The 55,841-nt window shown below is 65.5% G+C and carries 57 protein-coding genes and 1 pseudogene (2 of these 58 cut by a window edge); 33 read left to right on the top strand and 25 right to left on the bottom strand.

Features of this window, described 5'->3' with window-relative positions; genetic code table 11:
* Positions 1–398, bottom strand: partial view of an SDR family oxidoreductase gene (locus DXK93_RS16865; RefSeq protein ID WP_119450648.1) — the 5' portion only. The gene continues 385 nt to the left of window position 1, outside the view; the window shows 398 of its 783 coding nt (coding positions 1–398); its start codon is at positions 396–398; its stop codon lies off the left edge, out of view.
* 325 nt (positions 399–723) lie between these two features.
* Here DXK93_RS16865 and DXK93_RS16860 point away from each other — a divergent pair, with 325 nt between their 5' ends.
* The 6 genes from DXK93_RS16860 to DXK93_RS16835 all read left to right on the top strand — a co-directional run bounded on the left by DXK93_RS16860 (position 724) and on the right by DXK93_RS16835 (position 7,184).
* Positions 724–1,923 carry an ABC transporter substrate-binding protein gene (locus tag DXK93_RS16860; RefSeq protein WP_054457819.1) on the top strand — a complete coding sequence of 400 codons (1,200 nt, stop codon included), beginning with the start codon at positions 724–726 and terminating at the stop codon, positions 1,921–1,923.
* Positions 1,924–2,041: 118 nt separating this feature from the next.
* Positions 2,042–2,908, top strand: coding sequence for a branched-chain amino acid ABC transporter permease (locus tag DXK93_RS16855; RefSeq protein WP_054457820.1), 867 nt, complete (start codon positions 2,042–2,044; stop codon positions 2,906–2,908).
* Positions 2,909–2,930: 22 nt separating this feature from the next.
* A complete protein-coding gene (locus tag DXK93_RS16850; protein ID WP_119450647.1) occupies positions 2,931–4,712 on the top strand; it encodes an ATP-binding cassette domain-containing protein in 1,782 nt (593 codons plus the stop codon).
* A complete protein-coding gene (locus DXK93_RS16845; RefSeq protein WP_054457822.1) occupies positions 4,705–5,409 on the top strand; it encodes an ABC transporter ATP-binding protein in 705 nt (234 codons plus the stop codon). Before DXK93_RS16850 ends, DXK93_RS16845 begins: the two co-directional genes overlap by 8 nt.
* A 15-nt stretch (positions 5,410–5,424) precedes the next feature.
* Complete coding sequence (locus tag DXK93_RS16840) at positions 5,425–6,420, top strand: NAD(P)H-quinone oxidoreductase (RefSeq protein ID WP_119450646.1); 996 nt, start codon at positions 5,425–5,427, stop codon at positions 6,418–6,420.
* Complete coding sequence (locus DXK93_RS16835) at positions 6,417–7,184, top strand: SDR family NAD(P)-dependent oxidoreductase (protein ID WP_119450645.1); 768 nt, start codon at positions 6,417–6,419, stop codon at positions 7,182–7,184. The genes DXK93_RS16840 and DXK93_RS16835 overlap by 4 nt, the downstream gene beginning before the upstream one ends.
* Before the next feature lie 38 nt (positions 7,185–7,222).
* Here DXK93_RS16835 and DXK93_RS16830 read toward each other — a convergent pair whose 3' ends face one another.
* From DXK93_RS16830 to DXK93_RS16820, 3 genes and pseudogenes are all read right to left on the bottom strand, one after another.
* On the bottom strand, positions 7,223–7,882 hold the full coding sequence (locus tag DXK93_RS16830) for a thiopurine S-methyltransferase (protein ID WP_119450644.1): 660 nt from the start codon (positions 7,880–7,882) through the stop codon (positions 7,223–7,225).
* 83 nt (positions 7,883–7,965) lie between these two features.
* Positions 7,966–8,703: pseudogene (locus DXK93_RS16825) on the bottom strand (YoaK family protein); the annotation flags it as partial.
* A gap of 159 nt (positions 8,704–8,862) precedes the next feature.
* Positions 8,863–9,909 carry an aldo/keto reductase gene (locus DXK93_RS16820; protein WP_119450643.1) on the bottom strand — a complete coding sequence of 349 codons (1,047 nt, stop codon included), beginning with the start codon at positions 9,907–9,909 and terminating at the stop codon, positions 8,863–8,865.
* Positions 9,910–10,228: 319 nt separating this feature from the next.
* On the opposite strand from DXK93_RS16820, the gene DXK93_RS16815 reads away from it, so the two are divergent.
* The 9 genes from DXK93_RS16815 to DXK93_RS16775 all read left to right on the top strand — a co-directional run bounded on the left by DXK93_RS16815 (position 10,229) and on the right by DXK93_RS16775 (position 18,066).
* Positions 10,229–11,191, top strand: coding sequence for an AraC family transcriptional regulator (locus DXK93_RS16815; RefSeq protein ID WP_054457828.1), 963 nt, complete (start codon positions 10,229–10,231; stop codon positions 11,189–11,191).
* Positions 11,192–11,308: 117 nt separating this feature from the next.
* Positions 11,309–12,610, top strand: coding sequence for an alanine racemase (locus DXK93_RS16810; RefSeq protein ID WP_119450642.1), 1,302 nt, complete (start codon positions 11,309–11,311; stop codon positions 12,608–12,610).
* Positions 12,611–12,613: 3 nt separating this feature from the next.
* The gene (locus DXK93_RS16805) at positions 12,614–13,282 is read left to right on the top strand and encodes an amino acid ABC transporter permease (protein ID WP_119450641.1); all 669 of its coding nucleotides are present in this window, start codon (positions 12,614–12,616) and stop codon (positions 13,280–13,282) included.
* Positions 13,283–13,293: 11 nt separating this feature from the next.
* Entirely contained in the window at positions 13,294–13,944 is a 651-nt protein-coding gene (locus DXK93_RS16800) for an amino acid ABC transporter permease (protein WP_054457830.1), read from the top strand.
* The gene (locus DXK93_RS16795) at positions 13,931–14,671 is read left to right on the top strand and encodes an amino acid ABC transporter ATP-binding protein (RefSeq protein ID WP_119450640.1); all 741 of its coding nucleotides are present in this window, start codon (positions 13,931–13,933) and stop codon (positions 14,669–14,671) included. Before DXK93_RS16800 ends, DXK93_RS16795 begins: the two co-directional genes overlap by 14 nt.
* A gap of 24 nt (positions 14,672–14,695) precedes the next feature.
* Positions 14,696–15,481, top strand: coding sequence for a transporter substrate-binding domain-containing protein (locus DXK93_RS16790; protein ID WP_059379547.1), 786 nt, complete (start codon positions 14,696–14,698; stop codon positions 15,479–15,481).
* A 22-nt stretch (positions 15,482–15,503) separates the two neighbouring features.
* Complete coding sequence (locus DXK93_RS16785) at positions 15,504–15,851, top strand: RidA family protein (protein WP_054457833.1); 348 nt, start codon at positions 15,504–15,506, stop codon at positions 15,849–15,851.
* A 66-nt stretch (positions 15,852–15,917) separates the two neighbouring features.
* The gene (locus DXK93_RS16780; RefSeq protein WP_119450639.1) at positions 15,918–16,952 is read left to right on the top strand and encodes a succinylglutamate desuccinylase/aspartoacylase family protein; all 1,035 of its coding nucleotides are present in this window, start codon (positions 15,918–15,920) and stop codon (positions 16,950–16,952) included.
* A gap of 25 nt (positions 16,953–16,977) precedes the next feature.
* The gene (locus tag DXK93_RS16775) at positions 16,978–18,066 is read left to right on the top strand and encodes a LacI family DNA-binding transcriptional regulator (RefSeq protein ID WP_054457835.1); all 1,089 of its coding nucleotides are present in this window, start codon (positions 16,978–16,980) and stop codon (positions 18,064–18,066) included.
* A 30-nt stretch (positions 18,067–18,096) separates the two neighbouring features.
* Here the strand turns inward: DXK93_RS16775 and DXK93_RS16770 are convergent, their stop codons facing one another.
* Positions 18,097–18,915, bottom strand: coding sequence for a 2-keto-4-pentenoate hydratase (locus DXK93_RS16770; protein WP_119450638.1), 819 nt, complete (start codon positions 18,913–18,915; stop codon positions 18,097–18,099).
* Positions 18,916–19,022: 107 nt separating this feature from the next.
* On the opposite strand from DXK93_RS16770, the gene DXK93_RS16765 reads away from it, so the two are divergent.
* The 3 genes from DXK93_RS16765 to ycaC all read left to right on the top strand — a co-directional run bounded on the left by DXK93_RS16765 (position 19,023) and on the right by ycaC (position 21,445).
* Positions 19,023–19,970: a LysR substrate-binding domain-containing protein gene (locus DXK93_RS16765; protein WP_054457837.1), complete on the top strand. Its 948-nt coding sequence runs from the start codon at positions 19,023–19,025 to the stop codon at positions 19,968–19,970.
* Positions 19,971–20,085: 115 nt separating this feature from the next.
* Positions 20,086–20,763 (top strand): hydrolase, encoded by a 678-nt coding sequence (locus DXK93_RS16760; protein WP_054457838.1) that lies wholly within the window; start codon positions 20,086–20,088, stop codon positions 20,761–20,763.
* A gap of 55 nt (positions 20,764–20,818) precedes the next feature.
* Complete coding sequence (gene ycaC / locus DXK93_RS16755) at positions 20,819–21,445, top strand: isochorismate family cysteine hydrolase YcaC (protein WP_054457839.1); 627 nt, start codon at positions 20,819–20,821, stop codon at positions 21,443–21,445.
* Positions 21,446–21,524: 79 nt separating this feature from the next.
* On the opposite strand, the gene DXK93_RS16750 is transcribed toward ycaC, so the two are convergent.
* Positions 21,525–22,673 (bottom strand): sterol desaturase family protein, encoded by a 1,149-nt coding sequence (locus tag DXK93_RS16750; protein WP_054457840.1) that lies wholly within the window; start codon positions 22,671–22,673, stop codon positions 21,525–21,527.
* Positions 22,674–22,929: 256 nt separating this feature from the next.
* Between DXK93_RS16750 and DXK93_RS16745 the strand changes: the two genes are divergently transcribed.
* Both DXK93_RS16745 and DXK93_RS16740 read left to right on the top strand, forming a co-directional pair.
* On the top strand, positions 22,930–23,154 hold the full coding sequence (locus tag DXK93_RS16745; RefSeq protein ID WP_013395499.1) for a YdcH family protein: 225 nt from the start codon (positions 22,930–22,932) through the stop codon (positions 23,152–23,154).
* Between the two features lie 179 nt (positions 23,155–23,333).
* Positions 23,334–23,936 (top strand): LysE/ArgO family amino acid transporter, encoded by a 603-nt coding sequence (locus DXK93_RS16740; RefSeq protein WP_054457841.1) that lies wholly within the window; start codon positions 23,334–23,336, stop codon positions 23,934–23,936.
* A 27-nt stretch (positions 23,937–23,963) separates the two neighbouring features.
* On the opposite strand, the gene DXK93_RS16735 is transcribed toward DXK93_RS16740, so the two are convergent.
* The 18 genes from DXK93_RS16735 to DXK93_RS16650 form a co-directional block, all read right to left on the bottom strand.
* Positions 23,964–24,278: a hypothetical protein gene (locus DXK93_RS16735; protein ID WP_054457842.1), complete on the bottom strand. Its 315-nt coding sequence runs from the start codon at positions 24,276–24,278 to the stop codon at positions 23,964–23,966.
* A gap of 101 nt (positions 24,279–24,379) precedes the next feature.
* A complete protein-coding gene (locus DXK93_RS16730; protein ID WP_054457843.1) occupies positions 24,380–25,033 on the bottom strand; it encodes a TetR/AcrR family transcriptional regulator in 654 nt (217 codons plus the stop codon).
* A gap of 42 nt (positions 25,034–25,075) precedes the next feature.
* A complete protein-coding gene (gene lpdA / locus DXK93_RS16725; protein WP_119450637.1) occupies positions 25,076–26,515 on the bottom strand; it encodes a dihydrolipoyl dehydrogenase in 1,440 nt (479 codons plus the stop codon).
* Positions 26,516–26,521: 6 nt separating this feature from the next.
* A complete protein-coding gene (locus DXK93_RS16720; RefSeq protein ID WP_119450636.1) occupies positions 26,522–27,247 on the bottom strand; it encodes an ABC transporter ATP-binding protein in 726 nt (241 codons plus the stop codon).
* Positions 27,240–29,054 (bottom strand): ATP-binding cassette domain-containing protein, encoded by a 1,815-nt coding sequence (locus DXK93_RS16715; RefSeq protein ID WP_166738336.1) that lies wholly within the window; start codon positions 29,052–29,054, stop codon positions 27,240–27,242. The genes DXK93_RS16720 and DXK93_RS16715 overlap by 8 nt, the downstream gene beginning before the upstream one ends.
* A gap of 5 nt (positions 29,055–29,059) precedes the next feature.
* Positions 29,060–29,944 carry a branched-chain amino acid ABC transporter permease gene (locus DXK93_RS16710; protein WP_054457847.1) on the bottom strand — a complete coding sequence of 295 codons (885 nt, stop codon included), beginning with the start codon at positions 29,942–29,944 and terminating at the stop codon, positions 29,060–29,062.
* A 65-nt stretch (positions 29,945–30,009) separates the two neighbouring features.
* Positions 30,010–31,221: an ABC transporter substrate-binding protein gene (locus tag DXK93_RS16705; RefSeq protein WP_119450634.1), complete on the bottom strand. Its 1,212-nt coding sequence runs from the start codon at positions 31,219–31,221 to the stop codon at positions 30,010–30,012.
* Between the two features lie 72 nt (positions 31,222–31,293).
* Positions 31,294–32,652: an MmgE/PrpD family protein gene (locus DXK93_RS16700; protein WP_119450633.1), complete on the bottom strand. Its 1,359-nt coding sequence runs from the start codon at positions 32,650–32,652 to the stop codon at positions 31,294–31,296.
* Between the two features lie 37 nt (positions 32,653–32,689).
* On the bottom strand, positions 32,690–34,183 hold the full coding sequence (locus tag DXK93_RS16695) for a long-chain-fatty-acid--CoA ligase (protein WP_054457849.1): 1,494 nt from the start codon (positions 34,181–34,183) through the stop codon (positions 32,690–32,692).
* 73 nt (positions 34,184–34,256) lie between these two features.
* A complete protein-coding gene (locus DXK93_RS16690) occupies positions 34,257–35,432 on the bottom strand; it encodes an acyl-CoA dehydrogenase family protein (protein WP_054457850.1) in 1,176 nt (391 codons plus the stop codon).
* Positions 35,433–35,437: 5 nt separating this feature from the next.
* The gene (locus DXK93_RS16685; protein ID WP_119450632.1) at positions 35,438–36,658 is read right to left on the bottom strand and encodes a dihydrolipoamide acetyltransferase family protein; all 1,221 of its coding nucleotides are present in this window, start codon (positions 36,656–36,658) and stop codon (positions 35,438–35,440) included.
* Positions 36,659–36,661: 3 nt separating this feature from the next.
* Positions 36,662–37,447, bottom strand: a complete 786-nt coding sequence (locus tag DXK93_RS16680; RefSeq protein WP_119450631.1) for an enoyl-CoA hydratase/isomerase family protein — start codon at positions 37,445–37,447, stop codon at positions 36,662–36,664.
* Between the two features lie 14 nt (positions 37,448–37,461).
* Positions 37,462–38,436 (bottom strand): alpha-ketoacid dehydrogenase subunit beta, encoded by a 975-nt coding sequence (locus DXK93_RS16675; protein WP_119450630.1) that lies wholly within the window; start codon positions 38,434–38,436, stop codon positions 37,462–37,464.
* Between the two features lies 1 nt (position 38,437).
* Positions 38,438–39,409: a thiamine pyrophosphate-dependent dehydrogenase E1 component subunit alpha gene (locus tag DXK93_RS16670; protein WP_119450671.1), complete on the bottom strand. Its 972-nt coding sequence runs from the start codon at positions 39,407–39,409 to the stop codon at positions 38,438–38,440.
* Positions 39,410–39,644: 235 nt separating this feature from the next.
* A complete protein-coding gene (locus DXK93_RS16665) occupies positions 39,645–40,418 on the bottom strand; it encodes an IclR family transcriptional regulator (RefSeq protein ID WP_054457855.1) in 774 nt (257 codons plus the stop codon).
* 83 nt (positions 40,419–40,501) lie between these two features.
* Positions 40,502–41,278: an enoyl-CoA hydratase/isomerase family protein gene (locus tag DXK93_RS16660; RefSeq protein ID WP_119450629.1), complete on the bottom strand. Its 777-nt coding sequence runs from the start codon at positions 41,276–41,278 to the stop codon at positions 40,502–40,504.
* The gene (locus DXK93_RS16655) at positions 41,275–43,407 is read right to left on the bottom strand and encodes an acetate--CoA ligase family protein (RefSeq protein ID WP_119450628.1); all 2,133 of its coding nucleotides are present in this window, start codon (positions 43,405–43,407) and stop codon (positions 41,275–41,277) included. The genes DXK93_RS16660 and DXK93_RS16655 overlap by 4 nt, the downstream gene beginning before the upstream one ends.
* A 1-nt stretch (position 43,408) precedes the next feature.
* Entirely contained in the window at positions 43,409–44,410 is a 1,002-nt protein-coding gene (locus tag DXK93_RS16650; RefSeq protein WP_054457858.1) for a tripartite tricarboxylate transporter substrate binding protein, read from the bottom strand.
* Between the two features lie 228 nt (positions 44,411–44,638).
* Between DXK93_RS16650 and DXK93_RS16645 the strand changes: the two genes are divergently transcribed.
* The 7 genes from DXK93_RS16645 to DXK93_RS16615 are packed head-to-tail and all read left to right on the top strand — an operon-like array spanning position 44,639 to position 50,115.
* Entirely contained in the window at positions 44,639–45,787 is a 1,149-nt protein-coding gene (locus DXK93_RS16645; protein WP_119450627.1) for an acyl-CoA dehydrogenase family protein, read from the top strand.
* Positions 45,784–46,593, top strand: a complete 810-nt coding sequence (locus DXK93_RS16640; RefSeq protein WP_054457860.1) for an enoyl-CoA hydratase/isomerase family protein — start codon at positions 45,784–45,786, stop codon at positions 46,591–46,593. The genes DXK93_RS16645 and DXK93_RS16640 overlap by 4 nt, the downstream gene beginning before the upstream one ends.
* The gene (locus DXK93_RS16635) at positions 46,590–47,741 is read left to right on the top strand and encodes a thiolase family protein (RefSeq protein ID WP_119450626.1); all 1,152 of its coding nucleotides are present in this window, start codon (positions 46,590–46,592) and stop codon (positions 47,739–47,741) included. The genes DXK93_RS16640 and DXK93_RS16635 overlap by 4 nt, the downstream gene beginning before the upstream one ends.
* 1 nt (position 47,742) lies before the next feature.
* Complete coding sequence (locus DXK93_RS16630; protein ID WP_119450625.1) at positions 47,743–48,144, top strand: Zn-ribbon domain-containing OB-fold protein; 402 nt, start codon at positions 47,743–47,745, stop codon at positions 48,142–48,144.
* A complete protein-coding gene (locus DXK93_RS16625) occupies positions 48,141–48,536 on the top strand; it encodes a hypothetical protein (protein WP_119450624.1) in 396 nt (131 codons plus the stop codon). Before DXK93_RS16630 ends, DXK93_RS16625 begins: the two co-directional genes overlap by 4 nt.
* Before the next feature lie 8 nt (positions 48,537–48,544).
* Complete coding sequence (locus DXK93_RS16620; protein WP_119450623.1) at positions 48,545–48,937, top strand: MaoC family dehydratase; 393 nt, start codon at positions 48,545–48,547, stop codon at positions 48,935–48,937.
* A 17-nt stretch (positions 48,938–48,954) separates the two neighbouring features.
* Positions 48,955–50,115, top strand: coding sequence for an acyl-CoA dehydrogenase family protein (locus DXK93_RS16615; RefSeq protein ID WP_054457865.1), 1,161 nt, complete (start codon positions 48,955–48,957; stop codon positions 50,113–50,115).
* Between the two features lie 13 nt (positions 50,116–50,128).
* Here the strand turns inward: DXK93_RS16615 and DXK93_RS16610 are convergent, their stop codons facing one another.
* Positions 50,129–51,040, bottom strand: a complete 912-nt coding sequence (locus DXK93_RS16610) for a LysR family transcriptional regulator (RefSeq protein WP_054457866.1) — start codon at positions 51,038–51,040, stop codon at positions 50,129–50,131.
* Between the two features lie 262 nt (positions 51,041–51,302).
* Between DXK93_RS16610 and DXK93_RS16605 the strand changes: the two genes are divergently transcribed.
* The 6 genes from DXK93_RS16605 to DXK93_RS16580 all read left to right on the top strand — a co-directional run.
* Positions 51,303–52,079 (top strand): 5-oxoprolinase subunit PxpA, encoded by a 777-nt coding sequence (locus tag DXK93_RS16605; protein WP_054457867.1) that lies wholly within the window; start codon positions 51,303–51,305, stop codon positions 52,077–52,079.
* Between the two features lie 37 nt (positions 52,080–52,116).
* Positions 52,117–52,359: an acetyl-CoA carboxylase gene (locus tag DXK93_RS16600; protein WP_119450622.1), complete on the top strand. Its 243-nt coding sequence runs from the start codon at positions 52,117–52,119 to the stop codon at positions 52,357–52,359.
* Between the two features lie 8 nt (positions 52,360–52,367).
* On the top strand, positions 52,368–53,768 hold the full coding sequence (locus DXK93_RS16595; protein ID WP_119450621.1) for an acetyl-CoA carboxylase biotin carboxylase subunit: 1,401 nt from the start codon (positions 52,368–52,370) through the stop codon (positions 53,766–53,768).
* A complete protein-coding gene (locus DXK93_RS16590; RefSeq protein ID WP_119450620.1) occupies positions 53,765–54,637 on the top strand; it encodes an allophanate hydrolase subunit 1 in 873 nt (290 codons plus the stop codon). The genes DXK93_RS16595 and DXK93_RS16590 overlap by 4 nt, the downstream gene beginning before the upstream one ends.
* Positions 54,630–55,619 (top strand): biotin-dependent carboxyltransferase family protein, encoded by a 990-nt coding sequence (locus DXK93_RS16585; RefSeq protein WP_119450619.1) that lies wholly within the window; start codon positions 54,630–54,632, stop codon positions 55,617–55,619. Before DXK93_RS16590 ends, DXK93_RS16585 begins: the two co-directional genes overlap by 8 nt.
* 137 nt (positions 55,620–55,756) lie before the next feature.
* Positions 55,757–55,841, top strand: partial view of a cytosine permease gene (locus DXK93_RS16580; RefSeq protein WP_119450618.1) — the start only. It continues 1,244 nt past the right edge of the window; only the first 85 of its 1,329 coding nucleotides appear in the window; its start codon is at positions 55,757–55,759; its stop codon lies off the right edge, out of view.

The raw sequence follows: 55,841 nt of genomic DNA, 5'->3' as shown, positions 1-55,841 counted from the left end.
TTGGACTCCTTGAGCAGGCCGATGGCCTGGCGCGCGCACAGGAACTGTCCGGTGATGTTCACGGCCAGCGTGCGGTCCCAGTCCGCCTTGGACAGGGTTTCGACGTAGCCAGTGGGACCGGCCACGCCGGCGTTGTTGACCAGGATGTCCAGGCCGCCCAGCTTGGCGCGGACCTGATCGAACAGCGCGGCGATGCTGTCTTCGTCCGAGACGTCGGCCAGGGCCGCATGCACGCCAGGCAATTCGGCCGGCAGCGCGGCCAGGCGCTCCTGGTTCACATCGCATACGAACACGGAGGCGCCGGCATGGCGGAACACCTTCGCCATCTCCAGGCCCAGCCCGTCCGCGCCGGCGGTGATGAGCACCTTTTTCCCGGCGAAATCCACTTCCTCGAACATGCCTCTGTCTCCTGATTCTTATGAAAAACAGCCGATTGATGATATACGATATATGAAAAAAACCGCCAGCTTATGACGTTTATTGCAACCGGGCCGTACATCGAAAAGTGTCATCCCGAAGTAGCAAAAGCACCTGGATTTGCTCGACGTCAGCCCGCTAAGTCTTTATTCATGCGGCTTTAGGGAATTCCCCGATTCGGCGGGTTACGGCCCCCACTAGAATCCAAGGCGGGGTTTGCTACCCGCCCGGCCGATATATCATATATTCAAAAAAACGGACCAAACAAGAAAGTCCGCATCCCATACCGACAAAGGAGCGTAGACAGTGTTCAAGTTCAACAAAATTGCTTTGGCGCTGGGCGTATGCGGCGCGCTGGCAAGCGGCACCGCAGCGGCCGACATGAAGGTAGGCGCCCTCTTCCCGTTCAGCGGCGCGCTCGCGCTCCTGGGACAAGAGAGCTATCGCGGCCTGGAGCTGGCCGTCAATGAAATCAACGCCGCGGGCGGGGTCAACGGCGAGAAGATCGAAATCATCAAGGCCGACGCCGTCGATCCGACGCAAGCCGTGTCGGAAACCAAGCGCCTGATTTCCTCCAACGTGGTCGGCGTGTTCGGCAGCTACGCTTCCGGCATTTCCTACGCGGCCTCGCCCGTGACCGAGCTGGCCGGCGTGCCCTATTTCGAACTGGGCGCCACCGCGCACAAGATCACCACCCGCGGCTACAAGTACCTGTTCCGCAGCAACCCCAACACCGCGCTGTACGGCGTGTCGGTGGTCAACGCGCTGCACGACACCATCGCGCCGGGCATGGGGCTGAACCCCAAGGACATCAAGATCGGCATCATCCACGAGGACGGCCCCTACGGCACCGACGTGGCCGCCACCGAGAAAAAACGCGCGCAGGAACTGGGCTATACGGTCGCGGAAGTGTTGCCGTACTCGGCCAAGACCGTCGACCTGTCCTCGCTGATCCTGCGCCTGAAGGGCGCCAAGGTCGACGTGGTGCTGCAGACGGCCTACCAGAACGACGCCATCCTGTTCTTCAGCCAGGCGCGCGCCGCGGGCTTCAAGCCCAAGGTCGTGATCGGCGCGGGCGGCGGCTATTCGCTGGCGGACACGGCCAAGGCCGTGGGCGCCGACATGAACGGCGTGTTCGACCTGGACTTCCCGCAATCCTCCATCAATCCCGCAGGCGCGCCCGGCCTGGACAAGTTCCTCGAAGCCTACAAGGCCACCTACAAGAGCGATCCCCAATCCGGCCACAGCCTGACCAACTACGTCGGCGCCAAGGCCTTCTTCGAAGCCATCGGCAACGCCAAGTCCACGGATAAGGACAAGATCCGCGCCGCCGTCCTGGCCTACAAGAAGCCGGCCGGCCAGAGCGCCAACGGCTGGGCCTTCGACTTCGGCGAAGACGGCCAGAACAATGCATCCACGTTCTACGTGATGCAGTGGCAGGACGGCAAGCTGGTCACCATCGCGCCCAGCAACCTCGCACTCGGCAAGCCGGTCTTCAAGAAATAAGCGCCACGCCAGTGCTCAGGCGCTCGGGGGCGCCTGACGTATCCCGGGGTCCGCGCGCCCCGGTCCGGCCGACAACACGGCCGGGCCGGGGCCGCTACCCGCTCTAAGAGGTTGCAACATGGAACTATTCATTCAACTGGTCATCAACGGCCTGTTGCTGGGCGGCGCGTACACCATCATCAGCCTGGGGCTGACGCTGATCTTCGGCGTGGTGCGCGTCGTGAACTTCGCGCACGGCGAGTTCCTGATGATAGGCATGTACATGGTCTATCTGATCGCGGCGCAATTCGGCGTGCACCCCTATGCCGGCCTGGTGCCCGTCGCCGTCATCCTGTTCGCGCTGGGCGCGCTGACGCAGAAAGGCATCATCCAGCCGCTGCTCAACGCCGACCAGCATATCCAGATCTTCGCCACGGTGGGCGTGTCCACCATCCTGCTGAATCTCGCCCTGGTCATATTCGGCGCCAACGTCTATCGCGCGCCGGTGGAACTGGGCACGAACGCCATCGACATCGGCCCCTATTCGATGGTGACCGGGCAGCTCGTCACCTTCGTGATCGGCCTGACCCTGGCGGTGCTGCTGCACCTGTTCATGCACCGCACCTACCTGGGCCGCGCGCTGCGGGCCGTGGCGCAGCACCGCTATGCCGCCACCCTGATGGGCGTGAACGTCAACAACGTCTACGCCATCGCCTTCGGCCTGGGCACGGCCTTTGTCGGCATCGCCGCCGGCCTGCTGGCGCCGCAGTATCCGGTGTTTCCCACCGTGGGCACGTACTTCGTGTTGACGGCCTTCGTCATCGTGGTGCTGGGCGGCCTGGGCAGCCTGTACGGCGCGGTGGCCGGCTCCATGATCATCGGCATCGTGGACACGCTGGCTGGCTTCTACATCGCCCCCGACCTGAAAGAGGTCGTCTATTTCGGGATCTTCCTCTTGATCCTGGTGCTGCGTCCGAACGGCCTGTTCGGCGTCGGCACAGAGTGATCAGAGCAACAAGGAGCGAGATGTGTTTCCCGATATCCGACACCCCAAGACCTACGTCAGCCTCATCCTGCTGATTGCGATGTTCCTTGTGCCTGTGATCATGGGCACGCCCTTCTGGACCAACCTGTTCGTCCTGCTGTTCGTGTTCTCGGCCCTGTCCGTGGCCTGGAACATCGTCGGCGGCTACGCCGGCCAGCTATCGCTGGGCCACGCCGTGTTCTACGGCATCGGCGGCTATACCGCCACGCTGCTGACGCAGAACTTCGGCATTTCGCCGTGGTTCGGCATGCTGGCGGGCGCGGCGATCTCGAGCGCGGTCGCCATCCTCATCAGCTACCCCACGCTGCGGCTGCGCGGCCCGTTCTTCGCGCTGGCCACCATCGCGATCCTGGAAGTGGTGCGCCTCCTGGTGATCCACGAGGAAAGCTGGACGGGCGGCTCCAGCGGCATCAGCCTGCCGCTGAACATAGGCTGGACCTGGATCGTGTTCCGCGAGAAGGTCAATTACGTGATCATCGCCTTCGGCCTGTTCCTGCTGGTGACCTGGGCCTCCTGGTACATCCGCAAGTCGCGCATCGGCCATTATCTGATCGCGATCCGCGAACGCGAGGACGCGGCGCTGGCGGTCGGCATCCATACCGTGCGCATGAAGATCATCGCCGCGGTCGTGTCCGCCATGCTGACCAGCATCATCGGCACCTTCCACATCACCTACCTGACCTTCGTGGACCCGAGTTCGGCGTTTTCGCTGGAGCTGTCGATCCAGGTGGCCATGTTCGCGCTGATTGGCGGGCTGGGCACGGTGGCCGGCCCCATCGCCGGCACCTTCCTGGTGCTGCCCATCGCCGAACTGGCGCGCGGCTGGCTCAGCAGCGTGGGCAACGGCATGCACGGGCTGATCTACGGCCTGATCCTGGTAGCGGTGGTGCTGACCATTCCGCGCGGCCTGGCCGGCGCCTTCGGCCCGGCCATCGAACGCTGGCTGTCGCGTCTGCCCTATCTGGGCACGCCCCGCGCCAAGCTCAAGCTGGCCGATGAACTGCGCCTGCACAGCGCCGAACGCACGGATCAGCCGGTGCTCAAGGCCGACAAGCTGTTCAAAAGCTTCGGCGGCCTGCGCGCCACCAACGACGTGTCGCTGACGCTGAACCAGAACGAGATCCTGGGCATGATCGGCCCCAACGGCGCGGGCAAGACCACGGTTTTCAACCTGCTGTCGGGCTTCCTGTCGCCGGACAAGGGCGGCATCACCATGCTGGACGCGCAAGGCAACTGGGTCACCTGCAAGACGCCCGACGAATTCGCGCACCAGGGGCTGGGCCGCACCTTCCAGATCGCCAAGCCGTTCACCGGCCTGACCGTGCTGGAGAACATCATGCTGGGCGCCTTCATCCGCACGTCGAACCGTGACGAAGCCGAGCAGATCGCACTGAAGGTCGCCGAGCAGACCGACCTGGTGAAGTACCTGGACATCGAGGCGCGCAACCTGACCGTGGGCGGCATGAAGCGCCTGGAGGTCGCCCGCGCGCTGGCGATCAAGCCGCGCATCCTGCTGCTGGACGAGGTGATGGCGGGACTGAACCCGACCGACATCGAGAAGTCGATCCAGATGATCCGCCGCATCCGAGATTCCGGCGTATCGGTGCTGCTGATCGAGCACATGATGCAGGCCACCATGGCGCTGTCCGACCGCATCATCGTGCTGAACGAAGGCGCGGTGCTGGTCAGCGGCGCGCCCAAGGACGTGGTGGAGAACCCCGCCGTCATCGAGGCCTATTTGGGCAAGGAGTACCAGGATGCTTAAGGTTTCGAATCTGTCCTCGGGCTACGGCAAGAGCCAGGTCCTGAACGGCCTGAACTTCGAGGTCCATGCGGGCGAGATCGTCACGCTGATCGGCGCCAATGGCGCCGGCAAGACCACCACCTTGAAGACGCTGTGCGGCGTCATCGCCGCCATGGAGGGCAAGGTCGAATTCGAAGGCCAGGACTTGACCAACCGCAAGCCCTACGACATCGTCGACGCGGGCATCACCATGATTCCCGAAGGCCGCCAGCTGTTCCCGCATTTCACGGTGCGCGACAATCTGCTGATGGGTTCTTACAAGCGCGCCGCGCGCCCCATCGTGCAACGCAAGCTGGACGAGGTGCTGGGTATCTTCCCGCGGGTGCAGGAACGCCTGAACCAGTACGCCGGCTCGCTTTCCGGCGGCGAACAGCAGATGGTGGCGATCGCGCGCGGCATGATGGCCGATCCCAAGCTGCTGGTGTTCGACGAGCCCTCGCTGGGCCTGTCGCCGCTACTGGTGCAGCAGATGTTCGACATCATCCGCGGCGTCACCGCGCACGGCGTGACCGTGCTGCTGGTGGAGCAGAACGTGTTCCGCACGCTGCGGCTGGCGGACCGCGGCTACGTGCTGGAGAACGGCGCCATCGTACGCACCGGCACTGGCGCGGAGCTGCTGAGCGACCCGCATGTGAAGAAGGCCTACCTGGGCCATTGATACCAAGGATTCCTTATGTCTTTACGCTGCACATACATCGACCACGGCCAGGGCGGCGCGCCCGACTGCATGCGCCTGGCAGAACGCGACATGGAGGCCCCCGCCGGCCGCCAGGTGCTGATCGAGGTCGCCTACGCCGGGGTCAACCGCCCCGACGTGCTGCAACGCTCCGGCTCCTATCCGCCGCCTCCGGGCGCCTCGCCCCACCTGGGGCTGGAGGTTTCCGGCACCATCGTCGCCACCGGGCCCGACGCCAGCCTCTGGAAAGTCGGCGACCAGGTCTGCGCGCTGACGCCGGGCGGCGGCTACGCCCAATACTGCCTGGCGGACGAACGCCATTGCCTGCCCGTGCCGCGCGGCCTGGACCTGTTGACGGCCGCCGCCATCCCCGAGAACTACTACACCGTCTGGACCAATGTGTTCGACCGCGCCCGTCTGGCCGCCGGCGAACGCTTCCTGGTGCACGGCGGTTCCAGCGGCATCGGCCTGACCGCGATCCAGCTGGCGCGCGCCTTCGGCGCCGAAGTCTGGACCACGGTAGGCAACCAGGAGAAGGCCGACGCCTGCCTGGCCGCCGGCGCGCACCATGCCGTGCTGTACCGCGAGGCCGACTTCGAGGCGGCGGTGCGCCAGGGCAGCGGCGGCGCGGGCGTGGACGTGATACTGGACATGGTGGGCGGCGCCTACATCAACAAGAACCTGCGGCTGCTGGCGCTCAATGGCCGGCTGGTGCAGATCGCTTTCCTGGAGGGCAGCAAGGCCGAGATCGACGCCATGCCCATCATGCTCAAGCGCCTGCAATTCACCGGCTCCACCCTGCGCCCCCGCTCCGACGAGGACAAGGGCGCGATCACCCGCGCGCTGGCGGAAAAAGTGTTGCCGCTGATGGAACAGGGGCAATGCCTGCCGCGCATCCACAAGGTGTTTCCGCTGGCGGAAGCGGCCCAGGCGCATGCGCTGATGGAAAGCAGCAAGCACATCGGCAAGATCATGCTGAAGGTGGCCGCATGAGCGGGCGCTTCAAGGACCAGGTGGCCATCGTGACGGGCGCGGTCGGCGGCATAGGCTCGGCCATCGTCGAAGGCTTCCTGGCGGAAGGCGGCCGCGTGGGTCTCATCGATTTCAATGCGCAGGGCGGGCAGGCTTACGAAAAGGAACTGCGCAAGCGCGGCCATGAAGCCTGCTTCGTGCACGCGGACGTCGCGCGCTTCGAGGAGTGCCAGGCAGCCTACGAACGCATCAGCGCAGAGCAGGGTCCGGCCACCATCCTGGTCAACAACGTCGGCATTTCACCGAAGACCGATGGACGCGCGCTGAAGGTCTGGGAGATGCCGCCCAGGGAATGGGAGAACGTGGTCGCCGTCAACCTGAACAGCGTGTTCTACATGACGCACCTGGCCACGCCGCACATGGTGCGCGAGCGCCAGGGCCGCGTGATCAACATGTCTTCCGTAGCCGGCCGCGCCTATTGCGACATCGTGGCGGCGCATTACGCGGCCACCAAGGCCGGACTGATCGGTCTGACGCGCCATTGGGCCGCCGAACTGGGCGAGCACCAGGTCACCGTCAACGCCCTGGCGCCTGGACGCATCAGCACGCCCTTGCTGAAAACCGTGCCCAAGGAAATCAATGACGCGGTTGCGCAGGTAACCGCGCTGCGCCGCCTGGGTACGCCGGAAGAAGTAGCGGATGCCTGCCTGTTCTTCGCGTCGGATCAAGCCCGCTTCGTCACCGGCCAGGTGCTGGACGTGGCCGGCGGCTGGCTGATGACCTGAGAGCATGGCGCCCGCCTGTGCTCAGGCGGGCGCCGTCTTCATTCCTGCGCGCCCAGGTGATAGACCACGGTGTCCAGCCGGCTGACGCCGGCCGCCAGGAACTTCGGTTCCTTTTCCAGGATGTCGCGGCGGTCGATGATCCTGGCGGGCGACACGCCCGCAAAGATGTTCTGCACTTCGCTGTCCACGACAGAGAACGGCGGCCCCGCCATTTCTTCCTGCGGGTAGTCCAGCGTGATCAGCAGTCCCTGATAGGCGGGCGACAGATTGCCGTAGACGTGGCGCACGTAGTCTGCGCGCATGGTGTCCGGCAACGCCACCAGCGCGGCGCGGTCATAGGCGCCCACGCAATGCGACAGCAGTTGCGCATCCAGTTTGAAGATGTCGCCGCAGATGATTTCGATGCTGCCCGCCACGTAGTGCTTGCCATAGACGGACACGTGCGTGAGCGGCTTGAGTTCGTTTTCTTCGAAGAACTGCTCGACCGCGAGCTCGGACAGCTCGACGCCCAGCACGGAATGCCCCTGCGCCGCGATCCACACCATGTCCAGCGACTTGCCGCAAAGCGGCACCAGCACCCGGCCGTCCTTGGGCACGCCCAGCGTCGGCCAATACTTCTGCAATAGCGGCGTGACCCGCGATTGATGAAAATGCGTGCGCCCTTCGCGCCAACGCTCCAGCCAGAATTCCGCGTCCATGCCCGGTCTGCCTCCTGTGTATCGGTGCAGGGCATTGTAGTTCGGCGGCGGGCGCACAGGCCCTACATGCGCGGCAGCAGACTGCGGATGTCGTCCACGATGGGTACGGCGGCCAGCACCATGAGCACCAGCGCCAGCGGCACCGTCGAGCCGAACCCGAAGTTGAAGAAGGAATATGCCCCCGTCACGCCGCCGACGAAGAACAGCGACACCAGCACGGTGAGCACGACAAGCTTGCTGCGGTCCGCGCGCACCGGCTGCATGGAGGCCGGATCGCCCTGGGCCACGTTCCAGTAAAACAGCTTGCCCAGTTCTATGCCGATATCGGTCACCATGCCCGTCACATGCGTGGTGCGGATCTCGGAGCGCGACAGCTTGGTGATCATGGCGTTCTGCAGACCCATGATGTAGCAAAGCAGCATGACCGTGCCCGGCACGTAGAACCAGCGCAGCGTTTCCAGGTTGGCGCCCAGCAAGCCGAAGCCCAGCAACAGCACGGCTTCGTACAGCAGCGGCATCGCGTATTCGCTGGTCAGGTGCGAGCGGCGCCCAAAGTTGATCAGGAAGGCCGAGCTGGCGGCGCCGGCCAGAAAGGACAGCAGCGCCGCCAGCCCCTGCAGCACCACGATCACCCCGCCCAGCGCCAGGTGATCGGCCATCATGGAGACGATGCCGGACATGTGCGAGGTGTATTGCTGCACGGCCAGGAAGCCGCCCGCGTTGACCGCGCCGGCGGTGAAGGTCAGGATGTAAGCCAGGTGCCTGTTGGCCTGGGGGCTGCGGCTGACGGCCGTCAGGCGGCGTAGATACGGAATGGCCACGCGTGTCCCTTGAAGACAAGAATCCATACACAGCAATGTGCATGACATTCTAGTCGCCGCGGCACGGCGCGAGGCCTGGCACGCCCGCCGGCAGCCACGCCGGCGGCGGCCTCGCCGGAGGCGGTCCCACCGCTGGCGGCCCCACCTGTCCCCGGCGTTTTACGCCCCGCCGGATTCGCTCAGCTGCTTGCGCCGGTATTCGCCCTGGCGCACATGCATCCAGCCCGGATACTCCGGCGGCAAGGCGCTGACCTGGTCCAGCTCGGCCAGTTCGTCCGCCGTCAGGCGTATCGCCGTGGCCGCCAGGTTGTCGTCCAGCTGGTCGACGCGCTTGGCGCCGATGATGACGCTGGTCACGGCCTGCTGGTGCAGCAGCCAGGCCAGGGCCACCTGCGCCACCGATACGCCGCGCGCGCCGGCGACGCGCCGCAGGACGTCGATGCTGTCGTAGGCGCGTTCCTGGTCCACCGGCGGGAAATCGAAGGCGGCGCGGCGGCTGCCGGCTTCGGCCTGCCCGTCGCGGCTGTACTTGCCGCTGAGCAAGCCGCCTGCCAGCGGACTCCATACCATCAGGCCCACGCCTTCGCTCTGCAACATGGGGACGATCTCGCGCTCCAGATCGCGGCCGGCGATCGTGTAATAGGCCTGCAGCGATTCGAAGCGCGCCAACCCCAGGCGTTCAGCGATACCCAGCGCCTTCATGATCTGCCAGGCGGCCCAGTTGGACACGCCGACGTAGCGCACATGGCCGTGCTGCACCAGATTGTCCAGCGCCCTGACCGTTTCTTCCACTGGCGTGGCGGGATCGAAACCGTGAATTTGGTAGAGGTCGATGTGGTCCAGTTGCAGGCGCGACAGGCTCTTCTTGACGCCGTCCATGATGTGCGAACGCGAGTTGCCGCGCGCATTGACGCCGGCGCCCGTCTGCCCGAACACCTTGGTCGCGATCACGACGTCCTCGCGCGCCACCTTCAGGTCGCGCAGCGCCTGGCCGGTGATGACTTCCGAACGCCCCTCGGAGTACACGTCGGCGGTGTCGATGAAATTGACCCCGGCATCCAGCGCGCGGCCCACCAGCCGGTTGGCCTCTTCCTGCTGCAGGTTGCCGATCTTGCTCCAGAGTTCGCCTTCGCCGCCGAAAGTCATGGTGCCCAGGCAGAGTTCCGACACGAACAGGCCGGTGCTTCCGAATTTCTTGTACCGCATGGTTGCGCTCCTTCAAGGGCTGGGCGGGAGCCGGCGCTCCGGGATGGAATGGCCGCGGCCCGCCTGCCGGGATGAAGGAAAGTATGCGTCCAGGGGCCGGCGCGGACGCTGCTTGATCCTGCCCTTTTTTTGCCCAATCCTGCAGCGCAGGCCAGTCTGCGGCGCCTGGCCGCTCATTCCTCCGAATTTTCTGCCCATTTCTCCATGAAAAGCACCGCAGCCTGGATGCAGGCAAGCTTAGGCATAAACTGAAAGCCACCCAATCCTCCGACTTTCTGCCGCCAACGCCCATCCGGCACGGCGCGCCACGGGAGCCCCCATGACCATCACATCCGCACTTGCCGCCAGAGTCGCCGTCCCGCCCCTGGACGTCGCCTATGAGCCGGCGCGGCGCGAACTGCTCTGCACGCTGGAACGCATGACCGGCGACCTGGAGGGTTCGCTGGACACGCCCATCGAGGGCCTGTTCCTGCACCGCATTTCGCAGCCCACCGGCGCCAAGCCCGGACTGCAGAAGGCCGCGCTGGGCGTCATCGCCCAGGGTTCCAAGCGCTTGCTCATCGGCGACGATGCCTACGAGTACGACCCCTTCCATTACCTGATTTCCTCGGTGGATCTGCCGGTCGTGGCCAAGGTGTCCGTCGCCAGTCCGACGCTGCCCTATCTGGGCTTGCGGCTGGAGCTGAACGTGGAGGAGATCACCTCGCTGATCAGCGACGAAAGCCTGCCGCCGCAGCCGCCAGCCGAGGCCGCGCGCGCGCTTTGCGTCAATCCGCTGGGCGGCGCGCTGCTGGACGCGGTGCTGCGCCTGTTGCGCCTGCTGGACACGCCGCGCGACATTCCCATCCTGGCGCCCCTGGTCAAGCGCGAGCTGCTGTACCGCCTGCTGATGAACGGCCAGGGCGCGGTGCTGCGCCAATCGGTGCTGCAGGACAGCCAGCTCAACCGCGTGGCCAAGGCCATCCGCATCCTGCGCGACAACTATGCCCAGCCCCTGCGCGTGGAAGAAATCGCACGCGACGTGCACATGAGCGTGTCTTCGCTGCACCATCATTTCAAGCAGGCCACCGCCATGAGCCCGCTGCAATACCAGAAGCACCTGCGCCTGCAGGAAGCGCGGCGCCTGATGCTGACCGATGACGCGGGCGTAGCGCTGGCGGCGCATTCCGTGGGCTACGAAAGCTCGTCGCAGTTCAGCCGCGAATACAGCCGCCTGTTCGGTTCGCCGCCCTTGCGCGACAAGCAGCGCTGGAAGGACGAAACCGCGTCGGCGCCGGCCTGAGCCGCCGGTCGGGCATCCCTAGGGGATTGCCCTAATCCTAATTTGACAACGTTACCATTAGACTGCCGCCATCAAATGACAACGTTGTCATAACCCTGATCTTTCTTCGGCGGCCACATGAATCCCTTCCTGGAAACCCTGCTCGATTCTCCACTGGACGATACCTACCGGGGCATTCCTCCGGGCGAGCCCGCCGTCCCGCTGCGCGGCGTGGCGGCCCGGGGCTGGCAGCCCAGGAGCGGCAACATGGCCCTGCCCGTCCTGACGCTGGATGAGGCCGCATTCGCCCATAACGTCGAGCAGATCTTCCAGTACGCCCGCAGCCACGGCGCGGCGCTGGCGCCGCATGCCAAGACGCCGATGTCGCCGCAGATCGTGCAGCGCCTGCTCGATGCCGGCGCCTGGGGCGCCACCGTCGCCAACCTGCAGCAGGCCGCCGTGCTGCTGCGCGCAGGCGTAACCCGCCTGATGCTGGGCAATGAGATCGGCGGCGCGGCCAGCGGCGCCCGCCTGGGCAAGCTGCTTGCCGGCTACCCCCATGCGCGCCTGCTGGCATTCGCGGACTCCGCCGACACCGTGCGTTCGCTGGCCGCCGCGGCCGCTGAAGCCGGCCGGCCCGTGGAGGTGCTGGTGGAAGTCGGCGGCGGCCGCGCGGGCGCGCGCGACGATGCCGCGGTCGCAGCCATCCTGGCCGCGATCCGTGAGCAGGGCGACAAGCTCGCGCTGGCGGGCGTGGCCACCTACGAAGGCGCCGTCGCCAGCTCGGACGCGGCGCTCACCGCCAGCAATATCGCCGCGCTGATGGAGCGCGCCGCCCGTGCGTTCAAGGAAGTGCGCGCGCTGGCCCCGCACGCGCCTCTGGTGTTCACCGCGGGCGGCTCGGCCTTCTTCGACCATGTCACTCAGGCGGCCAAGGGCTGGCTGTTTGAGGACGGCAATGCCCAGCTGGTGCTGCGCAGCGGCGCCATCTTCTTCCATGACCATGGCACCTATCAGCGCGCGCTGCAGGCCATGGACGCCCGCGCGGGCTTCCTGGTCGACGGCCAGGCGCGCAACGCCGCCACCGACTTCCGGCCGGCCCTGCGCCTGTGGGGCGAAGTCCTGTCGCGACCGGAACCGGGCCTGGCGATCTGCGGCTTCGGCATGCGCGACGTGTCCTACGACCAGGACCTGCCCGCGCCGCTGGCCGCCTTCCGCGGCGGCGCGGCCCTGCCCGGCTGGGACACGCAAGCCCGCGTCACGCGGCTCAACGACCAGCACGCCTTCCTGGCCATCGCGCCGGACAGCGAACTGGCGCCGGGCGACGTGATCGAGTTCGGCATTTCGCATCCCTGCACCTGTCTGGACCGCTGGCGCGTTTTCTTCGGCCTGGACGCCGACGGCCGCGTGCAGTCGGCCTACCGCACGTTCTTCGGATAAGCCATGCAACAGCTGAACTTCCAACAGATCTGGCGCTACCGCGAACAGCTCTGGGACGGCATCCAGGTCACGCTGGAGCTGACCGTCATCGCCGTGATCGCCGGGCTGGCCATCGGCCTGGCCGGCGCCCTGCTGACGCGCCATGGCCCCAAGCCGGTCAAGCTGGCGTTGCGCGCCTATGTCGAGGTGTTCCGCAACACGCCGTCGCTGATCCAGCTGTTCGTCGTGTTCTTCATCCTGCCGGGTCTGGGCCTGCGCATGCCCCCCTTCGTGGCCGCGGCGCTGGCGCTCAGCCTGTATTTCGGGGCCTACGCCCTCGAGATCCTGCGCGCCGGCCTGGATTCCATTCCGCGCAGCCAGATCGAGGCCGGCCATTGCCTGGGCCTGAGCACCTGGCAGGTGTACCGCCACATCGTGCTGGCGCCCGCCCTGCGCAACGTCTACCCCGCGCTGGGCACGCAGCTGGTCATCCTGCTGCTGGGCACCTCGCTGGCCTCGCAGGTATCGGCCGAGGATCTGTTCCATGCCGGCAGCTTCATCGAAAGCCGCACCTACCGCAGCTTTGAAGTCTATGCGGTGATCTGCGGCATCTATTTCACGCTGGTGCTGATCACCAAGGCGCTGCTGGCCCTGGCCGGCAGCCTGGCCTTCACCTGGCCCGTGCGCCGCTAGGAGTCGCGAGCATGCGTACATTTACCCTGAGTGATTTCGCCTCCCTGCTCAGCGCGCTGCAATGGACCGTGGCCCTGGTGCTGATCGCGCTGGCCATCGGCGCGCCGCTGGGCCTGGGGCTGGCGCTGCTGCGCGGCCACCGTTCGGCGCCGCTGCGCTGGCTGGCCGCGGCCATGCAGCAACTGGTCCAGGGCGTGCCGCTCCTGGGCCTGCTGATGTTCTTCTACTTCGGCATGCCGGTTTTCCTGGGCATCGAAGTGCCCGCGCTGACCGCCGTCAGCGTCGCCTTCATCATCTACACGGCGGCCTTCCTGGGCCAGATCTGGTACGGCGGCATCCAGGCCGTGAAGCACGAGCAATGGGAAGCGGCCGCCTGCCTGGGTCTGTCCAAGTGGCACCAGTTTCGCCATGTGATCGCGCCGCAGGCGTTCCGCCTGTCGCTGCCGCCCACCGTGGGCTTCCTGGTGCAGCTCGTCAAGGGCACCTCGCTGGCTTCGGTGGTGGGCTTTGTCGAACTGGCGCGCGCCGGACAGATCGCCAGCGCCGCCACCTTCCAGCCCCTGCTGGTCTATTCCTGCGTCGCGTTGTTGTACTTCGCGGCGTGCCTGCCCCTGACGATGTGGGCCCGTAACCTGGAGGGCCGCTTCCATGGCGCTCGTTGAAGTCTCCAACATCCACAAACGTTTCGGCGCCAACGCGGTGCTCAACGGCGTCTCCCTTGAAGTCAATGAAGGCGAGATCGTCACCATCATCGGCCGCTCCGGCTCGGGCAAGTCCACCCTGCTGCGCTGCCTGAACGCGCTGGAGACGGTGGACGACGGCGACATCCGCATCGGCGGCGAACGTATCCACGCCAGCATGCCCGGCCTGCGCCAGTTCCGCCAGCGCGTGGGCATCGTGTTCCAGCAGTTCAACCTGTTTCCGCACCTGAACGTGGAGCGCAACATCACGCTGGCGCCCACGCTCAACGGCAAGATCGCCAAGTCGCAGGGCCGCGCGCTGGCGCTGGACGTGCTGCGCCGCGTCGGCCTGGCCGAAAAGATCGACGCCTATCCGGCCCTGCTGTCGGGCGGCCAGCAGCAGCGCGTGGCGATCGCGCGCTGCCTGGCCATGGCGCCGCAACTGATGCTGTTCGACGAGGTCACCTCGGCGCTGGACCCGGAACTGGTGGGCGAAGTGCTGAAGGTCATGGAAGACATGGCGCGCCAGGGCATGACCATGGTGCTGGTGACGCATGAAATGGCCTTCGCCCGCAACGTTGCGTCCAAGGTCGTGTTCATGCACCAGGGCCGCGTCTGGGAACAAGGCCCGCCCGCCGAACTCTTCGCCAATCCCCAAACCCCCGAGCTGCGCCAATTCATCGGCACGGCCGCGCCGTCCACCCACTGAACCATCCGCTCCTGGAGTCATTGCATGAAACTGTTCGCCAAGCTGGCCGCCGCCGCGGCCGTCTGTCTCTCCCTGGCCGCGCCCGCCTCGGCCGCCGACAAACTGCAGGACGTGCTGGGCGCAGGCAAGCTGCGCGTGGGCGTGCTGATGGACGCCGCGCCCTGGGGCTTCAAGGACGCCAAGGGCGAGGCCGCGGGCCTGGACATCGACCTGGCCAAACTCATGGCCGCCGACATGGGCGTGAAGCTGGAGCTGGTGCAGGTCACCGGCGCCAGCCGCATTCCCAGCCTGCTGGCCGGCAAGGTCGACGTGCTGATCGCGGCTGCCGGCGCCACGCCGGAACGCGCCCAGCAGGTCATGTTCTCGCAGCCCTATGCCGCGGTGAACCTGGGCGTCTACGGCGGCGCCAGCATGCCGCAAGCCAAAACGGTGGACGAATTGAAGGGCCACAGCATCGCGGTCGCCAAGGGCTCCACGCTGGACATCTGGCTCACCGACAACGCGCCGGGCGCCAAGCTGGTGCGCTTCGAGGACACGCCTTCGGCCGTGGCCGCCTACCTGGCCGGGCAGTCGGAATCGTTCGCCGAGAACAGCGCCATCGCGCTCAAGGTGGCCGAGGACAACGCCGCGAAGGCGCCCGAACTCAAGTTCCTGATCCGCCAATCGCCCGCGCATGCCGCCGTGCAGCAGGGCCAGCAGAACCTGCTGAACTGGATCAATACCTTCCTCTTCACCAACCGCCTGAACGGCAAGCTGCCGGCCCTGCAGCAAAAATGGTTCAAGGAAGCCCAGACCCTGCCGCAGATGTAATCGGCCCCAACAAAGGACTCGCATGATCAAACGCTACAAATCCGGCTCGCGCATGAGCCAGGCCGTCTCGTACAACGGCTTCGTGTTCATCGCCGGCCAGGTGGCCGACAATCGCCAGGGCTCGCTCGAATCGCAGACCCGCGAAGTGCTGGCCAAGATCGAAGCGCTGCTGGCCGAAGCCGGCAGCGACAAATCGCGCCTGCTGGCCGTGGACGTGTTCCTGCCCGCCATCGGCGACTTCGACGCCATGAACCGCGTCTACGACGCCTGGGTCGACCCCGCCAATCCGCCGGCCCGCGCCTGCGTCGAAGCCCGCCTGGCCGACCCCGACCTGCGGGTCGAAATGACCGCGGTCGCCGCGCTGCGCTAAGCGCGCTTTGCTGCAGCCTTCCGATCCCTCTTCGCGCCGCCTCGCGCGGCGCTGTTGTATCTCCCCATGCATACCGGCCTGTTTCACGACATAGATTTCGATGCCGACGGCAAGGCGCTCAGTTTCCTGGGCACCCCCTACTCGGTAGACCGTTCGCCCTACTACCAGATCAAGACGCCCATCTGCCGCATCCGCAACGGCAGCGGCCCGCGCGTGCTGCTCATGGCGGGCAACCATGGCGACGAGTACGAAGGCGAAGTCGCCCTGGGCCGGCTGATCCGCCGCCTGGATCCCTCCCGCATGCGCGGCGAAGTCACCATCCTGCCGCTGGCCAACCTGCCAGCCGTGATGGCGGCGCGGCGGCGCTCTCCGCTGGACAACGGCAACCTCAATCGCGCCTTTCCCGGCGAACCCGGCGGCACCCCGACCGAACGCCTGGCGCACTTTCTCGAACACGAACTGTTCCCGCGCCACGACGTGGTGTTCGACCTCCATTCCGGCGGCACCTCGATGGCGCACCTGCCCACCGCCCTGATCGAACGCCAGGACTCGCCCGAGCGCATGGCGCGCGCGCTGGACCTGATGGGTTCGCTGGGCATGGGCCACGCCTTCGTCGCCGCCAATGGCCGCGATGCGCCCACCTCCATGGCGGCGGCCGCGCGCGCCGGCGCGATCGGCATCAGCGGCGAGTTCGGCGGTGGCGGCACGCTGACGCCGGCCACGCTGGCCGCGACCCAGCGCGCCATCGACAACCTGCTGCAAAAGCTGGGCGTGACCGATGCGCCCGTGCTCGGCCCGCACCAGCCCGGCGCGCCCGCCATGCAGTTGCTGGAGCTGGACAGCCACGAACAGAACATCTTCGCCACCCGGCGCGGCTGGTTCGAGCCGGCGGTGGACATCGGCGCCAGCGTGCGCGCGGGCGACGTCGCGGGCTACTACCATGACCTCAACCAGCTGGACGCGGAAGAGGAAGTCCTGCGTTTCCGGGTATCGGGTATCGTCATTTCGCGGCGGCTGCATACCGACTGCGAATCCGGCGACAGCCTGATCCAGGTTGCGCGTCCCGTCGGCCAGGCTGATATCCTGACGCCTGCCGCCTGATCCCGGAACAATCAAAAGAAATCGCATGACCCACCGGCCCGCGCCTCCTTCCGCCCCCACCTACGACGACGTGCTGCGCGTGCGTCCCGAGGGCGCCGCCGCGCCCGCCCGCGCGGCCGCCCCCGCCAAGCCGCCGCGCATCGAGGAAGTGGCCAGGCTGGCGGGCGTATCGCCCATCACGGTGTCGCGGGCCTTGCGCCAGCCCGAGAAAGTGGCCCAGGAAAAGCGCGACCGCATCCTGCAGGTAGTGGCGCAGACCGGCTATGCCTCGAATCCGCACGCGCGCGCCCTGCGTTCCGGGCAGTCCAGCGTGGTGGCGGCGTTCGTCTCCAACATCCTCAGCCAGCAGTTCGCGCTGGCCGTGCAGGGCTGCGCCGAAGTGCTGGAGCCGCAGGGCTACCAGTTGATGGTCGGACAGACCTCGTATTCCTACGCCAAGGAAACCAGCATGATCGCGTCGCTGCGCGCCTTGCGGCCCGCGGCGGTGCTGTTCACCGGCGTCATCGAGCTCGAGGAAAATCGCCAGTCGCTGCGCGAACTGGGCATCCCCATCATGGAGACCTGGGCCTATCCGCGCGACCCGATCGACATGCTGGTGGGCTTTTCCAACTATGACGGCGGCGTCATGGCAGCGCGCCATCTGGCCGAACGCGGCTACCGCCGCGTCGCCTTCGTGGCGCGCCAGGGCGGCCGCGGCGAACTGCGGCGCCAGGGCTTCAATGCCGCCGCTGCCGGACTGGGCCTGCAGGTGGTGGCCGAACTGGCCGTGGACAATGCGCAAACCATCGCCGATGGCCGCGCCGCCCTGGGCCGCCTGCTCGCCATGGGCCAGGCCTTTGACGCCGTGTTCTGCGCCAACGACCTGCTGGCGGTGGGCGCGCTGTTCGAGGCGCGCGACCGCAAACTCGCAATTCCCCGCGACATCGCCATCCTGGGTTTCGGCGATACCGACATCGCCCGCGAAATCGAGCCCGGCCTGAGCACCATCGGCGTGGACAGCCGCAAGCTGGGCGCCCGCGCCGGGGAACTGCTGCTGCAGCGCCTGAATGGCGGCGCGCCCGCCGCGCGCCAGGAAGTGTTTCCGCTGACCTTGAACCAGCGCGCCAGCGCCTAGCGTCCCTGCGCGCCGGCAACCGGCGCGGGCTCACTCGTCGAACACGATGCGCAGGCCCGGCAAGCCGATGCCGTCCAGCGTGGTGCTCCATGTTTCGCCCGCGTGCACCGGATATGCCTTGGTCAGCGTTCCGGTCGTGACCAGTTCGCCCGCCTGGATCGCCTCGTCGGCCGGACGCTCCCCGAGCACCTCCAGCAGATGGGCCAGCGCCGCCAGCGGACTGCCCAGCACGTTGGCGCCCGCACCGGTTTCACGGCGGATGCCGTTGCAGGACAGCTCCACCCGGAAGTCCGCCAGCCGTTCGATCAAGCCCGGGCCGAGCTCGGCCGGCTCCATCAGCGGCCCGATGTACAGCGCGCCGTGCAAGGCGTTGTCCGCCACGGTATCGGCGGCCTGGAACTGCCAGGCGGGATAGTGCGACTGCACCAATTCGAACCCATGGGCGATCCAATCCACGCATTCCAATATGGCGGCCAGTTCCCGCGTGCGCGGCGGCGCGCAATGGAAATGCAGCACGATCTCGGGTTCGATGCGCGGCTCGACATAGCGGCCCAGGCGGCAATGGACTTCGCCGGTGTCGTCATAAACCGCGCTGTGTTCATAAACGCGTCCCCACACGGGAAAATCCACGCCCAGCGCCGCCCACATCGCGGCATTGGTGAAGCCTATCTTGCGGCCGACCAGCAGCGCGCCTTCCGCCAGCCGCGCCTGATGGATGCGCGCAGCCACGTCATAGGCGGCATCCAGGTCGAAGCGTGGACGCCGGGCCGTGACCGGCGCGATGTAAGAGGCATGGTCCTGCGCCGCCTTGATTTCACGGGCGAGCGCCGCCGGGTCGGAAGCTGGCATGGTGGCTCCTGAAGGTACGCTCAAATGTAAAAGAAAACCTGCCCGCACAGTGCCGCAGCCGTTATATGCTCCCCTAGACGTCCTATTTTCAGAACAGCGGGGAAGCAATGCATGACTTGAATGACCTCTATTACTTCGTCCAGGTCGTCAAGAACGGCGGATTCGCACCCGCGGGACGGGCGCTGGGCATACCAAAATCCCGCCTGAGCCGGCGCATTGCGCTGCTGGAAGACCGGCTCGGCGTGCGGCTCATCCAGCGTTCCACGCGCAGCTTCGCCGTGACCGAATTGGGTCAGGAATATTACGAGCAATGCCTGTCGATGCTGGCGGGCGCGGAAGCCGCCCAGGAAGTCATCGACCGCACCCGCGCCGAACCGCAAGGAACCATACGCATGAGCGCGCCGCCCGCGCTGATCTACTACTTCCTGGGCGACCTGGTGGCCCGCTTCATGGTCCGCTGCCCCAAGGTCCACGTCTACCTGAAGAGCTTCAGCCGCCCCGTGGACGTGCTGCGCGAGGGCTTCGACATCGCCGTGCGCGTGCGCTTCGGTCCCATCGAGAGCAGCGACCTCATCATGAAACCGCTGGGCATGAGCTGCCAGTGCCTGGTGGCCAGCCCGGCGCTGGCGCGCAGCATCAAGCTGCCTGCGGATCCGCACGCCCTGAGCGAACTGCCCACGCTGGCCCTGGGTACGGAACAGCGCGAATCCCATTGGCGGCTGGACGGGCCGGACGGCGCGCGCATCGTCGTGCCGTTCACGCCTCGCCTGGTGACGGACGACATGCTGGCGCTGAAGCAGGCCGCCTTGCGCGGCGTGGGCGTGGTCTCCCTGCCCCTGCTGATGATCCGCGAGGAACTGGACGCGGGCACCCTGGTGGACGTAGGCGCCCCCTGGCAGCCGGAAGCCGGCAGCGTGCACGCCATCTTTCCGTCGCGCCGCGGCCTGCTGCCCGGCGTGCGCGAGCTGCTGGACTTCCTCAGTTCGGAGTACCAGGAAGTGGCCAAGCGCGAACACGACACGCAGGTGCGCCACAAGGTGCCCACCCTGAAGTAGCTTCGGGGCCGCCCGCAGCGTCCGACGAATGGGACGCAGAAACCCATTTCTCCCGCCTACCCAGCGGCCAGCGTTGCTCCTAGCATGGTTAGCCCCACATCAACAGGAGCACACCATGAGCGTCCCCGCCAACTTCAATGGCCAGCGCCCCGTCATCGATCCCAACGATGCCGTCATGCTGCTGATCGATCACCAGAGCGGCCTGTTCCAGACGGTTGCCGACATGCCGATGACCGAGCTGCGCTCGCTGGCCGGCGCGCTGGCCTCGATGGCCACCCTGGCGAAGCTTCCCGTCATCACCACCGCTTCCGTGCCGCAGGGCCCCAATGGCCCTCTGATTCCTGAAATCCATGAAAACGCCCCGCACGCGAAATATGTCGCGCGCAAAGGCGAAATCAATGCCTGGGACAACCCTGAATTCGTTGCCGCGGTCAAGGCGACCGGCCGCAAGACCCTGATCATTGCCGGCACCATCACCAGCGTCTGCATGGCGTTCCCCGCCATCAGCGCGGTGGCCGAGGGCTACAAGGTCTTCGTGGTGGTCGACGCCTCGGGCACCTACAGCAAGATGGCCCAGGAAATCACGCTGGCGCGCGTGGTGCAGGCCGGCGTCGTGCCCATGGACACGGGCGCCGTCGCGGCGGAACTGCAAAAGACCTGGCACCGCGAAGACGCGGCCAAGTGGGCCGAGGTCTATACCAAGATCTTCCCGCCCTATCAGTTGCTGATCGAAAGCTACAACCGGGCCCAGGAAGTCATCAAGAAGGGCGAACAGCTCGACTCGCAGCGTTGAGTCCGCCCGGTTTCCCGCGCGCCGCAGGGCGCGCAATTCCCTCATGGAGTACGCAATGACCAAGCCCTATGTGAAACTCGACAAGACCCAGGCCGCGGTGCTGCTGGTCGACCACCAGGTGGGCCTGCTGTCCCTGGTCCGGGACTTCCAGCCCGACCAGTTCAAGAACAACGTCCTGGCGCTGGCCGACCTGGCCGAATACTTCAAGCTGCCCACCATCCTGACCACCAGCTTCGAAGACGGCCCCAACGGCCCGCTGGTCCAGGAGCTGAAAGACAAATTCCCCAAGGCGCCCTACATCGCCCGCCCGGGCAACATCAATGCATGGGACAACGAAGACTTCGTCAAGGCCGTCAAGGCCACCGGCAAGAAGCAGTTGATCATCGCCGGCGTCGTCACCGAGGTCTGCGTGGCCTTCCCGGCGCTGTCGGCCCTGGAGGAAGGCTTTGACGTGTTCGTCGTGACCGACGCGTCCGGCACCTTCAACGAAGTGACCCGCAATGCCGCCTGGAGCCGCATGGAACAGGCCGGCGCACAGCTGATGAGCTGGTTCGGCGTGGCCTGCGAACTGCACCGCGACTGGCGCAACGACATCGAAGGCCTGGGGACGCTGTTCTCCAACCACATCCCCGACTACCGCAACCTGATGGCGGCCTACTCCACCGTCAAGGGCAGCAGGTAAGGTCCCCGCCGGCCGCGCCCGGGCGCATGGCCGGCTGGCTCTGACTTCCACGGCGGCGCGCATCGGGCGCGCCGCCGTTTCATTTCTTGCGGGCGAAAGGGTAGGCCTGCTGCGCCAGGAACGTGCCTGGCATGTCGTTATCCAGGATCCCGTAGTTCTCGGGCAGGCGCTTGCTCACGCCGCGCACCGCCGTGCCGAACGCGTAATCGATGAACGAGAAGTGGGCGGCGTAGTTGCGGTCGATGGCCTCGGTATCCGAGGAATGGTGCCAATGGTGGAAGTCCGGCGTCACAATGATGTAGCGCAGCCAGCCCCAGGGCAGCCTCACGTTGGAATGGATCAGCACCGCCTGGAAGCCGACGATGATGATGTAGGCGTCCAGCACCGGCTTGGAAAAGCCTAGCGCGAACAGCACGCCCAGCACCGCGACCCGCGTGATCAGCAATTCGACGATGTGCAGGCGCGAACCGGCCAGCCAGTCCAGGGTACGGGTACTGTGGTGCACCGCGTGGATGCGCCACAGGAACGGCACCTCGTGATAGGCGCGGTGCGCCGCGTACTGCACCAGATCCGCCACCAGCACGGCCAGGAACAGCTCTGCCAGGTAAGGCAGCGACACGATGGCCTGCTGAAGCGGTTCGTAGGCCGCCCAGGAAAACAGCCGGTGCACGAAGAAGTTGATGCACAGCAGCACCGCCCCCACCGACAGGTGGTTGAACAGGAAGTGCTTCATGTCCACCTGCCATTCGCCGCGGAACACCGGCTGGCCCGGGTACAGCGGGAACAGCTTCTCGAAAATGATGAAAACCGTGCTGGACGCCAGCAGGTCCAGGATGAACCAATCCAGCCCCAGATAGGGATGATTGCCCGTATTGGACGTGGTCACCACCACGTTGCTGCCCCCCGCCGCCACTGCGCCGCAGACCAGCACGAAGGCCGCGATGTTCAGCCAGCGCTGGCGGCCCAGCACGGTATTGGCCAGCGCGATGCTGCCCGAAATCAGCAGCGCGGTGAACAGCAGTGCCCGCATCGCGTCCACGTTGTAGAAGCTGCGCAGCTCCGGAGTGGTCAGGTAGGCGGGGAAATGGAACGCCAGGACGCCCAGGACCGCCAGGATCGCCAGGAACAGCGCGATCACGCCGCTCATCATGCCCGTACCCGGATGGATCCTCCCGTCCTGCTTGAAAAGCTGTAAGACTTGGCGAAGGATGGACGCGCGCTGATTCATTTCAAATTTATGGCAGACCACGGGGAAGCGAGTTTATCGCCGGGGACGGATCTTCATGTAATAAAACGTGATCAGGCACGACAGAATGACGCCCTTGCCAGCGCCTTGCGCGACATCAATTCTCGGACGGACTGCAAGCACCCGGATGGTTGACAACGGCGCGGGGTTGGCGTGTCATGGAATCGAAAGCTTTATGGATCATCAGGTTCCCCGGTTTCCCGCAGTGCCCATCAACCGGTTCTTTAAAGAGGCCCCTATGTTCCCTGAATACCGCCACCTCATTACCCAACTGAAATCCGAAAACGCGCATTTCTCCGCGCTGTTCCAGCGTCACAATGACCTGGACCAGGAAATCAAGAACATGGAGGCCGGCATCCAGCCGGCGTCGGGCAACGAGGTTGAAGTGCTCAAAAAAGAAAAACTGCACCTGAAGGACAAGCTGTACGGCATCCTGCGCGCTGCCGACCAGGGCGGCAGCTGAAAGCATCGCTTCGCTTCGGGCGGCATCGGGCCAAGCCGGCTCCGTGCCGCCATCGCCGGCCCTCCCTGGCCACCGAGACGTGTACGGCTGAGTTAGGATTACTAAATAAGGATTAGGATAATTAGTTTTCCTAATCTGATCTCAAAGGCTAGTCTGTCGCCCTTCGCTGAAGGGTATCGATGACCACCGCCTACATTCCCGGATTCCTGCTCGGCCTGAGCCTCATCATGGCGATCGGCGCGCAAAACGCTTTCGTCCTGCGCCAAGGCCTGCGCCAGGAACATGTCTTTGCCGTCTGCCTGACCTGCGCCCTGTCCGACGCCATCCTGATCAGCGCCGGCGTGGCCGGCTTCGGGTTGGCCGTGGGCGCACTGCCCTGGCTGGAACCCGCCCTGCGCTACGGCGGCGCGCTATTCCTGTTCGTCTACGCCGCGCGCAGCCTCATATCGGCGCTGCGCGCCCGCCACGACAGCCTCAAGCCCTCATCCACCCAGACCGCCGGACGCGCCGCCGCGCTGGCGACCTGCCTGGCCCTGACCTGGCTCAATCCGCACGTGTACCTGGACACCGTGGTGCTGCTGGGTTCGGTCTCCAGCCAGTACGACGGCCACAAGACCGCCTTCGCGCTGGGCGCGATCACGGCGTCCTTCGCCTTCTTCTTTGCGCTGGGCTATGGCGCGCGCCTGCTGCGGCCCATCTTCGCCAATCCCAATGCGTGGCGGGTGCTGGACGGCTGCGTCGCCGCGGCCATGTTCGCCATCGGACTGAAGCTGGTGCTCTGAACACCTGGGCCGAAGCCCCTGCGCGGCCTAGCGGCTCTTGCCGGACCCGGCGGACGCGTTCACGTAGTCCTTCACCGTGCGGTCCTTGTTGAAGATCACGGTCAGCGTCTGCTGGTTGTCCATCGCGCCGTAGGCGCTATTGTCGAAATAGAACCAGGTGGCCGTCGTCAGCCCATCGCGGCCGACGCCCTGCGACCGGGGCGGGCCGTAGTCCCGGACCATCTCTTCGTAGGTGGTGACGTTGAGCTTGATGGCGGCCACCTTCGATTCGGTCAGCAGGTCGCTGGAACCGCTGGCGCAGCCCGTCACAAGGGCGGCCACGAAAAGCAAGGATGTTCTCATTCTATTTTCCCCGGTCTGGCGGGCCGCGCAGGGGCGGCCGGCGTATTTGCGCTTGCTGGATAGACCGAGATTAGAACGTAAATTTTCGCCCTGCGGTGCGCCTATTCCACCTGCATCTTGCCGATGTCGGGTGCGAACGCCTCGGGCGGCTTGCTGGCGATGGAGCGGCACAGCAGTTCGGACATGCCCTTGGCCAACTGCTTGTTGTTCCATTCACCCGCGTCCGAATACCACTTCGGCACCCAGTTCACCGCGCCGAAAATGGAAAAGATAGCCAGCTTGGGATCGCACTGGATGATGCTGCCGTCCTCCATCCCTTCGCGCACAAAGGCGCGCAGCTTGGCCTCAAAGCGGTCGCGCTGCTTGACGATCTCGGCGCGGTCATCGGGCTCTAGCGCGTGTTCCTCGGTGATGATGACGCAGCGGCTCATTTCGCTGAGCGTCACCTCCAGGTACTCGCGCAACGCCAGCTGCAGCTTTTCCAGGCCGGTGCCGCCATGGCGTTCCGCCGCTTCGATGGCCTCGAAGCCCACTCTCAAAGCCTCGGCGAACGCCTCGTACAGCAGGGCGTGCTTGTTCGGAAAATAGTGGTAGAGCGCCGCCTTGGTAACGCCCAGGCTGGTCGCGATGTCTCCCAGCGAAGTGGCGTGGAACCCTTTCTGGTTGAATGCGGCAATCGCCTGGCGCAACAGCGCTTCGCGCTTCAATTGGTGCATCGCCTTGTGCGTGGGCACCGAATTATTCCATGTTGCCACTGATCAAACCCTCCCGGTGAATTGCGTGGACCGGCCGCATATTTAACTTTTTTTCCCGGAGAGGAACAACTCGGTGAGCGTCCCCTCGTATGCCTCGGCCGCGAATGCCAGCGTCTCCGACAAGGTCGGGTGCGGGTGTATTGTGAGCGCAATGTCGCCGGGCTCCGCTCCCATCTCGATGGCCAGCGCCGCCTCGGCGATCAGGTCGCCAGCCTGCGGCCCCACCATGCCTACCCCCAGCAAGGCGCGGGTCTGCGGATCGACCAGGATCTTGGTGAGTCCTTCGCCGCGCCCCAGGCTCAGCGCTCGGCCGCTGGCGGCCCACGGAAAGCTGGCCGACTCGAACGCCACGCCATTGAGGCGCGCGGCTGTCTCGGTCAAACCTACCCAAGCCACTTCCGGATCCGTGTAAGCGACCGCGGGAATGACCTTGGCATCGTTGGCAGCTTTCTTGCCCGCCGCGATCTCGGCCGCCACCTTGCCCTCGTAGGCCGCCTTGTGCGCCAGCATCGGTTCGCCGACGACGTCGCCTATGGCAAGAATATGGGAGACATTGGTACGCTGGCGCTCATCGACGGGTATGAAGCCGCGTTCATCCACATGGACTCCCGCCCGATCCGCGCCGATCCTGGCCCCGTTGGGCCGGCGGCCGGCCGCAACCAAGACGGCATCATACACCTGGGGTCCGGCGTCTTGCGGCCCGCTGAACACGACGTGCACCCCATCCTCCCGGGCGCTGGCCGACACCACCCGCGTCCCCGTCAGGATGGCCTCATAGCGGCCCGCCACCCTCTGCGCCAGGGGCTGCACCAGGTCGCGGTCGCATCCCGGCAAAAGACCGTCGGTCAGCTCCACCACTGTGACGCGGACGCCCAGCGCCGCGTACACCGTCGCCAGTTCCATGCCAATGATGCCCCCGCCCACCACCAGCAGGCGCCTGGGCACATCCGCCAGCGCCAGGGCGCCGCTCGAATCCATGATGCGCGGATCTTCCGGCCAGTCCGGCAGGCGCACGGGGTGCGAACCCACTGCAATGATGGCCTGGCGAAAGTGCACAGAGGGGCCGCCGGCGACCTCCAGGGTGTTGGGTCCTGCAAATTGCCCCCTTCCGTGTACGACACGGACCTTGCGCCGTCGGGCCAGGCCCGCCAGTCCGCCGTTCAGCTTGGCGACCAGCGCTTCTTTCCACTGTCGCAGCTTGTCCAGACGGATGCGGGGCTCGCCGAATTCGATGCCCAGCTCGTGCAGGCCGCGCGTCTCTTCCAGGGCGCGGGCCGCGTGCAACAGCGCCTTGGAGGGAATGCAGCCCACATTCAGGCATACGCCTCCAAGGCCGGGCCGATCTTCGACCAACGTCACCGACAGCCCCAGGTCCGCGGCGCGGAAGGCTGCTGTATAGCCGCCCGGCCCACCGCCCAACACCAGCAGCTCGGTATCGATACTCCCGCCCGTGGGCGGCCTGTCCTTCTTTTCCGTCTGCATGTCTGCCTATTCCGTTCTGCCCGCGCCCAGATAGGCGCTGGAAAGCTCCGCGCCGGCGCTGCCCGTCAGCACGTCGCGCGTGCCCTCGAAGACCGTCTTGCCATGTTTGAGCACATAGCCGAAATCCGCCACCCTGAGCGCCAGGCTGGCCATCTGCTCGCTGAGCAGCACCACGCGGCCGCCCTGCGCGCAGTACTGCTTGATGAAATCGAAGATCTGCGCCACAACAATGGGCGCCAGTCCCAGGGAGGGCTCGTCCAGCAACACGCAACGTGGTTCGTGCAAAGTGGCCATGGACAGGATCAGCATCTGCTGCTGGCCCCCGCTAAGGGTCCCAGCCTTCGCCGTTCGGCGTTGCGCCAGGACCGGGAAATTGCCGTACACCTGTTCCACGGCGACCTTGAAGTTTCCCTTTGGTTTGCGGAAATGCCAGGCTGTGATCAGATTTTCCTCGACGGTGTGCTGGTGGAAGATGCGCCGCCCCTCCATGGCATGCGCCAGCCCTCGCCGCGCGCGTTCATGCGGCGGCAAGCGGGATATGTCTTCTCCATCCAGCAGGATCTGCCCGCCCCTGATCGGCGTGACTCCGGATATCGCCCGCATCAGCGACGATTTGCCGGCGCCGTTGGCACCGATCAAAGCGGTGATGCCATCGGGGCGCGCGGTCAGGCTGACACCGCGCACGGCGTCGATTGCACCGTAACTTACCTGCAGATTGCGGACTTCAAGCATGGACGGGCTCCTCAACGCCAAGATAGGCCTGGATCACGGCCTGGTCGGCGCGCATGCCGTCCATGTCGCCCCGATAGATTTCCTCGCCGGCTTCGAACACCACCACCTCCTCAACCAGTTCGGCCAGGAAATCCATGTGGTGATCGATGATCATGATGGCCACGCCATGGTCACGCGCCAGGCGGACCAGCCTGATAAGGTGTTCCGACTCCACCTCCGACAGGCCGGCGGCAGGCTCATCCAGCAGCAGCAGCTCCGGATCGCTGGCCAGGGCGCGGGCGACCTCGGCCAGGCGCTGGATGCCATAGGGCAGTTCGCTCATGATGGCGTCCGCATGGCCGGCCAGCCCGGCCGCCTGCATCAAGGCTTCGACCTGGCGCAGCAATGCGCCCTCTTCGCGCCTTGCGCCTGGGGTGTTGAACGCCGCTGCCAGCGCGCCATGCCGATAGCGCCGATGGGCTCCCATCAGGATGTTCTCGCGCACGGTAAAGCTGGGCACGTTGCGCGGATCCTGGAAGGTACGGGTAATGCCCGCCTGCGCAACCTTGTACGAAGGCCAGCCCGCGATGTCCCGGCCCTTGTACAAAATGCGCCCCGAGGTCGGCGCATAGATGCCGCTGATGACGTTGACCAGGGTGCTCTTGCCGGAACCATTGGGCCCGACCAGCGCGGTGATGCTGCCGGCGCGCAGCTCGAGCGACACGCCCGCCAGCGCGCGCAGGCCCGAGAATTCCATGACCACGTCTTCAACCCGCACCAGCGCTTGCTGCCTTTCGGCGCCCGCGGCGGCCTGCCGCTGCGACAAAGGCGGCTCGGCCTCGACCGGCGCCGCGAGCCGCAACTGGTCGAACTTGCTGTAGCGCGTCTGCGTGCGCAGCAGGCCGGCAAGCCCTTTGGGCAGCAAAGTGAAGATGAACACCAGGATCAGGCCGTAGACGATGTACTGATAGTCATTGAAGGCCTGGAGCTTCTGCGGCAAGTAGGTGAACAGCACCGCCCCATACACCTGACCTGCCAGCGAACCCAGCCCGCCCACGATCGACATCACCAGGATCTCGATGGACCGCATCAGGCCAAAGCTTTCCGGCGTCAGGTAGCCGATCATGTGCGCATAGAAACCGCCAGCCAGGCCGGCCAGGCCGCCGCTGATCGCATAGGCCGCGCGCTTGACGGCAGCCTGGGAGATGCCCAGCGATCCCGCCGCGATTTCGCTGACGTGCACGGCATAGAATGCCCTGCCGAAATGGCTTTTGACGAAGTTGCGCAGCATCAGCATGACCACCAGCAACACTGCCAACAGGATGCGGAAATAGGCCACGGTATCGATGGTCCAACCGAAGATCTGCAAGGTGCCGATCTGCGACGAAGGTATGCCCCGCATGCCCATCACTCCTCCCGTCACGCCGCGCAGTTCGCGCGCCAGCTCGTAGACGATCAAGCCGAAACCCAGCGACATCATCGCCAGGTAGAACTCGCGCACGCGGCCCGCCGGGCCCGCCAGCAGCAGGCCGACTGCGGCCGCCCCGAAGGTTGCCAGGAACAGCGCCACCGGAAACGGCACTCCCCAGGACTTCATCGCGATCGCGCTGGCATATGCGCCGATGGCGAAGAATCCGGCATGGCCCAGCGAGATCTGCCCGCTGATGCCGGTCAGCAGATTGATGCCCTGGGCGAGCAGGATGTTGATGATGACGAAACTCCACATCTGCACCGTGCCAGTGGCGACATGGCCGGCGCCTATCGCCAGCGCCACGGCCAGCACGCCCAGCGTCCAGGAGTTCGACAGGATTTTCCCCAGCTGTTTCATCGTCCTCACACCTTCACGGTTTCACGCTTGCCGAACAGGCCCTGCGGCCGGATCGTCAACACGCCTATCAAAAGCACGAAAGCCACGACCTCGGCCGCGGCGGGCGAGACGTAGCCCCCCACCAGCTTCTCCAGGATGCCGAGGATCAGCCCGCCCACCAGGGAGCCGAACGCGCTGCCCATGCCGCCCATGACCGCGGCGACAAATGCCAGGATCAGCAGATGCAGGCCAAAATTCGGATCCACCGTTCCCGACACCTGCGACACCAGGATGCCGGCGATGCCAGCCAGCACGCCGCTCACCAGAAACGAGAAGACCACCACGCGGTAGACCGGTATGCCCATGAGCGACGCCAGGTCGCGATCGTGCGCGACCGCGCGCACGCCGTAACCCCAGATGGAATGGCGCAGGAACAGCTCCATCAGGCCGACGATCATCACACTGATGACGAACACGGCGATGTACTGCAGCGAAATGTAGGCACCCATGAACTCCACCGTGTCGGTGCTGCTGAAGAGCACGTCCGGAAACGCCACAGCCTGTGTCCCGAACAGCCAGCTCGCCACACCCTGCAGGAAGATGCCTATGCCGAGGGTGGAGACCACCCACCCCATGCTGCCGGCAATGCGCCGCGTGGGCCGCACGCCGACCACCTCGACCACCCACAGGATGAAGGCCGTGGCCAGCAGCGACACGCCCACCGCCAGGAACACGTTGACCCCGGCGCCGACCATGACGGCCGTCAGCATCGCCCCCGCCATCAACACCGAACCCTGTCCGAAATTGAGCACGCGCGTGGTCCAGAACGTCAGGTTCAGGCCCAGGCCGATCAACGCATAGGCGGCGCCGACGCTCAGGCCTGACACGATCATTTGGATAAAGAAATCCATATCACCATCATCCATACAGACGGGCGCGTCCGGCGCCTCATGGCGCCGGACGCGCGACGTGCCAGTTACTGGGCGACCGGCTGCAGCCGGACCTTGTCGTCCTTCTTCACGTACTCGAACACCTTGACGCCATCCGTCTCGATGCCGTGATGACGGCTCTTCGAGAAGTTGTAGGTGGTGTTGACGCCCTGGAAGTCCTTGATCGATTCGATCGCCGCGATAATGGCCTTGGGATCGGTGGAGTTGGCCTGGCGTATCCCTTCGAACAGCACATTGGCCGCGTCGTAGCCGTTGGACACCGAGATCGCCATGAACAGCTGCGGATTCTCCGGATCATTGCCCCACCAGCGGTCGGCGCCGTACTTCGCCTTGTAGGCCTTGGCAAAGTCCGCTGCAGCCGGACGCATGGAATTGCCAAACGCGCCGATCATCGTGCCCAGCGTGCCCAAGGTCAGTTCGCCCGCGCCTTCCTGATAGGGTTGCCCCAAGGCGCCATTGGAGGCGACCAGCGGCACATTCACGTTCAACCGCGCCATGGTCCTGCGCAGCACGGCCAGATCCTTGCCCAGGCCGATGGCGGCGATCGCATCGACGTTGGCGCGCTTCATGCGCGCCACCTGCGCGGTCATGTCCTGCGCACCCTGGTTGTAGGAATCCGTCGCAACAGGCTTGGCGCCGCCGTTCTTGCCTATGGAGGCAGACAGGTAATCGACTCCGGTCACGCCGTAGGCCGTGCTTTCGTGCACGATGCCGATGCGCTTGAAGCGCTTGGCCAGGTATTCGCCCATGGCCACGGCCTCGATGTCGTTCTGCAGCGCGAACGAAAACACATTGGGCCGCGGCTTTTCTCCGGTCTTCTCGCCCGCATAGGTCACAACCGGCGTCTGCGCGATGGGGTTCATATAGGGGCGGCCGTCGGCCTGGGCCATGTCGATCACAGCCAGGGTCGGTCCGCTGCCCGCCGGACCGATGATGCCGACAATATCCTTGTTGTCCAGAATGGCGCGCATGTTCTGCACCGCGCGGTCCGGATTCAGCTGGTCATCCAGCAGCATCGCAATCTCGATCTTCTTGCCGTTGATGCCGCCCTTGGCGTTCCATTGTTCGACGGCGAGCTCGACGGCGCGCCGGTTACCTTCGCCAAACTCGCTATAGGGGCCGGTCAAGGCCGAGGTCATGCCGATCTTGACCGTATCCGCCGCCAACGCGGCCCCCGAAACCAAGGCCGCCACGGCGGCCGCCAACCACGCAGGCGTGGATTTCCTGTACCAGGACATGTCGTCTCCTCCTAGGTTCTTGCACGTTGTAGTGACGCGCCCCGAATTCTCGAAGCGCCATCCACTGGCCTCTCAGCGGGCCGTCTGGATCTCTTTGAAGGCGGCAAGGACGTCTGCCATTTCCGCCTGTGGCAGTTCGGCCGCGAAACGTTCGATATGGTCATAGGCGCGCTGCGCCACACCGGTCTCTTCGCCGATGCCGCGTATCAGCGCGGACACCCGGGTCCGGTCGTAGCTGTATTCCGTGTGGTCGGTGTCCAGCCGCACTATCAGAGGTTCGCTCTCACCCTCCAGTTCCGCTTCGAGGCGGCAGGCCAGCAAGCCGAGAGCATCGTCGGCATGCAGCCGGATCCGCGGGATCAGGCTTGCCACGGCCGTGTCGCCGAATCGCGCCATAAGCGCGATGGTTGGCGTTCCATGCAGCAAGGTCGTGGCAACGCAGAACTGCGTGCTCATGAGCGTTCCGGAAATGCTCTGGAACGGTCCCTCCTTGTCCATGCCCGCATAGCCCACGACCGTAGGGTTCAGGTATACGCGCAGGGTCCTCAGGGCGCTGGCGCGCGTGCCCAGCAGGTCCCGCAGCCGCAGGCAGGCGCGGACCGGCGTCTGGTTGAGTGCGCAGACGGGGTATGGCTTGAAAGTCACCTTGAGCAGCGACCAGTCCTTGCCCAAGCCGCCGGCTATGGCAGCGACATCGCATTCGGCCCTGACGAAGGCACGTGCGAAGCCGGACTTGCCCTCGAAGGCGCCGTCCGCGGATACGGAACCATGGGCCGCCAGCGTCGCCGCCGCCAGCCCGTTGCGCCCGGCCATACCAACCTGGTAGCGCCATTCGTCGGTGCCATCGCCGAAAGACTGCAGGATGCCGCCTGTGAACGAGGCGGCGTTGGACAACGCCGCGGCAGTGCGGTCCTCGGACAAGCGCCATAACCGGGCAACGGCAGTCGCGGCGGCGACCGTGCCGTACAGCGGCGAAGCGCGCAAGCCTGCGGCGGTCGTCCGGGCCGAATAGGCAGATTCCAATGCGCCGCCGATCTCATAGCCTGCCACCAATGCGGGCAGGAAATCCTCCATGGCCCCTTCGCCGTGCTCCACCAGCGCTGTCAGGAGCGGCAGCAGGATGGCGCCGAAATGTGCCACGCCGCAGGTATCTTCCTGCGCCCTGCCATGGAACAGCGCGGCATTGGCAAGCGCCGCACCCGCCACCGTGCTGCGGCGGCCGCTGCCAAGCAGCGTGGCGCCGCCGGGACGTTCACCGTCCATCGCCAGGACGGCCCCCTCGGCCACGCGGAAGAACGGCGTGGGATGCGAGCCCAATGCAATGCCGTAACCATTGAGCACGCAGGCGCGGGCCTTTTCCACCACGGGTTCAGGAAGGCTGTCGACGGTCAGACCCGTCGAAAACGCCGCGAATTTTCTGGCCAAACTCATGTCTTCTCCCCCTGCCTTCTTATGTGTTTGCCGCGTGTCAGCCGTTGTAGCGATCGCGTAGCACGCGCTTGAGGACCTTGCCGGAAGGATTGCGCGGCAGTTCCTCCACCACCTTCAATTCCCGGGGCACCTTGAAGTTGGCCACGCGCTTGCGGCAATGCCGGTCCAGCTCTTCCAGCGTCAGCGTGTGCCCGGGGTTGAGCACCACCACCGCAGTGATCCGCTCGCCCCACTGCTCGTCGTGCACGCCGATGACCGCGGCTTCGGCGATCTGCGGCATTTCGTAGAGCACGGCCTCGACTTCGCTGGAGGCCACGTTCTCCGCGCCTGTCAGGATCATGTCCTTGGTCCTGTCGGTGACGAACAGGAATCCCTCATCGTCCAGGTAGCCGACGTCCCCGCTGCGCAGCCAATCTCCGAAGAAAGCTTCAGCGGTTTTCTCGGGTGCGTTCCAGTAGCCCTTGGTCACCTTGGGCCCGCGCACGCAGATCTCGCCTTTCTCTCCGGCGGACAACCAGCGGCCCTCATTGTCCGCAATGCGGATCTCCACATGCGGCAATGCACGCCCGGTTGAACCTATCTTCTCGAGCTCACGGCCGGGTTCCATGAGCGTGTCGCCGCTGCAGGTTTCCGTCATGCCGAAGCCATCAATAAAGCGTCCCCGGGTAAACACGCGGGTGAAGTCTCGGATGCGGGATTCCGGCGTCTTTTCGCCTCCGGCAATGCACCAGCCGAAGGTATCGAGGGAGTACCGTTCGGGGTGCTGCACGGCCAGCACACGGCTCAACATGACAGGGGCCATCCAGCCGCAGGTGAGGCCATGGCGCTCGATGGAAGCAAGCACCGCTTCCGGGTCGAACTCTCGGTGCACGCACAGTGTGCCGCCCACCCACAGCACCGCGATACCTGGCAGGTCGAAGGCGCCGACGTGATAAAGCGGGCCCACCACCAGCAGGCGCTCCTGGTGCGTCAGGCCCAGCGCGATCACATGGTCGATCGATTTCCAGTGGAGGTTGCCGTAGGTATGCATCACGCCCTTCGGACGCGAGGTGGTGCCGGACGTGTACATCAGCCGGACCAGGTCGTCCTGTGCCGTGGCGGCCGGTTCTGGCACTTCCCGCCCTGGCTTGCCAAGACTGCGCGAATCGGCCTGGCCCTCCGCGTTCAGCACTACCTTCGGCACTTCCAAGGCCGCCACCTCCGCGAACTCCTCGTCCACGAAAAGCAGCCTGGCGCGGGCGTCGGCAAGAATGTAGGCGGCCTCGGGCGCCGCCAGCCGGTAGTTGATGGGAAGGAACACCGCGCCCAGGTAGCTGGCCGCAAACGCCAGTTCCAGGAAGGCGGCGCTGTTCTTCATGAAGAGCGCCACCACGTCGTTGCGGCCTATGCCATGCGACTGAAGCAACGCCGCCGCCTGGCGGATGCGTTCATGGAAGTCGGCATAGCTGATGGCTTCATCGCGATAGATGATGGCGGCGCGATCGGGGGTGCGCCGGGCGTGATAGGCGATGGCTGCGCTCAGATTGAGCATGGTGGGTCTCCCTTGGATGGCGGCTCGGCGCGGGTGGCGGCCTGGGCCGGTCCCGCATCTCGATTCTGGCGCTTCAGTATGACTTCGGCATGCCGAGATCGTGTATGGCGATGTAGTTCAGGATCATTTCTTCCGACACTGGCGCGAACTTGAACAGCCTGGCGTCGCGCCACAAGCGCTCCACATGGAATTCACGCGCATAGCCCATGCCGCCCATCGTCTGCATGCTGCGTTCGATGGCATGGCTGGCAGCCTGGGAGCCTATCAGCTTGGCAATGTTGGCCTCGGTGCCATAGGGCAAGCCCTGGTCGCACAGCGAGGCCGCGTTCAGGTTCATGAGCCGCGCGCACTGCAGTTCCGCATGCGATTGCGCCAGGGGGAATTGCAGACCCTGGTAGGCACTGATGGGCTTGCCGCCAAACACCTTGCGGTCGTTCGCGTACTGCACCGCCAGGCGCTCCGCCAACCTGCCCGCGCCGACCAGGCTGGCAGTCGTCACGATGCGCTCGGTATTGAGCACGTCCAGCAATTCGCGAAAGCCCTTGTCCAGCGTGCCCACCAGTTCATGTGCTTCGATGCGGACATTGTCGAAGAACACCGAACATGCGCTGAGCGTCTGGGTGCCCACCTTCTCGATGGCCGAGTAACTCAAGCCCTCGCGTTCGACGTCGATCATGAACATGGAGATACCGTCCGTTGGCCGCGCCCCTTCGACGGGTTTGGCAGTGCGCGCCACGACCAGCATCTTCTGCGCGGCATCCACGGCGGTGATCCAGATCTTCCGTCCATCCAGGCGCCAGCTGCCATCGGGCTGGGCAGCGGCGAAGCTCTTCATGGCCAGCGTGTTGGTGCCGGCATCGGGTTCGGTAAGCGCCATGCAGAAGTTGATCTTGCCGCTGGTCAGGCCGGGCAGCAGTTCGCGCTTCATCTGCTCGCTGCCGAACCTGGAAATCGGCACGCCGCCGAAGATGGGATTGATCATGAATAGCTGGCCCAGCGTCGAACCGCCGCCGCCTGCGGAAAGTTCCTCGACGATGAGCGCCAACTCCACCATGCCCAGGCCGGATCCGCCATGTTCCTCGGGCAGCGCCGCGCCTGCCAGGCCGGCCTCGCAAATGGCTTGCCAGCACGCCTGGGGGAACGCGTTCTTGCGGTCCTGTTCGTACCAGTATTCCACGCCATACGTTTCACCAATGCGGCGCGCGGTCTCGACTATCAGCTTCTGCTCGTCCGAAAGCGAAAAGTCCATGTGATCTATCCTTGAGTATGGGTACGCAGCAGCCGGTAGGGGTCCTGCAGCAATTCGATGACGTGATTGAGGAATTTCAGTGCGCCCGCACCGTCGTGCAGCCTATGGTCCGCTGCCAGCACCAAGCCCATTTCGCGCCGCAGCGCGGGCGCGCCTTGCGAGTCGGGCCGGAATATCTCGCGAATGCTGCCCACGCCCAGGATGGCCGACTGGGGCGGGTTGATGATGGGCGTCATGTATGTGACGTTGAACATGCCCGCGTTGGAAATCGAGATGGCGCCGCCAATCATGTCCTCACGGGTGGCATTGCCCGAGCGCACGCGTTCGAGCAATGCATCCGACTGCCGTGCGACGCCGTCCAGCGTGGCGCCTGCCAGCCCGTGCAGGACGGGCGCCATCAGCCCGCGCTCGGTCGTGACCGCCACACCGACGTCAATGGCCTGGAACTGCACGATATGGTCGTCGTTCCAGATGCGGTTCTGTTGCGGCAAGGCCTCGAGCGCCCGCGCCACCGCGGCGATGACGAAGTGGTTCAAGGTCAACCGGGGTGCGTCAGCTTGGCCATTCAACCGGCCGCGCAAGGCGAGCAGCTCGCTGACTTCCGCTTCGGCCGAGAGATAGAAATGAGGTACCTGCTTGGCTTGCGTCATGCGGCGGGCCATGGACTGCACCAGCCCGCTGGCGGTGACTCGCTGGCCGACGTCCTTTGCCGCAACCGTCAGTTCGTCGGCGCTCTTCGGCAGCGCCGCCGGCGCTCCCGCCTGGCGCACATCGGCCGCCTTGATGCGTCCGCCAGGCCCCGTGCCGCCGACCTTCGCCAGATCCACGTCCAGTTCACGGGCCAGGCGCCGCGCCAGCGGCGTGGCCACGATGCGGCCGCACACGACTGGCGCCGGCTCGACGCACGCCGGCACGGCCGGCTTGGTCATGACGGTTGCCTCCTCCCTGGCAGCAAGGCCGGGTTCCTGCTCCGCCCGCTGGCCCGGGCCCGTCCAACGCGCGACCACAGCGCCGACTGGAACGGTTTCGCCCGCCTGCACCAGGATCTCGCCAATCTGCCCGTCTGCCTCCGCCGCGATTTCGTTGGCGACCTTGTCGGTCTCCACCACGAACAAGGGATCGCCAGCCTTGACCTGGTCGCCAGCGGCCACGCTCCATTCGATCAACATGCCCTCGGTCATGGTCAGGCCGAGCTTGGGCATCAGCAGGTCATTCAGCGCGCCCATGGGCTATTGCCCCGCGAAGCGCGCTTCGCGCTTTTCAAGGAATGCACCGATGCCCTCATGCGCGTCGCGCGTGTCCAGCACCAGGCCTATCATGGCTTGCTCGTGCGCCAGCGCATTGGCCAGGGGCATGTCGGCGCCGTCGCGCAGCGTGCGCTTGAGCAGCTTCAACACCAGCGGCGACTTGCCTGCTATCTGCTCCGCCAGCGCCAGAGTCTGCGCCATGAGTTCGTCTTTCGGAACTGCGCGGTTGGCCAGGCCCATGCGCACCGCATCGGCGGCGCTGATGCGCCCGCCCGTGTACATCAGCTCCTTGGCCAGGCAAGGCGCGACCTGCCGGATAATGCGCTGCGTACCGCCCGCCCCCGGGAACAGGCCCAGGTTTATCTCGGTCAGCGCAATCATGGCGCTATCGGCCAGGATGCGCAGGTCCATGGCCAGGAGCAGCTCGGTGCCGCCGCCCAACGCCCAGCCGTTGACCGCAGCGATCGTCGGCTTGTCGCTGACTTCGATGCGCCGGAACACGCGATGGATATCCTCGGCGAACTCCTGGTAGTGCGCCAGCCCCTGGCGTGAATTCAGGTCGGCCAGGTCGCCTCCCGCCACAAAGGACTTATCGCCGGCGCCCGTGATGACGATGACGCGGCAGTCGTCGCTGGCTTCCAATGCGGCGAAAGCCCGTTCCAGTTCGATCAAGGTTGGAATGTCCAGCGCGTTGTGCACCTTCGGCCGATTGATGGTGATGATGCCGACGCGATTGCGGACTTCGGCAAGAATGCTGGGTTCGTTCATGCTGTCTCCTGGGTTCACGCGCAGAGCTTGCGCGCGGCGGCTATGACATCGGCCTCTTGGGGCTGGTACTGTTCTTCGAGCGATGGAGCGAATGGCACCGGAACGAAGGGCGCCGCGACACGAGCGATGGGCGCGTCGAGTTCGTCGAAACCTATGTCCGCCATTCGTGCAGCGATCTCGGCGCCGACCCCGAATGCCTCCACGGCTTCGTGCACGATGAGCAGCCGGTGGGTGCGTTCGAGCGATGCCAGCACCGCCTGTTCGTCCCAGGGCTGGATGCTGCGCAGATCCAGCACCTCGGCCTCGATGCCATCGGCAACCAGGGTCTCGGCGGCCCGCAAGGCCTTGTGCACGGTCGCGCCGTAGCTCACCACGGTCAGGTCTCGGCCCGGGCGTGCAACCCGGGCGCGGCCCAGCGGTATCGGTCCGGCATCATCGGCCACCTCGCCCTTGAGGGCATACAAGGCCTTGTTCTCCACGAACACCACCGGGTCCGGATCGCGAATGGCTGACTTCAGCAGGCCATAAGCATCGGCGGGGTTGCTGGGGCACACCACTTTCAGGCCCGGAATGTGGGCAAACCATGCTTCCAGGCATTGGGAATGCTGCGGCCCCGCGCTGATGCCGCCGCCATGCGGGGTCCGCACCACCATGGGCACACTGGCCTGCCCGCCAAACATGTAGCGAGCCTTGGCCGCCTGGTTGACCAGCGCGTCCATGGTCAGCGTCATGAAGTCCATGAACATGATTTCAAGCACGGGACGCAGACCGGACAGAGCCGCTCCCACTGCCGCGTTGGCCATGGCGGCTTCGGAAATCGGCGTATCGCGGATGCGGTCCGGGCCAAAACGGGCATGCAGCCCGCGCGTGACGCCGAACGGCCCTCCGGCTTCGGCGATGTCTTCGCCGAACAGGAACACCGTGGGATCCTCCTCCATGCACTCGGCCAACGCGCGGTTGATGGCATGGGCAAAACGTAGTTCAGCCATCTCAGTTCGCCTCGTTCATGGTGTAGACATCATTGCGCGCGTCCTCCCACACGGGCTGGCGCCCCATGCGCGCGCGTTCGACCGCGCGTTCGACCTGGGCCTGGACCTCCTCGAACGCCTGTTCGCGCTGCGCCTTGGCGACCCCGTTCTGATCCAGCACCGCTTCGAAGCGCGCTACCGGATCATGCTCGCCCAGGCCCTCGATCTCTTCGGAAGGGCGGTACTTCTGGGGATCCCCTTCATAGTGGCCGCGCCAACGGTGAGTGATGCACTCCAGCACCCGCGGACCTTCACCGGCGCGTATGCGCGCCACGGCCGCGCTGGCGGCGTCGGCCACCCCCAACACGTCGTTGCCGTCGATTTTTTCGTGGGGAATGGAAAAGGCGGCCGATAGCTTGTCCAGCGGCGCCACGAACTGTTTGTGGGTGGGAGAAAACTCGGCCCAACCATTGTTCTCGCACAGGAACAGCAACGGCAGGCGCCACAGCGCAGCCAGGTTGAGGCTTTCATGCAGCACGCCTTCGGCCATGGCGCCGTCGCCAAAGAAGGCCACCGCCACGCAGTCCTTTTTCTGTACCTGATGGGCCAGTGCGCTGCCCAGGGCTATCGGTATGCTGGCGCCGACAATGGCGTTGGCCCCCAGCATGCCGATGGACAGGTTGGCGACGTGCATCGAACCGCCACGGCCCTTGCAGATACCCTCTTCGCGCGCCATCAGCTCCAGGAAGAAATCTTCGATGTCGATGCCCTTGGCCAGGGCATGACCATGGCCACGGTGGGTCGAGGCGACGGTATCGTCCGCCCGCAGCACCATACCCATCGCAGCGGCGACGGCCTCCTGGCCGATGCTCAGATGGATGAAGCCGGGCACCTCCCCGTCCGCGAACAAGCGTCCGAGCCGGAGCTCGGCCAGCCGGATGCGCAACATGCGCCGGTATGCGTCCAGCAACTGCTCTTTGTTGGCGCTAGCCACCATTGCCTCCTCGTAACAACCGCTATTTTTGATTCCACGCCGCCTGCCTTGGCGCCATGCTGTTACATATAAGTTATCGGTCAGTTAATTTACTAACCGTACGGTTAGATGAATCATAAGCAAAGGTTCTCGAGAACGTCAATCGGGTTTTTCAGGGAGTTTTCCCGCGCTGGAAGGGGCAGCGGCCGCGCTGCCCGCACGGCGACACGGGCAGCGTGGCGTCAGCGGTGGGCAATCAGGCGCGGCCGCCCGAGAGTGCGCGGGAGATCAGCGCGGCGCGGTCGCGCAGGTCAACGCCCAGGCGCTCGAGCGCCTCGCCCGAAACCTGGGCGCTGAAGCCAACGGCGCTGATGGCCATGGCGGCTTTGCCGAATTCGTCGAGCACCGCGGCGGAAACCGTGCTGACGCCTTTGACGTAGTTGCCGGCGTCCACCGCGTAACCCTTTTCACGGGCGTCGCGCACGCCTTCCATATAGTCCTTGAAAGGCGGCTTGTCGTCCCACCTCAGGTTGTCGAAACGTTGCCGCAATTCCTTGTCATCCAGCCCGGAATGGGCCGCCATGCAGCGGCCCAGCGCCGCGATGTACATGGGCAGTCGCTGGCCCACGCTCATGTGCACGCGCACCGAACTGTCGGTGTCGGCACGGTCCACCAGCACTACGCGCTCATTGGACGTGCGCTGCCAGAGCGTCGCAGTCACGCCGTGGCTGCGCGCGATATCGCGCAAATGCGGATGCACCAGCCGCACGTAGGATCCCTGCTCCAGCGCGCCCTTGGCGAGCTCGACCAGCCCCAACGCGATGGAATAGGTTTTCGTGGCTTCATCGAACGACACCAAGCCTTCATATACCAGCGTCTTGAGGAAGTTGTAGCAAGTGCTGGAATTGAGTTGCAGGTCGCGCGCCACGCGGGTGACCCCCACGCCCGAGGGCGCCGCGCTCAGGTAGCGCAGGACGCGTAATCCGCCCACGAGAGCACCTACGAGTTTTTCCGGTTGTTCGGTCGTCATTCTGAAGACAGAGAATTTCTCTGGATAGAAAAGAGCAAAAATTGTGGCATAGAGCGCCTGCCCGCACAAACCCGGCGGGCATATCAACCGGAGCGCCTGGCGCGCATGCTGGAAAGATAGCCGCGTATGGTTTCCTGCACGCCGGGCCTGGCGAAGTTTTCGTGCATCAGGGGCTCGAGCGCTTCGATGCGTCCGACGGCGCAATCGGGCGGCTCCAGCAACAAACGCGCCTTGCGGGCAATGACCAGCGCCTCGCGGCGCGCGATGTAGAACGCCAGGCGCTCGGCGGAAAGCCGCTCGAAGTCCTCGGTCGGCAACACATCGGTCACCAGTCCCAGGTCGCGGGCGGGCTCGGCCTTCAGCAGTTGGCCGCTGAGGCACAACTGGCGGGCCCGCGCGCCGCTGATCTTGGTTTCCAGGGCGGTCTGGACCATGACGGGGTACATGTTGAAAGCGATTTCCGGGCACGCGAGCGTGAGGTCCGCCGAGGCAATGACGATGTCCGTCATCGCCAGCAGGATGACGCCGGCCCCCGCCGCCTTGCCTCGGGCGACAGCCAGGACGGGAGCCGGCGAGCGCGCCATGGCGGCCATCAGTTCACGCAGGCCCTGCCCCTGCGCTTGCAACAACGCCGCACTGCGGACGAACTCCTCGATATCGCCGCCGGCACAGAACAGGGAGGGCGAAGCGCTGCGGAGAACGATCAGCCCAATCCCTGCGGCCGGGGCGCTTTCAATCGAGCGCCGCAACACGTCGAGCATTTCCACGTTCAGGGCGTTGGCCTTGGCCGCACGGTCCAGGATCAGCGTACGGACGCCAGCGGCGTCGTGAACCAGCACATGGTGCGAGGATGCCGTCATTCAAACCTGCTCACGACCGCATCGAGCACCCAGGCCTGCCCCTCGCCCACTGCCAGCGGATTGATCTCGATTTCCGCCAGGTCCGGCCGCGCCAGGAATGCTTCGCACAACCCCGCAATCTGCCGAGCCAGAGCTGGCAGGTCAACGGCGCCGCGCCCCCGAAACCCCTGCAGCAGCTTGGCCGAGCGCAGGCCCTCGATCATTTCCTGGATGCCTTGTGCGTCCAGCGGCAGCAAACGGCAGACCACGTCGGGATCGAGCTCCACTTCCACCCCGCCGCGGCCCAGCGTCAAGGTGGGGCCGAATCGGACGTCGCGGCGTAGGCCCAGCAGCAATTCGTGGTCGAAGCGCTGCATGGATTCGAGCAGGATGCCCCTCGCGTCGATGCCCCTGTCGCTGGCGATTGCGCGCAGGCGCAGCAGGGCTGCTCGAAATTGCTCGTCGTCCATGATGCCGAGTACCACGCCGCCTATGTCGCTCTTGTGCAGGACAGTACTGGCCTGCAGCTTGGCGACGACGGGGTAAGCCAAGGGCGCGGGCAAGCGGTCGGGCATATCGCCGTCCACCAGCACGCCGTCGGGGATGCCGGCGGTTCCGAGTTCGCGCAATAGCGCCTTGCTGTCCCACTCAAGCAGAAACGCGATACTAGCGGCCGGCATCGCATCGCACCGGGGTGCCGGCAACGCCGGCGCCGTCAGCGCCGCATGGCGCAAGCCGTTCAGACGCACAGCAGCGCCCAGGGCTGCAACCGCGGGCGGGATATCGCGGAACACGGGTATGCGCGCCTGCTCCAGCACACTCACCGACTCTTCCTTGGCGCCGATCCAGATCACCACGATGGGGCGATGGGTACGCTGGCGCGCCTGGGCGATGGCGTCGGTGAACGCCGTGGCGATGCTGTGCATCAGGCCAACGAACAGCACGATGGCGTCGTTGCCCGGGTCTCGCGCCACGGCCTCCAGCGCCCTTGAAATGCTGGCGGTGTCCTGCACCACATTGCCGGTCAGGTCCAGCGGATTGGCCGCCTTGACGAAGGAAGGCAACACCGGCGCCAGCGCCTGGGCCGTCTGCGGCGCAAGCGCGGGCAGCTCCAGCGCCCAGCGTTCGGCTTCGTCCGCGATGAGCACGCCCGCGCCTCCCGACACGGACATGACGGCCAAGCGCTTGCCCTGCGGCACGCTGTCGAACAGGAACAGCCGGGCCACATCCATCATCTGGCCCAGCGAATCCACCCGCAGCGCGCCATGCTGACGCAGGCAGGCGTCATACAGGGCATCGTCGCCGGCCAGCGCTCCCGTATGCGAAGCAGCAGCCGCCGCGCCCGCCTGCGAGCGGCCCGCCTTGATCGCGATGACCGGCTTCCCGGCTGCCGCCGCGCGCAGCAGCGCCCGTCGGAACGCCAGGGAATCGCGGATATCCTCGACGTAAAGTCCGATGACGCGCGTCTGCGGATCGTCGGCAAGATAGGCAATGGCCGACGCCGCATCCATGTCGCACTCATTGCCGGTGGTGATCCATTTGCTGAATCCCAGGCCAGAACGCAGGCAGATGTCCATCCAGTACGCGCCCAACGCGCCACTCTGGCTGACGAAGGCGAAGCCGCCCTGCTTGATTGGCGTTTCCTCCAGTGCGGTGGTGAACGAGGCGATGAGTCCGGTGGCGCTATTGGCCACGCCCAGGCAGTTGGGGCCGAGTATCGTGACGCCTTGGGCCCGCGCTAGTTCGCCCAGCCTGCGTTGCAGCGCCGCGCCTTCTTCGCCCGTTTCGGAAAAGCCCGAAGAAAACACGACGAACGCCTTGACGCCCGCGGCCGCGCCCTCGCGGATCACATCCTCGACCAGCCCCGCCGGCGTACCGACTATGGCCAGATCCACCGGCTCGCCTATCGCGGCCAACGAGGGATAGCTCTTGAGACCCTGCACCTGATCGCGCGTCGGATTGACCGGAAACAGTTTGCCGACAAAGCCGCGCGACAGCATGTAGGCCAAAGGTCGGCCGGCGATCTTCCCCGGATCGGCTGAAGCGCCCACGATGGCCACGCTGCGCGCCTCCAGCACGGCGGCCGCGCGCGCCGCCCCTGCCAGCGCCTGCGGTGACGCGCCGCCCACGATGTTCATGTCTTCCATCATTTCAGTTCGCATCGATGCCCGCCGTCTTGATGACCTGGTCCCAGCGCTTCATCTCGCCGTCCAGGAACTCGCTGAAAGCCTTCGGCGCGGAAGCTACCGGAATGACGCCCTGCCCCAGCAGACGCTTGCGCACGACGGGATCCTCGAACTCCGCGCGCACCGCTCCCTGCAATTTGTCGACGATGTTCTTGGGCACGCCGGCAGGCGCAACCAGGCCGAGCCAGGTATTGCCGTTGAACCCCGGCAAGCCGGATTCATTCAGCGTGGGATAGTCGGGATAGGCCGGCGACCGCTCCAATCCGGTAATCGCGATCAGCTTCAGCTTTCCTGACTTTACATAGGGTTCGGCCGAAAGCGCGTCGACGAACATCACCGAAAGCGACCCGCCGAGCAGATCCGTCAACGCCTGTGCGCTGCCCCGGTAAGGCACGTGCACCAGCTTGATGCCGGCGGCCTGCTGCAGCAACTCGCCTGAAAGATGATTGGATTGTCCGACGCCCGCAGAGCCGTATGTCAGGGTGCCTGGCTTGGACTTCGCCAGCGCGATGAACTCCTTGAGGTTGGACGCGGGGACCGCAGGATTGGCGACCAGGAAGTTGGTCAGCTCCACCATTTGCGTAATGTTGCTGAATCCGCGCGCGGTGTCGTACTGCAGCTTGGAATACATGCTGGGATTGATGGCGTGGCTGGTCGCTACCGCCCCCAAGGTGTAGCCGTCTCCCGGCGCGCGCGCCACTGCCTGAGTGCCGATGGTGCCGCCGCCTCCCGGCAGGTTCTTGACCACGGCAGGCTGGCCCAGGCGTTCGATGCCGTGCGCGGCCGTGCGCGCGATAGTGTCCAGGATGCCGCCCGCCGAGGACGCCACGATCACCTCTATCGGTTTGGACGGGTAGACAGGCTCGGCACGGGCCGACCCTGAGCCCAAAGCCATAAAGGCAGCCGCAGCCAAGCTGGCCGCCCGCGACGAGAATGAGGATTGAAGCAGGGGTAATCCGGTCTTCATGTTGTCTCCTTTATTCTGTATAGCGAATATTTATCTTTATAGCGAATAAAGTCTAGGATTGACCCTCCGGCTTGTCAAGGACAAAACCGCCTGATCCGATGATTGACGCATCAATGAACGCTGGCTATTATATTTTTTAACGAGAATATTATTCTCTATAAAGAATTTAAAGATGCCCGACACGCCAAGGGTGACGGGCATCGCCAGCGGAGACAAAGGAGCATATCCGTGAGCTTGAGCTTTGCGTTTTCCAGTGAACACGAAGCCGTCCGCGATACCGTGCGGCGGCTTTGCCAGGATGAACTCGCCCCCCTGGTCTTCGATGCTGAAGAACAGGAAACCTTTCCGAAGCACGTCTTTGAACGCTGGGGCGATCTGGGCCTGCTGGGCGTGCGTTATCCGGAAGCCGATGGCGGCAGCGGCCTGGACAAAATCAGCGACTGCATCGTGCGCGAAGAGCTGAGTTACCTGTCCCAGGCGTTCGCCTCCACCTGGTCGGCCCATACGCATCTGGGCATCTGGCCCATATGGAAAGCCGGCACGCCGGCGCAGAAGGCGCGTTTCCTGGCGCCCGCGCTGGCCGGCCGGAAAGTGGCCGGCTTCGGCCTGAGCGAACCGGACGGCGGCTCCAACGTGCGCGCCATGAAGACCCGGGCCGAACGCGTTGAAGGCGGTTGGCGCCTGCATGGCAGCAAGCTTTACATCACGAATGCGCCCTTCGCCGACTTCCTGCTGGTAGCCGCGCGCACCAGTCCCGACCTCCGTCCTGACTCGATCAGCCTGTTCATCGTCGAACTGCCCAATCCTGGCTTCGAAATTTCCAAGCTCAAGAAGGAAGGGATACGCGCGTCGGAAACGGCGTTGATCCACATCGACAATGCCTTCGTGCCCGACGATTGCCTGCTCGGCGAAACCGAAGGCACGTATCCGCTGATCCTGGAATCGCTCAGCGAAAACCGGGTCGGCGTGGCGGCCAATGCCCTGGGCATGGCGCGCGCGGCCTTCGATGCCGCCACCGCCTACGCCAACGACCGTCTGGTGGCCGGCAAGCGCATCGGCCAGTATCAGGCCATCGGCCACAAGCTCGCCGAGATGTCGGCGCAGATCGAAGCGGCCCGCTGGCTGGTCTATTACGGCGCCTGGCGCGTGGATCAGGGAACCCTGGACGCGGCCACGGCCGCGCGCGTCAAGCTGGTCGCCAGCGAAACCGCCGTTTCGGTCAGCGAGCAAGCCATCCGTATCTTCGGCGGCGCCGGCATCATGCGCGAGTATCCGGTCGGCCGCATCCACCGCGACGCGCTGGTCTACATCATCGGCGAAGGCACCAGCGAGATCCAGAAGAACATCATCGCCAACAGCCTGGGATTCAAGCCATGAACGACTATGTCCTGCGCGAGCGCCGCGGCGCGACACTCCTCATCACCCTGAACCGTCCCGAACGACGCAACGCCTTCGATCTCGAGGTGCGCCAAAGCCTGGCCGAAGCCGTGCTTCAAGCGCGCGACGACGACACGGTCAAAGCCGTGGTCATCACGGGCGCCCAGGGCGTGTTCTGTGCGGGCGGCGATCTGAAATCGCTGTCCGAGGCCAAACGGCCTGTGTACAAGGACCGGGATCGCATACGCCGTCTGCACACCTGGTTCCATGAGCTGGTCAATCTGGAAAAGCCCGTCATTGCCGCGGTGGACGGCCCCGCCTTTGGCGCGGGCTTCAATCTGGCATTGGCCTGCGATTTCATCCTGGGCACGCCGGGCGCGCGGTTCTGTGCCGTTTTCGGACGCATCGGCCTAGTGCCGGACCTGGGCGGCTTTTTCCTGTTGCCGCGCATCGTCGGCCTTCAGCGCGCCAAGGAACTCGTGTTCTCGGCACGCGAAGTGGACGCCGAAGAAGCGCGCGCCCTCGGCATCCTGTACCGCATCGTCCCGCCGCAATCCCTGCTGGACGAGGCATTGGCGCTTGCCGCCCGATTCCATGCCGCATCGACCGAAGCGCTGGGCATGTCGAAGAACATACTCAACCGCTCCTTCAACCTGGACCAGAACACGCTGGCCGAACTGGAGGCCCATGCCCAGGCGCTGGCTCTGCACACGGTCTACCACGACGACGCCGTGGCGCGCTTCCTGGACAAGCAGCCCCTCGCATTCAACTGGTCCGCCAAGCCTGGCAAGGACGGCGCCGCATGAGCATGAACGCCTACATCACTGGCGCCTGCGACACGCGCGTCGGCGAACTGCCAGGTTCCAGTTGCATGGGCCTGCACGCGGAAGCGGCATTCGGCGCGATACGCGACGCGGGCCTGGACCCCGGCGACATCGACGGCGTGTTGTGCGCCTATTCCTTTACCGAGCCGCACCTGATGCTCGGTTCCGTGTTCTGCGAATACGCGGGCCTGAGTCCGAACTTCTGCACCGCGATACAGGCCGGCGGCGCCAGCGCCTGCATCATGGTCATGCAGGCGGCCGCCCTGGTGGCCAGCGGCCAGTGCAACCACGTCCTGGTCGTCGCGGGCGACAACCGTCTGACGGGGCTGTCCCGCGACGGCGCGGTGGCGGCGCTGGCCGAGGTCGGCCACCCGCAGTTCGAGCGCCCCTTCGGCATCAGCGTGCCCGCTTCCTATGCGCTGGTTGCGCAACGCTACATGCACGATTACGGTGTGACATCCGAGCACCTGGCAGCAATCGCCGTGGAGCACCGCCGCCATGCCGGCCGGCATCCCAAGGCCCACAAGCGCGAGCCGATCTCCATTGAGGACGTGTTGAACTCGCGCGAGATCAGCGCGCCCCTGCGCATGCTGGACTGCTGCCTGGTTTCCGACGGCGGCGCGGCGCTGGTGGTCAGCCGCCGTCCTGCCACCAACACCAGCCACCGTGCCGTGGAGATCCTGGGTGCGGGCCAGGGCCACACGCACGAACATATCGTGTCCGCACCCAGCCTGGTCGATTTCGGCTGCAAGGCCTCGTCGGCACGCGCGTTCGCGGCGGCCGGCCTGAAGCCCGCCGACATCGACGTCGCTCTCATCTACGACTCGTTCACCATCACCTTGCTGGTCGAACTTGAATCCATTGGATTCTTTGCGCGCGGCGAAGCCGGGCCCGCCGCCCTGCAAGGCCAGTTGGGCCTGGGCGGCGCCCTGCCCTGCAATACCCATGGCGGCCTGCTGTCCTATGGCCACTCCGGCGCGGCCGGCGGCATGTTCCATGCGGTCGAGGCCGTCCATCAATTGCGCGGCCAGGCGGATGCCCGCCAGGTGGATGGCGCCAACCTGGCCTTCGTGCACGGAGACGGCGGCATCCTTTCCGCCCACTGCTCACTCATCCTGGGAGCCGCCTGAAATGGAAAAGCCCTCCATACGCCCCACCGCGGAAACGCAGCCTTTCTGGCAAGGTTGCCGCGACCGCAAGCTGCGCTACCAGACCTGCGGCGAATGCGGCGCGGTGCAGCGCATTCCGCGCAGTGTCTGCACTCATTGCCACGGACAGCAGCTGAAGTGGAACGAATCCGCCGGACTGGGCACCGTGCTCAGCCATACCACGGTGCATCGTGCACCGAACGCGGCCTTCAAGGCCGAAGCGCCCTATGTAATCGCCCTGGTCGACCTGGACGAGGGATTCCGCTTGATGGTCAACACCCGCAATGACGCCAACTCGCCGCTCGCCATCGGCCAGCGGGTGCGGATCGGATTCGAGCCCCGCGGCGACCACCTGCTCCCGATTGCCGAACCGGAGACGCCATGAGCGCGCTGTATACCTATGACAGCTTTACCCCTGGTTCCGTGCTGGGCGAATGGGAAGAGCCGCTCGACGCGAGGCTGCTGGCGCTCTGGGAACGCCTGTTCGGCCAGCACGCGCAGGACGCACCGGCCAGGCAGGCCGGCCTGGCCGTCGCGCTGATGATGCGCGCCTACCTGAACGTGGTGACGCCGCGCCCGCCCGGCAACATCCATGCGCGGCAAGCGCTTTGCGTCCAAGGGCTGCCGCGCTCTGGCGAACGCGTACGTTCCACGGTGCGCTGCCTGGACAAGGAAATGCGGGGCGAACGTCGCTATCTACGACTTGAAGTCGCTGGCGAGGGCGCAACTGGACGCCCCCTCTATACCGGCCGAATGAATCTGATCTGGGCCGCCTAGGACACACCATGACGCCTACACTGGAAGAAGTATCCATGAAGGTCACTCAGGCGGACATCGATCTTTATGCCGAACTGACCAACGACTTCAATCCCCTGCACGTAGATCCGGCATTCGCCTCGGCCACGCCCATGGGCGGCACCATCGCCCACGGCACGCTTTCGGTCAACCTGATCTGGCAATCGCTGGCGCGCAGCTTCGGTGCCGCGGCGCTGGAACGATTCGACCTGGACATCCGCTTTCTCAAGCCGCTGCATGCCGGCGGCCTCATCACCGCAGGCGGCCAATGCGTGGCCGATGCACCAGGGAGATATGACGTCTGGGTAAGAGATGCCGGCGGCGTCGCGCTGATCGCCGGCCACGTCACGCTAGCCGACGCCGGCGCACCGGCAGCCAACTGAACCAACCGGAAACAGCCATGCACCTGACCCACGAGCATCGCGAACTCGAACGGACCACCCGCCGCATCATCGCCGAACACCTGGACCCCTATCTGGACGAGTGGGAGGCCGAGCAGATTTTCCCTGCGCACCGCGTGATGAAGGCCTTCGGATCCGCCGGGCTGCTGGGCATAGGAAAGGCTGCCGAGTATGGTGGCATGGAGCTGGATTTCAGCTACGAAATGGTCTTCGCCGAGACCCTGGGCGAAGTCCGGTCCAGCGGGCTGACCTCGGCCATCGGCGTGCAAAGCACGATGTGCACTCCGGCCTTGGCGCATCACGGCAGCGATGCGCTCAAGCGCGCCTACCTGGCGCCCACCATCGCGGGAGATCTGGTCGGCTGCATCGGCGTAAGCGAAGCCTCGGCAGGCTCGGACGTGTCGCAGATAAAGACCTGGGCGCGGCGCGACGGCGACGACTACGTCATCAACGGATCGAAGATGTGGATCACCAATGGCGTGCAGGGCGACTGGATCTGCCTGCTGTGCAATACCTCGCAGGACGGCGGACCGCACAAGAACAAATCGCTCATCATCGTGCCATTGAACGCTCCCGGCGTCAGCGTGTCGCGCAAGCTGGACAAGCTGGTGCTGCGCGCCTCCGATACGGCCGAACTGTTCTTCGACGACGTGCGGGTACCAGTCAGCAACCGCATCGGCGAAGAGAACATGGGCTTCATCTACCAGATGGAGCAGTTCCAGGAAGAACGCATGTTCGTCGCGGCGCGCAGCATGCGGTCGATGGAGCGGGCCATCGAAGAGACCATCGAATACGCCGGCCAGAGGCAAGTGTTCGGCGGCACAATCCTGTCCAATCAGGTGGTCTACCACAAGCTCGCCGAAATGCAGACCGAGATCCAGGCACTGCGCTCTCTGCTGTACCGTGCCATCGAGCAATACCTGGACGGCCAGGACATCGCCCAGTTCGCCTCCATGGCGAAGTACTACGCTGGCAAGCTGTCCATGAAGATTCCCAACGAATGCCTGCAGTTCTGGGGCGGCCAGGGCGTCATGAACGAGAACTGGATCTCTCGCGCCTATCGCGACCTGAGGCAGACGGCCATCGGCGGCGGCGCCAACGAGATCATGCTGGAAGTCATCGCGAAGACCATGGGCATACATCCCGGCAAGCGGGCGTAGCGCCGGTCCGCGTTCAGCCCGCCCCGCCCCGCTGCGCCATGTACGCATGCCGGAAATAGTCCCGCACCGCCTGCATGGCGGGCGACACTTCCGCGCCCCGGCGCCAGGCCAACCCGACGTTCATGGGCGGAATCGGGTCCTTGAGCTGTACCGTTTCAATCCGCCGCCCCTCCAGCGACCAGGGCCGGTAGACCATGTCCGACAGCAGGGCCACGCCGCTGCCGTTGGCCACCATGCTGCGCACCGCCTCGACGGATGAGGTGCGCAGCCGCACGTCGGGCTTGAAGGGGGTTTCGTTCCAGTAACGCAAGGCGGTGTAGGCCGCCTCGTCCACGGTCAGCATGATGAAGGGTTCGCGCGAGACGTCCTCCAGAGTCACGGCGTCCGCCGCAAGCAAGGGATGCCTGGCCGGCAGCCACAGGCGTCGCGGCGAGCCGAAGAAATGCTCCACCGCCAGATCCGGATTGGCGACGTTCGAGGTCAGCAGCACCGCCATGTCATAGCGGTTCGCGATCAGGCCTTCCTCGATTGCGCTGCGGTTCAGTTCGTGCAGCTGGATGTCCAGGCGCGGATACAGCTGAGACAGCCGCTGCAGGTGATACGGCAGGAAGTAGCCGATCACCGTATAGGACGCCGCCAGCAACAGGCGGCCCGAGACCTCTTCCGCCGTCGCCGGCATGCGCAGGGCCTCGTCGACCGACGACAGGATGTTGTAGGCGTGGTTCAGGAAGGTGCGGCCGCTGTGAGTCAGCGTCACGCCGTGGGCGCCCCGCAGGAACAGCGCCGTGCCCACTGTCTCCTCCAGTTCGCGGATGGCGCTGGTGATGGCCGACTGGGATATCGCCAGCTGGATTGCCGCCTGCGAAATCTGGCCCAGTTCGGCTGCGGCGATGAAGTATTTGAGCTGACGTAGGGTAATCGACATGTCCGGTTTTATCTTTTTAATCGATATCTTTACCCAAGAATATCTGAATATTCTCTCTGCAATCCGATGCGTCTTATCAGGGGTATCCCTTATTTTTCATAGGAAAAACGTCGGAACGATGCTGCCAATTCAACGGACAGTTATCTAAAAAACAGATATTGATCGATCAATAAAAAGATCTTTTTGTCCCCCTCGGCCTTGGCTAATGTTCACGTCACACGCCGCGTCGAATGCGGCGAGCAACGCCAAGGAGCCTTCGGCAATGAGCAAACGCAGCATCGACCTCAACTCGGACATGGGGGAAGGATTCGGCCCGTGGACCATCGGGGACGGCGTGGACGAAGCGATCATGCCCTTGATCAGTTCGGCCAACATCGCCACGGGATTCCATGCCGGCGACCCGCGGATCATGAACCGCACGGTGTTGCAGGCCCGCGAACACGGCGTCTGCATCGGCGCCCATCCCGGCTTTCGCGACCTGGTCGGCTTCGGCCGGCGGGACATGCGCGAAAGCGCCGAAGCGCTGGTGCACGACATCGTCTATCAACTGGGCGCGCTGCGCGAATTCGCCCGACTGCACGGACTGCGCCTGCAGCACGTGAAGCCGCATGGCGCGCTGTACATGCAGGCCGCCCGCGACGAAGCCTTGTCGCGCCGTTTGATCGAAACGCTGCAGGAGCTGGAGCCCACGCTGGCGCTGTACTGCATGGAAAGCTCGGTCACCTACCGTCTGGCGCGCGAACTGAACCAGCCCGTGGTGCGCGAGTTCTACGCCGACCGCGACTACGACGCCAGCGGCTCCATCGTCTTCACCCGCTACACCCAGCCGCTGGACCCCGCCCAGGTCGCCGAAAAAGTGCTGCGCGCCTGCACCGAGGGCCGCGTGCGCACGGTCGAAGGCAAGGACATCCCCATCGACTTCGATTCCGTCTGCATACACAGCGACACACCCGGCGCCCTGTCCCTGGTGCGCGCCACCCGCGAGAAGCTGGAAGCCCACGGTATCCGGATCGCGCCGCCCAGCGTGACCGGCCCCTGACCCCCTGCCGCCCGAACGACATTCCAAGGAGAAAACCATGCCGTTGCACGATATTCCCAGCCCCCTGCCCGGAACCTTCTACCGCCGCCCCAGCCCCGACGCTGCCCCCTTCGTGGAGCGGGGCGCCACGGTCGCCGCCGGCGCCGTGATCGGCATCGTCGAGGTCATGAAGCAGTTCAACCAGATCGAAACGCCCACCGGCGGCGTGGTGGCCGAGATCCTGGTGGAAGACGGCGAGCCGGTGGAAGCCGGACAGCCCCTGCTGCGCATCGAGGGATAGGCCGCGCCATGTCCGATACCCATCTTCCCTACCGGCCGCGCAACATCCACAAGGTGCTGGTGGCCAACCGCGGCGAAATCGCCTTGCGCATCATCCGCGCCGCCCGCGAACTGGGCATGCGCACCGTGGCCGTATACAGCGAAGCGGACCGAGACGCGCTGGCCACGCGCATGGCCGACGAAGCGGTGCTCATCGGCCCCTCGCACGCGACGCGCAGCTATCTGAACACCGAAGCGCTGCTGGAGGCCGCCCGCAGCACCGGCGCCCAGGCAGTACATCCCGGCTACGGCTTCCTGTCGGAAAACGCGGCATTCGCGCAGGCCGTGAGCGACGCCGGCCTGATCTTCGTCGGGCCCGATGCCGCCACCATCCGCACGATGGGCGACAAGGCGGCGGCGCGCGCCTGCGCCCAGGCGGCCGGCGTGCCGACGGTGCCTGGCAGCGAAGGCGTGCTGTCATCGCTGGACGAAGCCCTGACCCATGCCGCCATCATTGGCTACCCGCTCATGATCAAGGCAGCCGCGGGCGGCGGCGGGCGCGGCATACGCGTGGTGCGCGACGAAGCCGAACTGCGCGCGCAGATGCCGCAGGCCCAGGCCGAGGCGCAGGCGGCCTTCGGCGAAGCCGGCGTATACCTGGAGCGCTATCTGCCGCGCGCGCGGCACATCGAAGTGCAGGTTCTGGGCGACGGCAGCAACGCCGTCCACCTGTATGAACGCGAATGCTCCCTGCAACGGCGCCGGCAGAAGGTATTGGAAGAAGCGCCCTCTCCCGCCCTGAACCCCGCCACCCGGCAGAAGCTGTGCGAATCGGCGGCGCAACTGGCGCGCTCGGTCGGGTACCGGGGAGCGGGCACGCTGGAGTATCTGTACGACGACAGCCGCGGCGCCGGCGAGTTCTACTTCATCGAGATGAACACCCGCATCCAGGTCGAGCACCCCATCACCGAAGCCATCACGGGCGTGGACCTGGTGCGCGAAATGCTGCGCATCGCCGACGGCGAACCCCTGCGCTTACGCCAGCAGGACATCGCCATTCGCGGCGCAGCGATCGAATGCCGCATCAACGCCGAAGACCCCAAGCGCAACTTCGCGCCCAGCCCTGGCCGGGTGGAACACGTGCGCTGGCCCGGCGGGCCCGGCGTGCGCGTGGACTCGATGCTGTATCCGGGCTGCTCCGTGCCGCCCTACTATGACTCGCTGCTGGCCAAGCTGATCGTCTGGGACGAGAGCCGCGCGGCGGCGCTGGCGCGCATGGCGCGCGCGCTCGACGAAGTGGAACTGACGGGCGTGCATTCAACGCAGGCCCTGCACCGCGAACTGCTGGAGGATGCGGACGTGCTGGCGGGCCGCTACCACACCAATTATCTTGAAGCCTGGATGCAAAGGGACCGGGAGGAAAACCAATGAGCTTGCGCTACACCCATGGCGGCGACGAGTTCATCTTCGTCGAGATCAGCGAGGACATGTCGCTGGAATCCTTCTTCAAGGGCATGGCGATCACGCGGGCGCTGCGCGAACGCGCGGTCGACGGCGTGACCGAGATCTGCCCGGCCAACGCGTCCTATCAAGTACGGTACGACCCCGACCGCATCGCGCCGGACGCCCTGCTGGCCCTGCTGCGCGAACTGGAGGCGGGCATAGACCTGGCCAACCTGACGCTGGCCACCCGCATCATCGAAGTGCCGGTGTACTACAACGACCCCTGGACCCACGAGACCCTGATGCGGTTTCGCGAAAGGCACCAGGATCCGGAATCCACCGACCTGGAGTACGCGGCCCGCATCAACGGCCACGACTCGGTGCAGGGCTTCATCGACGCCCACTCCGGTTCGCCCTGGTTCGTGTCCATGGTGGGCTTCGTGGCCGGGTTGCCCTTCATGTACCAGATGGTGGAACGCGAGCGCCAGCTGCAGGTTCCCAAATACCTGCGCCCCCGCACCGATACTCCCAAACACACGGTGGGACACGGCGGCTGCTTCGGCTGCATCTATTCGGTACGCGGCGCGGGCGGCTACCAGATGTTCGGCGTCACGCCAGCACCCATCTTCGAACCTGCCCAGCGCCAGGCGCATCTGCGCGATTCGATGGTGTTCTTCCGCCCGGGCGACATCGTGAAGTTCAAGCCCATCACCCGCGACGAGTACGACCAGGCCACGGCGCAGGTCGAGGCCGGCAGCTTCGACCTGCGCATCCGGCCCGTGTCGTTCTCGCTGGCCGAGTTCCAGCGCGCGCCCGATGCCTGCAACGCCCAACTGCTGGAGACGCTCCATGCCTAACGATCCCATCATCGAAGTCATCAAGCCCGGCCTGGCCACTTCGGTGCAGGACACGGGCCGCCTAGGCCACTACCACCTGGGCATACCGCCGTCCGGCGCGCTCGATCAGTACGCGCTGGCCGCCGCCAACCTGCTGGTGGGCAATGCCGCCGGCGACGCGGTGCTGGAATGCACGCTGCTCGGCCCGGAGCTGTTGTTCCACCGCACCGCCGTGATTGCCGTGACGGGCGCCAGCATGATCCCCAAGATCGACGGCGTGGCGCAGGCCTGCAATTTGGCGCTGGCGGTGCAGGCCGGCAGCCGGCTGTCGTTCGACTTCGTGCAGGCCGGCGCCCGCGCTTGCCTGGCGGTCGCGGGCGGCATCGACGTCCCTGTGGTCCTGGGCAGCCGCTCGACCTACGCGCTGGGCGCTATCGGCGGGCACGAAGGCCGCAAGCTGCAGGCCGGCGACCGGCTGGCGGTGGGCCGGGCGTCCATCCGCACGCGCGTGGGCCGCGAACTGCCGGCCGCGTTGGCCGAGGCCCCGCCCAAGACGCAGACGCTGCGCGTGCTTCCGGGTCTATACGATCACCGCCTGGAGCCAGAATCCGCCGCCACTTTCTATGAAGACGCCTGGACCGTGACCTCCGAGGCCGATCGCATCGGCTACCGCTACAAGCAGGGCCGCCCGCTACGCTTTCGCGCCCGCGAGCAACCTTTCGGCGCGGGCGCCGATCCGTCGAACATCGTCGACGCCTGCTATCCCATCGGCTCCATCCAGGTGCCTGCGGGCGTGGAACCCATCATCCTGCATCGCGATGCGGTGTCCGGCGGCGGCTACGCCATGATAGGCACGGTCATCAGCGCCGACCTGGACAAGGTCGGTCAGATGCAGCCCAACCAGAGCGCCCATTTCGAGCGGGTGACGCTGGAGCAGGCGGTGGCCGCAAGGCGCGACTACCGCGCCCGCTTCGAGCGGCTGCATCAGGCGCTCAGCGGCTGATCCTCGGGGCGCGGCCGGTCCGCGCCCTTCTCCCGGTTTTTCTTATATCCCGGCCTTGCCCCCTGGCAAGGCCGGTGGGCGACCCGCGCCCGTTCCGCAGTCGAACCGCAGCATCCGATCCCGCCAGGAGATCCGACATGGCCAACATGACCCCACGCAAACCGTCCGATGAGACGGACAACTCGCTGCATGCCGTCGCCGACAGCGACCGCATGCCCCGCT

The sequence above is a fragment of the Achromobacter sp. K91 genome (genome assembly GCF_003576205.1).
Lineage (GTDB): Bacteria > Pseudomonadota > Gammaproteobacteria > Burkholderiales > Burkholderiaceae_B > Achromobacter > Achromobacter aegrifaciens.
Note: the sequence above shows the minus strand (reverse complement) of the source record. Positions and strands in the feature narration are given on the sequence as shown.

Coding starts and splice junctions, on each gene's coding strand:
- DXK93_RS16855 (WP_054457820.1), top strand. CDS start 2,042: ATGGAACTATTCATTCAACTGGTCATCAACGGCCTGTTGCTGGGCGGC.
- DXK93_RS16845 (WP_054457822.1), top strand. CDS start 4,705: ATGCTTAAGGTTTCGAATCTGTCCTCGGGCTACGGCAAGAGCCAGGTC.
- DXK93_RS16840 (WP_119450646.1), top strand. CDS start 5,425: ATGTCTTTACGCTGCACATACATCGACCACGGCCAGGGCGGCGCGCCC.
- DXK93_RS16835 (WP_119450645.1), top strand. CDS start 6,417: ATGAGCGGGCGCTTCAAGGACCAGGTGGCCATCGTGACGGGCGCGGTC.
- DXK93_RS16830 (WP_119450644.1), bottom strand. CDS start 7,882: ATGGACGCGGAATTCTGGCTGGAGCGTTGGCGCGAAGGGCGCACGCAT.
- DXK93_RS16820 (WP_119450643.1), bottom strand. CDS start 9,909: ATGCGGTACAAGAAATTCGGAAGCACCGGCCTGTTCGTGTCGGAACTC.
- DXK93_RS16815 (WP_054457828.1), top strand. CDS start 10,229: ATGACCATCACATCCGCACTTGCCGCCAGAGTCGCCGTCCCGCCCCTG.
- DXK93_RS16810 (WP_119450642.1), top strand. CDS start 11,309: ATGAATCCCTTCCTGGAAACCCTGCTCGATTCTCCACTGGACGATACC.
- DXK93_RS16805 (WP_119450641.1), top strand. CDS start 12,614: ATGCAACAGCTGAACTTCCAACAGATCTGGCGCTACCGCGAACAGCTC.
- DXK93_RS16800 (WP_054457830.1), top strand. CDS start 13,294: ATGCGTACATTTACCCTGAGTGATTTCGCCTCCCTGCTCAGCGCGCTG.
- DXK93_RS16795 (WP_119450640.1), top strand. CDS start 13,931: ATGGCGCTCGTTGAAGTCTCCAACATCCACAAACGTTTCGGCGCCAAC.
- DXK93_RS16790 (WP_059379547.1), top strand. CDS start 14,696: ATGAAACTGTTCGCCAAGCTGGCCGCCGCCGCGGCCGTCTGTCTCTCC.
- DXK93_RS16785 (WP_054457833.1), top strand. CDS start 15,504: ATGATCAAACGCTACAAATCCGGCTCGCGCATGAGCCAGGCCGTCTCG.
- DXK93_RS16780 (WP_119450639.1), top strand. CDS start 15,918: ATGCATACCGGCCTGTTTCACGACATAGATTTCGATGCCGACGGCAAG.
- DXK93_RS16775 (WP_054457835.1), top strand. CDS start 16,978: ATGACCCACCGGCCCGCGCCTCCTTCCGCCCCCACCTACGACGACGTG.
- DXK93_RS16770 (WP_119450638.1), bottom strand. CDS start 18,915: ATGCCAGCTTCCGACCCGGCGGCGCTCGCCCGTGAAATCAAGGCGGCG.
- DXK93_RS16765 (WP_054457837.1), top strand. CDS start 19,023: ATGCATGACTTGAATGACCTCTATTACTTCGTCCAGGTCGTCAAGAAC.
- DXK93_RS16760 (WP_054457838.1), top strand. CDS start 20,086: ATGAGCGTCCCCGCCAACTTCAATGGCCAGCGCCCCGTCATCGATCCC.
- ycaC (WP_054457839.1), top strand. CDS start 20,819: ATGACCAAGCCCTATGTGAAACTCGACAAGACCCAGGCCGCGGTGCTG.
- DXK93_RS16750 (WP_054457840.1), bottom strand. CDS start 22,673: ATGAATCAGCGCGCGTCCATCCTTCGCCAAGTCTTACAGCTTTTCAAG.
- DXK93_RS16745 (WP_013395499.1), top strand. CDS start 22,930: ATGTTCCCTGAATACCGCCACCTCATTACCCAACTGAAATCCGAAAAC.
- DXK93_RS16740 (WP_054457841.1), top strand. CDS start 23,334: ATGACCACCGCCTACATTCCCGGATTCCTGCTCGGCCTGAGCCTCATC.
- DXK93_RS16735 (WP_054457842.1), bottom strand. CDS start 24,278: ATGAGAACATCCTTGCTTTTCGTGGCCGCCCTTGTGACGGGCTGCGCC.
- lpdA (WP_119450637.1), bottom strand. CDS start 26,515: ATGCAGACGGAAAAGAAGGACAGGCCGCCCACGGGCGGGAGTATCGAT.
- DXK93_RS16720 (WP_119450636.1), bottom strand. CDS start 27,247: ATGCTTGAAGTCCGCAATCTGCAGGTAAGTTACGGTGCAATCGACGCC.
- DXK93_RS16715 (WP_166738336.1), bottom strand. CDS start 29,054: ATGAAACAGCTGGGGAAAATCCTGTCGAACTCCTGGACGCTGGGCGTG.
- DXK93_RS16710 (WP_054457847.1), bottom strand. CDS start 29,944: ATGGATTTCTTTATCCAAATGATCGTGTCAGGCCTGAGCGTCGGCGCC.
- DXK93_RS16705 (WP_119450634.1), bottom strand. CDS start 31,221: ATGTCCTGGTACAGGAAATCCACGCCTGCGTGGTTGGCGGCCGCCGTG.
- DXK93_RS16700 (WP_119450633.1), bottom strand. CDS start 32,652: ATGAGTTTGGCCAGAAAATTCGCGGCGTTTTCGACGGGTCTGACCGTC.
- DXK93_RS16695 (WP_054457849.1), bottom strand. CDS start 34,183: ATGCTCAATCTGAGCGCAGCCATCGCCTATCACGCCCGGCGCACCCCC.
- DXK93_RS16690 (WP_054457850.1), bottom strand. CDS start 35,432: ATGGACTTTTCGCTTTCGGACGAGCAGAAGCTGATAGTCGAGACCGCG.
- DXK93_RS16685 (WP_119450632.1), bottom strand. CDS start 36,658: ATGGGCGCGCTGAATGACCTGCTGATGCCCAAGCTCGGCCTGACCATG.
- DXK93_RS16680 (WP_119450631.1), bottom strand. CDS start 37,447: ATGAACGAACCCAGCATTCTTGCCGAAGTCCGCAATCGCGTCGGCATC.
- DXK93_RS16675 (WP_119450630.1), bottom strand. CDS start 38,436: ATGGCTGAACTACGTTTTGCCCATGCCATCAACCGCGCGTTGGCCGAG.
- DXK93_RS16665 (WP_054457855.1), bottom strand. CDS start 40,418: ATGACGACCGAACAACCGGAAAAACTCGTAGGTGCTCTCGTGGGCGGA.
- DXK93_RS16660 (WP_119450629.1), bottom strand. CDS start 41,278: ATGACGGCATCCTCGCACCATGTGCTGGTTCACGACGCCGCTGGCGTC.
- DXK93_RS16655 (WP_119450628.1), bottom strand. CDS start 43,407: ATGATGGAAGACATGAACATCGTGGGCGGCGCGTCACCGCAGGCGCTG.
- DXK93_RS16650 (WP_054457858.1), bottom strand. CDS start 44,410: ATGAAGACCGGATTACCCCTGCTTCAATCCTCATTCTCGTCGCGGGCG.
- DXK93_RS16640 (WP_054457860.1), top strand. CDS start 45,784: ATGAACGACTATGTCCTGCGCGAGCGCCGCGGCGCGACACTCCTCATC.
- DXK93_RS16635 (WP_119450626.1), top strand. CDS start 46,590: ATGAGCATGAACGCCTACATCACTGGCGCCTGCGACACGCGCGTCGGC.
- DXK93_RS16630 (WP_119450625.1), top strand. CDS start 47,743: ATGGAAAAGCCCTCCATACGCCCCACCGCGGAAACGCAGCCTTTCTGG.
- DXK93_RS16625 (WP_119450624.1), top strand. CDS start 48,141: ATGAGCGCGCTGTATACCTATGACAGCTTTACCCCTGGTTCCGTGCTG.
- DXK93_RS16620 (WP_119450623.1), top strand. CDS start 48,545: ATGACGCCTACACTGGAAGAAGTATCCATGAAGGTCACTCAGGCGGAC.
- DXK93_RS16615 (WP_054457865.1), top strand. CDS start 48,955: ATGCACCTGACCCACGAGCATCGCGAACTCGAACGGACCACCCGCCGC.
- DXK93_RS16610 (WP_054457866.1), bottom strand. CDS start 51,040: ATGTCGATTACCCTACGTCAGCTCAAATACTTCATCGCCGCAGCCGAA.
- DXK93_RS16605 (WP_054457867.1), top strand. CDS start 51,303: ATGAGCAAACGCAGCATCGACCTCAACTCGGACATGGGGGAAGGATTC.
- DXK93_RS16600 (WP_119450622.1), top strand. CDS start 52,117: ATGCCGTTGCACGATATTCCCAGCCCCCTGCCCGGAACCTTCTACCGC.
- DXK93_RS16595 (WP_119450621.1), top strand. CDS start 52,368: ATGTCCGATACCCATCTTCCCTACCGGCCGCGCAACATCCACAAGGTG.
- DXK93_RS16590 (WP_119450620.1), top strand. CDS start 53,765: ATGAGCTTGCGCTACACCCATGGCGGCGACGAGTTCATCTTCGTCGAG.
- DXK93_RS16585 (WP_119450619.1), top strand. CDS start 54,630: ATGCCTAACGATCCCATCATCGAAGTCATCAAGCCCGGCCTGGCCACT.